Raw genomic sequence first — 57,671 nt, forward strand, 5'->3', positions numbered from 1 at the left:
CTAGTTTTGAGGGAATAAGTTCTCTTATAGTGTGGTGGCGATAGCCTAAAGGATACACCCGTTCCCATGCCGAACACGGAAGTTAAGCTTTAGCACGCCGATAGTAGTTGGGGGATCGCCCCCTGCGAGGATAGGACGTTGCCACGCGAACGAAAGAACCCAGTGATTGGGTTCTTTTTTTATTGTCATTGATTGCAAAATCAGTGATAATAAGAGTATGCCGCTTTAGCTCAGGAGGTAGAGCGTTTCCATGGTAAGGAAGAGGTCGTTGGTTCAAATCCAATAAGCGGCTTATCAGTGTAGATTGGGACCGGCTTGTAAAAATAAGAACCGCACTGGAACAGCATTCCGGTACGGTTCTTATTTTTTTGAATCCGTTAGACACCATTAGCATTTGCGCGAAGCTTACGTATCATGCTTTCTTGTTCAAATTGAGGTTAGGGTTCTGCTCAGTAGATTCATTTAGCAGATCAATGCGTCTACAATTCTGGTAGCTACTTTAGCTTTCAGTACGGCAATCGGGTAAGCTTAGCAATCGACCGTGATTATATGCGTCCGGGTCCCAGCCGCTGGGAGATGGCCTATAGGTCGCTTCTCGTGAGCTGGCAAATAGGCTACCTGCGTGTGCCGACCCCTGATTGCCAGTCCGATACGAGACACACTGCATGCTGAATAACCCGTTAAATTACTTCCGATTGAACTCATTAATGCCCTTGTCTTCCGGAGGTTTCCCGCTGTATACTTTACCTGTATGTCAGAATTAAACAGGATTGGAGATAGGGAAATGAAGTTAAAGATCATGGCATTGAGTTTGGCGATTGCCGGGGCCTGGAGTTTGGGTACCGGGGCAGTGTCCGCTCAAGCCAGCACCACGCAGCACATCGTTTCACAAAAATCAGTGACGAAATTTGGTAAAGTCACTGGCAATCCAGCTGGGAGTCTGTATGCCTTCCATACCAGTGATGGGGCATTGACGTTGAGCGCGACGCATCAACTGAAAAACTTCAAGCACACGGCTTGGGAGATTAGTAAATCTGCGCTGGTCCAAAAGGCTAACGGGAAGACTTACCGCTACTATTACGTCAAGGCGCTCGGCACCAAGCAAACGGCGCGCGGCTGGGTTTGGCGGCATTATTTAAAGACTCCCAAGACAGTTAAGCTAGGGGCGCCCTACGTCAGCCAACAGGCCGTGAAAGCCTGGATGGGGTGCGAATCTGCTAGTTTACTGGAAGGCTTGCACTACAAGGGTGTGCTGAAATCCACTGGCTTAGTGGCCTTCATGAAGCATTTGCCACGCAGTAAAAATAATAATCCTAATAATGGGTTTGCGGGCAGCCCCTACAAGGTGACGCCGGGGGTCTTCCAGTCGATTTTCCCACGGCCATTGGCCAAATGGGGGAATACCTACACGCCCGTGAAGAATATCAGCGGTGCCAAGCTCAGTCAGTTGCGGTCACAATTACGGCGGCACAATCCCGTGGTCGTTTACGTGACGCTGCACTTTGCTAAGGCCCAATACGGTCATTACTTCTGGGGAACCGGGATTAACAACAGCCACGTCATGTTGCTAGATGGTTACCGCAAGGGCGGCTACCACGTGGCTGACCCGAACCATGGGAAGTACTGGGTCAGTGCGGCTAAATTCGCTCGCAGCTACAATTACAAGCACTTCGCTGTGGCCGTTGAAGGGAGATAGTGGTATGAGCAATTGGGTCAGAGTTTTCAGTGGTATGTGCATCGGTCTCGGTTTACTAGGGGCAGGCGTTACCGCTCAGGCGCAACCGGTGACCACCAAATCCGGGCGGACGACCAATTCACGAATCGTCCGGAGCGCTGGCTGGCGCTTATGGAGCAAGCCTGACATCAAGCAAGCTACAGTTCGCCGCAAGACGGGGAAGCTGAAAGGTAAGCTGGTTCAAATCGACCGAGTGGCCCGCGTGGGTCAAGCCAGTTACCTGCAAATCAGCCGTCGAGGCCACGTTTATGGTTGGCTTAATCAAAAAGGGTTACGGACTACTAAAAAAACCGTATTGCCGTACACCTACACGAGCCAATTATATCCGTTATACGCGCCGAACGGCTGTGAAGCAGCGAGCTTGAAAATGGCTTTGTCAGTCAAGGGAATCGCGACCAAGACGTCCCTCAAAACGATCATCAATAAAATGCCTAAGGCCAAGACACCTAAGAAGGGCTTCGTTGGCAACCCTTACACGGAGAGTCGGCCCGGAGAAACGCGGACGATTTATCCCAAACCACTAACGGCCTATACCAATACGTTTGACGCCCGCGCTGTCAACATTACTGGCGCGACGAAGAATCAGTTGATCCGGGAAATCAAGCGGGGCAACGCGGTAATTTTTGCTGGGGCTTGGCGTATGCAAGGGTCCCGTCCGTATCACGTTTTGACACTCGTTGGGTATCAACGGGGGCAGTTTTTAGTGGCCGATCCGTACATGAAGAAGAGTTGGCCGAATAAAGTTTATTGGACCGGAACGCGTAATTTTATGAAAGTGTACCAATCCCGCCACTCGCGGGCGATTGCGGTGCGTTAAGCCGCGACTCGGAATCATCGTTCAAAGGCGGTGGTTCCTTTTTTGATTGTGCAAACAAGAACTTATTCTCTTCTGTCTGTTAACCTGATAGGATATTGATTATCGGAGAGAGAACAACAGGCAATTATAGACATTATTATTTTGGAGGAGACTAACATGGCACAAAACGTACGGACCACTCTTTGGTTGACCGCTGCAGCAACACTCGTGGGGACGGGCATGCTGCTGGAATCACCGAAGGCTAGCGCGGACGCGAGAGACAATGACAAATATACCCAGGTAAGCAGCAGACGGGGAGACAGGGTCAAGGATTGGATGCCTAGTCCAGAGCTGCAAAAGATTGTGTTGAAAACGCTTCAACAAATGGGAAAACGAATCAAGACAGAGCAAGACATTAAGCAGTCCCACATGAAGGAAATCAAAGAAATTATCGTGGATAATGATACCGTGGTGGGCAAAGGGGTCCAAAACCGGTTACCTGTAAGCCTGCAGGGATTGGAATACGCCACAAGCTTGCACACGTTGATTTTGGACGGGGGTGTGACCAATTACGACAATGAAGGTAACATCAATTATGGCGAACACCCACAAACGGCACCGCGTGGTAATGTGACGAACTTGGGGCCGTTGAAAGACATGAAAAATCTTCAAACGTTAAAGGTGATGAATAACCGGTTATCAGATATTCGGGCGTTAGCGGGAGTAACGAGTATTCGTGATTTGGACCTGAGCGGTTGTCAAATTGAAGACTTCAGTGTCTTGAGTCAACTGGCGTTGGAAAGCTTCAACGGCGATAATCAATTCATTTCCCGCCCAGTACTGTTAAAGGACAATAAGTTTAGTAGCAACATGCCCAACAAGACCATGACGCGGGATGGCAAACGCTACCAGATTAAAGCATTAGACAAATTTGCCGTGCCAATGTACGTTGAGGAAACTCGGCACAAGGATAACGGTGATTTCATTTCCGCGACGCCATTTTACCGGGTCCACTTCAGTGGTGGGGAAGCCAAACCGGATGGACAAGATGGGCTGACTTACGAAACGTTACATGTCCCAGAAACCATCAAGCCCGGCGATAACTTTACGGATGGCAAGTTGACCAACTTAGAGAACGGTAAAGACCGGCTCGCGATGTTGGGAGAAATCCGTGATCCAGAGAATCCAGACCGCGTGCTGTGGACCTTTGTTCAACAGTACCGGCCGAAGGATGAAGCTGCTCCTGTGAAGGTCCATTACGTTGATACGGAAGGCAAACAAATCAGCGAAGACGACATTTTAGAAGGTGGCCTGGGCCAAGCTTACGATGCACAACCTAAGGATGTTGAAGGCTACACTTACAAGGAAACTAAAGGGGAGCTGACCGGATCCTTTACTCAAAGTGAACAAGAGGTCACCCACGTCTTTGAGGTCACTTCGACGGATGTCGATGACGATGATGAGGACGAGGATGACAATGATGGCAACGGCTCAGACAACAACGGCAATGGATCCGGCGGTAATGGCGGCGACAATAACGGCGCTAACAACGGTGGCGACGAAAACAACTCCGGCAATGAAGGCGGCAACGGCTCCGATAACGGTGGAGATGGAAACAACACTGGCAATGAAGGAGACGGCGACGACGCTAACAACGGCGGAGGTGGGAATAACTCCGGCAACGAAAGCGGCGGCAACGGTTCCGACAACGGCGGAGATGGGAACAACTCTGGCAACGACGGCGACGGCTCCGACAACGGTGGAGATGGAAGCAACTCTGGTGACGAAGGAGACGGTAACGGCTCTAACAACGGTGGAGATGGAAGCAACTCTGGTAACGAAGGAGACGGTAACGGCTCTAACAATGGTGGAGATGGGAACAACTCCGGCAACGAAGGTGGTAACGGTTCCGACAACGGCGGAGATGGAAACAACACTGGCAATGAAGGAGACGGCGACGGCTCTAACAACGGTGGAAATGGAAGCAACTCTGGTAACGAAGGAGACGGTAACGGCTCTAACAACGGCGGAGATGGGAACAACTCCGGCAACGAAGGTGGCAACGGTTCCGACAACGGTGGAGATGGAAACAACTCTGATAACGAAGGCGGCAACGTAACTGGACCAGGAACTGGTGGCGGCAATAACGGTGGCGGTGGCCAACCAGGTGGGGGCAATGGCTCCGGTGGTGGTTCCGGTTCTGGCGGCGGTAACGGAAATGGTGGCAACGGTGGTGACGGCTCCGGTAGTGGAGACGGTGACGGCGATGGCGACGGTTCCGACAACAACGACGGAGATACTGGCTCTGGCGACGGCAACGACGGAGATACTGGCTCTGGCGACGGTTCCGACAACAACGACGGAGATACTGGCTCTGGCGACGGCAACGACGGAGATACTGGCTCTGGCGACGGCAACGACGGAGATACTGGCTCTGGCAACAACAACGGCGGAGATACTGGCTCTGGCGGCAACGACGACGGAGATACTGGCTCTGGCAACAACAACGGCGGAGATACTGGCTCTGGCGGCAACGACGGCGGAGATACTGGCTCTGGCGACGGCAATGACGGAGATACCGGTTCTGGCAACGGGAACGGAAACGGATCTGAAGGCGGCAACGGGAACGGAAACGGATCCGAAGACGGCAACGGGAACGGAAATGGTTCCGAAGGCGGCAACGGGAACGGAAACGGATCTGAAGGCGGCAACGGGAACGGAAACGGCTCTGAAGGTGGCAACGGGAACGGAAACGGCTCTGAAGGCGGCAACGGGAACGGGAACGGATCCGAAGGCGGCAACGGGAACGGAAACGGATCTGAAGGCGGCAACGGGAACGGAAACGGATCCGAAGACGGCAACGGGAACGGAAATGGTTCCGAAGGCGGCAACGGGAACGGAAACGGCTCTGAAGGTGGCAACGGCAACGGTAATGGTTCCGAAGGCGGCAACGGGAACGGAAACGGATCCGAAGGCGGCAACGGGAACGGAAACGGCTCTGAAGGCGGCAACGGCAACGGTAATGGTTCCGAAGACGGCAACGGGAACGGTAATGGTTCCGAAGGCGGCAACGGGAACGGTAATGGTTCCGAAGGCGGCAACGGGAACGGAAACGGATCCGAAGGCGGCAACGGGAACGGTAATGGTTCCGAAGGCGGCAACGGGAACGGTAATGGTTCCGAAGGCGGCAACGGGAACGGAAACGGATCCGAAGGCGGCAATGGGAACGGTAACGGCTCCGGTAGCGGTGACGAAAACGAAAACGATACTGGTTCCGGCGGGAATAACAGTGGCAATGGCAATAACAACGGCAACGGCAATACCGGTGGCAACAACGATGGCAACAACTCCGGCAGTGGCAATAATACCGGTAACGGTAACAACGGTAACACTGGCGATGGCGCTGGTAACGGCAACACTGGTAGTAACAACGGCAACACTGGTGGGAGCAATACCGGCACCGGCAGCGGCAATAACACCGGTGGCGGTAACACGACTGGCAGTGGTAGCGGCAATGGCAATACTACTGGCAACGCCAACGATACCGGCAATACTGGCACCGGCAATAACGGTTCTGGTAACACGACTGGTTCCGGTAGCACCGGCACTGGTACTGGTTCAACTGGCAGTTCAACCGGGGCATCAGATGTCGAAGATGATGCCGAAGACCAAGAAATCACCGGATCCGACACCGATGATTTAACTGGTAGCACGGGGGGCAGTTACGGTGGTAGCAGTTCACCGAGTGGCATGAGTTACGGTGGCGGTTCCGGGTCCTCCGGTTACTCCGGTGGTAGCGGCTCTGGTTCTGGTTCCGGGAGTTACGGTCATTCCAACGGTGGTACGAGTGGCGGCGGTTCCGGCTTCCTACCACAAACGGGCGAACAACAGTCCAAGCTCGCTTGGTTCGGTGCATTATTAGCCGCCTTCACCCTGAGCGGCTGGAAGAAACGTCGCGACCACGAGTAAGCAGAATAGAAAATGCACATTCGTTAAGCTGGCAAATAGCCAGTCCTTAGCAGATGTAGCCAACAAAAAGGAGGGAAACAATGCGTAGCAAAACAGAAAACGTTCCGGTAACGTTTACCCCGTTACACTGGTTGGGTAGCTTGCTGGCGGCGTTTCGCGAAGAGAGTTACGATCCTAAGCAACCACGTTAATCACTACTGGCATAAAGAAAGGACCGGGATAAATGGCTATCCCGGTCCTTTTACATACTAAAATGAATTAAGCTTCCGCCTGTTGGCGTTGATGGAGGTGGTCCCAGGCGCGCGTCAATTCGGCGGTGTAGGCGTTGAAGCCCACCTGATTGAGGTGTTCATGCGCAGTGGCGCGGTCGAAATAAGCGACGCGTTGGAGTTCCTCACGTTGAATTGTAAAGTCGGCCAACGTTTGGTCCGTTTGGAAGGCGAACCAGGCTTCAATCCAGTGGGAGTGCGGCTGTAACCAGAAATTATCGGCCGGACTCACGGGGATGTCGATGCCCAATTCTTCATGAATTTCGCGGTGCATGGCCGCCGTGATGGTCTCGCCCGCCACGACGGAGCCGCCAACGGAACAATCCCAGCAGTCGGGGAAATTCAACTTATTGGGGGACCGTTGTTGCAAAAGCACTTCACCAGCGGTGTTGAAAATAAAGGCATCGACCACCAGATGAAAGCAACCCGCGCGAACGGGGTCTTGGCGCTGTTGTTGGCCGACGCGCTGGAGGCGCTGGTTATAGACGTCCCAATATTCACTTAAACGGTCTGCGGCCATGTCGGTCATCTCCTTACCTTTAATCCTAGCGTACCACTTTTAGGGCTAAAGGTTGACCCACAAATTTAATAAATGGATCAGTCGGTCTCGTAACGCGTAATTTCAAATTGATGATTTTCGTATTTGGCCATGTACACGTCGCGAATATTTTCCACCCCGTGTTGTTTGAGTTGGGCCAGCAACCACGCTTCATCGTGACTCATCAGTTCTAAGACGTCGTAGTCAATCTGACCGTCAACGATGACCGGGTAACGAATTGACCCGTCGCCTTGACGCAAGACGGTGAGGCTGCCATTTTGTTCAACGATGGCCCGCTTCACATCATTAATCTGGTAAACGCCAGCAGTCCGCAGCTTGAAGTCGATTTCTTTAGCGGAGAGGTTGGCTTTGAGGCAGTTGTGGACCAACAGTTGGCCATTACGAATCACGGTGATGGGGCCACCGTCAATGAATTTGCCAATGGCCCGGACGTGGATTTTCAGGTAGCGGGTCACTAAGATCAGTAGCGACCAAATCAGGAGGACGATGACAAACTGAATCAGGGTGACGGCGGAGTTGTAAATGACCCCGCCGACGATGCCCCCTAAGACGTAGTTTTGCACCTGGTCAATGGCCGAGGTGGGTGCCAGGTTCCCCTTGCCAGAGAAATTGATGAGCAGCGTCATAAAAACAAAACCGACTAGTAATTTAATAAAGACATCTGAATAGACGAACATAGCTTACTCCTTTACGATGGTGACTTTCGGCCGATGTAGCTGGACGCGCTCGAGTACGTAGGCGGAGCCGTCCGAATTATAATCTAAACGATAATAGCCGCTGGGGGCCTTGATCAGCAGGTTCGTGTTCGTGGTGGTCGCGTTGACCGCTAACTTACTGGGTTGGACGTCTAATTGCTGGGCAACGTTTTTCACAGTCGCCGTAATCTCGCCAGTCTGTTCGGTGGCCGAACGCAACGAGACCAGACTGTTGATTTGAAAACCTAAAACGAGCAATAATAACGTCCCCGTAATAATACTCATATCTTTATATTTGACGTTCCACCGGTGACGCAGATAGTAAACAAATAAGCCGACGAAAACGGCTAGTAGCGCGATAATCAGCCCGATGCGCAGGTATTGCCAGCTACTGTGATGCGTGGTGAGATAGCCATAAGTATAGAATGTCATCGTATACTCCCTTCAATTGTTACTAGGGGTTATTTTATCACGAAATTTGTTGTGTGGGGGAAATGAGGCAACCAGTCTTTTAATTAGAATACAGTGAGAGTATAATGAGAATATTTATAAAAAGGAGGTGTCGCCATGGACGTACGGATTACGAATCGCCAGTCGATCATCCAAATCGTAAAAGCGGCTAGTAGCGATATCATTGGGACACTGGGTGGCGACACCTTCAGCTTTGCTTTGGGATTGATGCTGTTGCACGCCACACATTCGGCCATCAGTTTTGGCTTGGGGTCAATCATTTATCCACTGGTGGGCCTGTTACTGGTCCTCCCCGTGGGCAATCTGGTCGATCGACGGCGGCACAAACCGTTACTTTTGATGAGTCGGGGGGTGGTCGTCGTGAGCTTTGGCGTGTACGCCTTAGTGGCCCCACACGTCAGTAATGTCATGGCACTGGCAGTGATTATCTTGACGATTATTGCCTGTGCGGACAAGGTCACGATCACGACTTACACGGCATCGGTCCACGAACTGGTCAACGACGAGCACGTCAAGACCCTGGCAACCATTGAACAGGCGGCGACGGCTGGCATCCAGCTGATTTCACCAGTCTTAGCGGCGGCGCTGTATTCTTGGATTGGGTTTGAAGGTATCGTCCGTGTGGAGTTAGTCGTCGAGATGACGACCTGGCTGATTGCGCTGAGCATGCGGTTTCACCCGTTGGCGGCGGACGATGAGGCGACCGGCGAAACGGCCAAGTCGCCTTGGGAACAGTTCAAGGTGGGGCTCGACTTTATTCGGACCCACTTTACCTTGCAGGCCGTGGTCTACATGGGAATCTTTCTTAACTTTTTGCTAGCTTCTATCGACGTCGGCTTGCCGTACGCATTAGTCCAAACGCGGCACTTGGGCAACGACCGGTTGAGCTGGGTCCTGAGTGCCTTTGCCGGCGGGGTATTACTGGGTAACGTGGCCCTGACGGCACTGCCGCGCTTTAAAAACGTCTTGCTGGTGGTCTTGCGGCTCTCCATGGGACTGGGCGGCATCATCGCCGTATTTGGCATCTGCTTCATCGCGCCACTCCAGGGGATGACGCTGATTGGGTGGTTGATTGGCCTGTCCCTGATTTCCGGAGTGATGCTGGCATTCGTCAACACGCCCATGTCCGTATACATGCAGATGACCGTGCCAACCAAATTGCTGGGGCGCGTCGGGTCAACGTTTAGCACCTTGATGCAACTGGCCTTGCCGTTAGGGACCGCGGCGTATGGCCTGTTCTTTCAAAAATTCCCAGCCGGGCCGGTTTACCTGATAACGGGTATCGTCATCATCGGCTATATCGGGGTCAACTTCATCTTAGTTCATCGGCACGACGCCGCGGAGCAAATTAAGCGAGGTTGAGGACATTTCGTGCTAAACTCGAAGGCGTAGATTAGACGAAATGGAGGGTTCCAACTATGCAAGAGTTTGATATCGTGATTATTGGTGGCGGCCCCGGTGGCCTGGCAGCGGCGTACGGGCTACATGCTAGTGGCCTGCGGGTGGCGGTCGTCGAAAAGGACCTGTGGGGTGGCACTTGCCCGAACCGGGGATGCGACCCGAAGAAAATTCTGATGGCGGCAGTGGAAGCTCAGGGCCGCAGCGAAACCTTGCAGGGCCACGGCTTGACCAGCGTACCCCAGATTGACTGGACAGCCTTGATGGCCAAGAAACGTGCCTACACGGCGAAGATTCCCAGTGGCACCAAGAGTGGCCTGCAGGCGGCCGACATCGCGACCTTTGAGGGCACTGCCAGCTTTAACACCGACGGCACCCTGACCGTGGGCGAGACGCGCTTAAATGCGGCCAACTGGATCATTGCTACGGGCCAAGAACCGCGGCTGCTCGATATTCCCGGTAAGGAACTGTTACGGACTAGCAATGACTTCTTGGACTTGGATCAGCTGCCGGCAGACATTACCTTGATTGGTGCAGGCTACGTCGGGGTTGAACTGGCGGCCATTGCCAACGCTGCTGGCAGTCGCGTACATTTGGTCCACCACAATGACCGACCGCTGCGGGCCTTTGATGGCGACCTGGTCCACGACTTAATGGACCGTTTGACGGCTGAGGGCGTTGATGTGAAATTAAACACGGACGTGACCGCCGTGGCTGCGGTCGATGACCAGTATCAACTGACGACGGCCAGTGGGGATACCTGGACGTCTGATTTGGTCTTTGCCACGGCTGGGCGGACGCCAGTGATCGACGACTTACATCTGGAACGCATCGACGTGGTCACGACACCACACGGCATCTCGGTCAACGGTCGACTCCAGACGACCAATCATCACGTGTTTGCGCTGGGCGATGTGGTCGATCGGCCACAACCCAAATTAACGCCGGTGGCTGGCTATGAAGGCCGTTACCTGACGGATGCGCTGACTAACGGGGATGCGGACCCTATCAGCTACCCGGTCATTCCGTCGGTCGTTTACGGAAAAACCCAACTGGCACAGCTGGGGGTAACACCCGCGCAAGCCGAAGAGGCACCGGAAAAATACCACGTCAACGACTTGGATTTGACCCACTGGTACAGCTACCAACGCACGGCCGACCCGGCCGCCAGAATCAAGGTCGTGGTTGACCAGATCAGTGGCAACATCGTCGGTGCCGCGGTCTTGAGCGGTGAGGCCGAACAAGTTATCAACTACCTGGACTTCGTGATTCAAAACCACATGAGCACGGCCGACATCAACCAAACGATTTTGGCGTACCCAACGCTGGCTTCAGATCTGACTTACTTTAACTAGCCAGCGCAGGTGGGAAGATAAAAATTAGTTATTTACAACTTCGTAGTGAGGACTGGCTGTCTGCCAAATCTGGGTTGGAAACCGACCGAGTCTAAGAAGCGGTCTCGGCCTCGCTTTGAGCCGAAACGTGCGCCAACAGGCAACTGATTCCGCCTATTGTCACACCCTTTTTCAGCCTAAGAAAAAGCGCTTAAAACGCAAGCCAAACAGGAAACAAAATACGCACCCCTGGAAATTGTCCGGAGGTGCTTTTGTGTTGGCCAATTTTGGCGTATGATGGAATTTATTAATGGTTGTTGCGTGAGTGGGCTGTGGTCTGGGTCGACGGGATTTGCTGTTCAGAATATGTAAGTTGGCTTGCGTTGAGGAATGAGACCGTTCTTTAACTCGACCGCGCCCACCGTGTTCCGACGCTTCTCTGGCGAACGGCAGACGGCCAACAGTATAGTCCATCGCAACCGCAACGATTAACGAGACTAAAGAAGGAGGGATCCGCGTGGCATTTCTAGGAACGTTATGTTTGATATTGATTCTGACGACCTTGGCGGGCAACTTGTCTAACCGCTTAGGCGTGCCAGCAGTCATTGGTGAGTTACTAGTGGGCATTGTCCTGGGACCGGCGCTACTGAACTGGGTACACTTGAACAGTTTAGTCAGTTTATTCGCCGATATCGGGGTAGTGATTTTGATGTTTCTCGGGGGGCTGGAGAGCAATCTGCAGTTACTGATGAAGTATTTGCGCCCGGCTATCGTGGTGGCAACCTCCGGCGTGATTTTTCCGGTCGTCTTGATGGGCTTAACGTCTTGGTGGTGGGGCTTTACCCCGCTGGAATCACTCTTTATTGGGGTGATTTTCTCGGCGACCTCGGTCTCGATTTCGGTGGCCGTGTTAAAGGAATATCACGCCCTGACCACGCGAGAAGGGGCGACGATTTTAGGGGCAGCCGTGGCCGACGATATCATTGGCGTGATTTTACTGTCCTTGATGATCAGCCTGCTGGCTAGCCAGGGTATCCAGACGGCGGGCAGTCAACCCGCGCTGGCATTGGTTTTGCTGGAACAGGTCGTCTTCTTCGTGGGGACATACGCCTTGGTCAAATGGATTGCACCGTACTTAATGCACTTGAGTGAACGACTGGTGGTCCCGTCTAGCGTGACCATCATGTCGATGGTTATTTGTCTGGGGATGGCTTGGATCGCCGATATCGTTGGCTTGAGTGGGGCCATTGGCGCATTCTTCGCCGGTATCGCCGTGGCCCACACGTCGTACCGCGCTGTGTTGGTCGACCACGTGGAGCCGCTGGGCAATGCCATTTTCATTCCGGTCTTCTTCGTTAGCGTCGGTCTGAACATGACCTTAGACCATTTGGTGGAAAACTTAGGTATCATCGTCATCTTAACGGTGCTCGCCTGCGTGACGAAGCTGATTGGCTGCGGCTTGGGTGCCCGGCTGAGCGGGTTTAATAGCAACAGCAGTACCGTCATCGGCACGGGGATGATTGCCCGGGGCGAAATGGGCTTGATCACCGCTCAGATTGGTCACGAGGCGGGCTTGCTCGCCGGTAGTGACTACTCCGCCATGATTTTAGTGATTATTTTAGCAACTATTTTAGCGCCATTATTATTGAAACAGGCATTGAAACGGATGCCGGCTGGACGACCAGAAGAAGCCGTCTAGCAGTGTTGGGGAACACGGAAAAATTTGTCAAAGGGGTAGGGAAGCAACATGCGGTTTAATCGATTATTTTATCGCCAAATCGAGTTTTGGCTTGGTGTAATGCTAGTGTTGGCCGGACTGGTCTTTCTATTGATTGGTCAGGCGTTGACCATCAGCTGGTGGTTGACGATTGTCGAAATTTTAATTGGGGTGGCCCTCATCGTGGATTGTCTGATTGACAGTTGGCGCTAGTGGGGTCAGAAAAGGCGCCTGGGATGCCTCCCGGACGCCTTTTCCAATTTGCGGGTTCTAGATTGGTTAACCCTACCTTACCGAAGTTAGTCGCCGTCGTCAACGATTTTCGTTTTAACTGAGAAATGGTTGGCGACAGCGACCGATGCCGCCTTAATGCAATTGCCCAGCTAGCGGGACTGGTGAAATTTGTTCGAATAGTTAATAATCAGGCTTGCTTTCTAACTGGAAGACGCGTAAATTTAATTGCGAGATGAATGACACACGAGTATTCAAGGGAGGAACCACCATGAGTAAACCCTATTTTCTAATTGGCTTAGCCGCCGTCAGCTTCGGCCTGGCAGCGACCAGTTTGACGAGTGCCCAAGCGGCTACTTGGCACAAAGGAACGCCCAAGGTCATGCGCCACACCTGGTATTATAACGGCAAGGCGGATAACAAGGCTTATATCACCTACAGTCAGACCAAGAGTACCGGCAACCTGTTCGGCTACGATGACGCCAGCGAGAGTTACTACCGACTGCCCGGCTATGGCTTGAAAAAGCTGAAATACCAGTCACTGGGCAAGCACGTCTACCGGTTGTCCGGCATCCAGTATTCGCCTAAGGGCAGTACGGTCCAGTTCGACGGCCAGCGGATGACGTACAAGGTGAAGGCGACGAAGAAGCAACTGCATTTCTATAAGGGCTACCACAATTATGTCCGCAAGGCGGCCTTCGCCACGATTAAGACGCCGAGTACTTTGAAATAGCGGAGCGCCTGCGTCAGCTCAGCTGGGCAGCAGAATCAACAGTAACAGCATATGAAAAAACAGCTTCCCACCGCGATTTGGTGAGAGGCTGTTTTTAATTTGCTGACTAAAGATTGAAAGTAACATCAACGCGGTAGTTCTCGGAACGACAGTGTTCTGTCCACTAGATTAGTGAAATCAGGAGCCTGCGTCAGCCAGAGATTCCGCCTGCTCTGGGGAACACCTCCACCTCTGGCTGCCTCCGGCGAGTTGTGATTACCTGCAATCTTGTCTTAGTTAAAGACTAGTTGTCAAATCAGCCGCTACCTGTGGCTAAACCAACTGTTACTAGCAAACACTCTTGTAGCCGAGAGTCCGCCCACCGCGTTCCAACCCATAGTTGGCGGACGGTAGGCGGCCAGCTCCAACTACGAAGCTGTAAATGACTAATTTTAACGTGAGAAGTCGCATAGTGATAATGTTCTAGCTGATTTTCATCTTTCAACCTTCAGTTGCTGATTAATTTTGGAATTCATGTTCAATCGTCAGGTCCGCCGCCGGAATCTTGTCGGAGGCAATCAGCGGGGAGGCGGGGCCAATCGACAACAGGGTCAGGTGGTGCATGGCCCGCGACGCAATCGTGTAGAGCGTCCCGGTCAGCTGCTCATCGGGGTAATTGTCAGCGGAAACGTTGTAGGCAATCACACTGTCGAACTCCAATCCCTTGGCCAGGTAGATTGGCAACACCACCACACCCTTAGGCAGGGAGCGGTCGGTGTCAGTCAGCCGGGTCAGGTCGAAGTCGCGGTGCAGTTCTTGATAAACGTACTTGGCTTCGGCTGTGCTCTTGGTGAGAATGGCCACGGTTCCGTTGGTGGCTAGCTCGACCGTCAATTCGTGCGCCAGGGCCTTGAAGGCCGCCGCCGTGTCGTAACGGATGATGACCTTGGGTAAGTCACCGGGCCGGTTGAAGGCCTCAATCTGGTCGCCATCAGGCAGGAGGGCCTTGGCAAACGTCGTGATGGGTAGCGTCGAGCGGTAAGACCGCCGCAGCGTGATCAGCCGTGAGCGTTTGACGTTAAGCGCGGCGTCCAGCTTTTTCAAGATGGCTTCGGGGGCCTCGACAGCCTTGAAGAGGGCCTGTTCGCTGTCGCCCAGCAACGTAAGCTTGGCGCGCGGAAAGGCGTGTTGCAGGTAAATCAGTTGAGCCATCGAGTAATCCTGCATTTCATCGACGAAGAGGTGCTGCATCCGGTGGTTTGCCCCGCCACCAGCTAAAATATCGCGCAAATACAGCAACGGTGCGGCATCGGTCAATGCCAAACGGTGGAACTCAATGTCGTGTTGGTAGCCGTCGATCACTGTTTGCCAGTCAGCCGCCGTCACGTCGTCGGGTAGCGGGCACTGTTTGAGAAATTCAGTGAACTGGCTGTAGGCGTCCAGAAAGTAGCCGTTGTAAATGGCATCGTCCACGGACCGTAATCGGCGCCGCACGATTTGCCGGGCAATGAAGTCAATCTCGTCATCGAGCTGTTCAAATTGGCCCAGGTGCTTTTCGCCCAGTAGATTGTGATAATCCTCGTCGCTGAGCTGGTCGATGGTGTCACGGACCCAGTCAGCCTTGGCTTCCTCGGCAATGCGGTGCTTGAGCCGTTTTTCCAGCTCGTTCTTAGTCCGCAACAAGCGATCGGCAGGTGCGGCGGCCAACGGAATTTGTCGGTAGATGTCGCGAATCTCTTCTTTACTGAAGAACACCCGGCTCTTGAAGCGGATGTCCGTGAATTTCAGGTCGTCGGCGCGACAGTGCAGGCAGTAGTCACGTACGGCCGTCATCATTGCGGCACTTTCGCGGAACTGGCGTAGCGGTAGGTTGACCGGCGTTTGTTGGTCGGCTTCGTAGCGCTCGAATTGCGTTTGGACGTTCAGCCCTTGGAAGCGTTGCGTGAGAAATTCTGCCAGGGTGACCTGGCGCATGTTGCGCTCACCCAAGCTGGGGAGCACGTCACTGATGTAGTGGCTGAACAAGCGGTTGGGCGAGAACAAGACGATTTGGTCAGCCTCGAGGTCGCGGCGACTGTGGTACAGCAGGAAGGCGATGCGCTGGAGAATGGCGGACGTCTTGCCCGACCCGGCAACCCCTTGGACCACGAGCAGGTCGCTCTTGGTATCACGGATGATGTCGTTTTGTTCTCGCTGAATGGTAGCCACGATATTTTGCATGGTGGCGTCGTTCTGTTCGCCCAAAGCGTGTTGGAGCATTTCATCACCAACAGTCTCGTTGGTGTCAAACATGCTTTCGATTTTGCCGTCTTGAATCAGAAATTGCCGCTTCTTCAAGAGGTCGGTCTGTTGTGGGCCGGCCGGTGTGTCGTAGGCGACCTGGCCCAGGACACCGTTGTAGTACACACTGGAAATCGGCGCGCGCCAGTCATAGACCAGAAATTCTTGGTCGTCGTTGACAAACGAGGCAGTTCCGATGTACAGCGATTCCGGTTGCGTTTCGTCCGGGTCCTGAATGTCGATGCGCCCGAAGTAGGGGGATTTCTGGAGTTCTTTAAAGGTATCAAGTTGTCCTTGAATAATGTTTTGGTTTTCCGTCAGCCGCGAGACTAAGGCCCGTTGCTGCTGGAGTTCGGCACTGGTTTCGATTCGGTCATCGACTTCAAACCAGTTGACCGAGGTGTTTTCGCTATAGTTCTTTAACACGTTACGCAGCTCTTGGTGCGCCGCGTCATAGTCGGCAGCGGTCTTATCGATGCGCTTGCCAATCTCATCACTCACGCGGTCGACGCGCTGTTGTTCCTGAGCTTCTTCGCTGGTGGTCAAAACGACCGCCTCCTTTGGGTAGACTAAAGTGCCTAACAAGTTTAGTCATTATTGGGGGCTGTGTCAATCAATCTAGCTTGGGAAGGGAGAAGTCAAATGAAGTGGGAATGTCTTTAATTTGAAATTGGCATAAGGAAGGCCATGAGTTTTGTGCATTTTGCATAAGAAAGCGCTTACTTAATTAGAGCGTTTTATGATACTCTTAATGTAAGGTAGTTATCAGTCAATGAAAATGGTGTCGCGCTTACACCATTCAGGCCTGAGATTACCGCAATACATAGGTGAAAGGATGAGTGTTATGCAAGGCTGGCAATTTACGAAGACTCATGCACCACTACAATTAGTTGAGGTCGCGGATCCCGTCGCGGCGGCAGGGCAAGTGGTCGTGGCTATCAAGGCGTCCGGGCTCTGTCACACGGACGTGACCATCATGGATGACCCGGGCTGGATGGACTTGGTACAGCCGCCCGTTATCTTGGGTCACGAGTGTGCGGGGGTCATCGAATCAGTCGGCACTGGCGTCAGCAAATTTAAACCGGGCGACCGCGTTGGCGTATGTCCCATTGATCCGGATACGCAGGTCTCCATTGGTGGTGTGGTCGACGGTGCCTATGCAAACAAGCTGGTCGTCCCGCAAACGGAATTGATTCCGTTGCCCGACAACGTCTCATTCATTGACGGCGCGGCGGCCACGGATGCCGGCATGACATCGCACCGGGCCATCTTTGGCGTCGGTGGCGCGCGGGCCGGGATGAAGGTCGGTATCGTGGGTATTGGCGGTATCGGTGATTTCGGTGCGCAGCTGGCAATTGCGGCCGGTTGCGATGTTTACGCCGCGGACCCGAAGCCGGAAGCCAAGCAGATGGCGGCGGCCATGGGGTGCAAGGCCATCTTTGATGACGTCAGTGAGATGAAAGACATCGCGCCTGATTTGATTGTGGACTTTGCAGGCTTTGATACGACCACAGCCCACGCGCTGTCAGTGGTCGCGCCGGGCGGCAAGGTCGTCGTGGTGGGGATGGGCATTCTCCACTCGACCATCAGTACCTGGGACCTGATTATGAAGCGGGCGCAACTCGTCGGCAGCATGGGCGGCGACAACTCAGACATCGCCTTTTGCTACGACGCGTTGTCTAAGGGCCTGGTCAAACCGGCACTGACCACCATTGACTTCAGCGAAATTGACCAAGGCTTGGAAAAGTTGCGGCAAGGTGGCGTCACCGGGCGGTTGATTGCGACGCAGGCGTAGTGTGATAAATGAATAGAAGTGAGGCCGTTCCCATGATGGGGCGGCCTTTTTTATAAATCAGATTATAATAAAACATAATTAAAATAATTTACATTAATAACGATGACTAGGGACGATAATCTGGTATACTGAGATTAAGCAAAATTCTGAGTTGATAGGTGGCATTGAAACGCTTGAATATTCAGTGAAAACTAGGTCGCTGATATCCAGGAGATGTTGGGGGAATTGGCGCAGAAGGTTTTCATTCCCGGAAAATTAATGAATGGGATTAACGTCTAACCCAGCAAAAGAGTAGTTATTAGTGATCCATAAGCACAAAAAAGGTGGAGGCGGCATTGGTCATGATAGTGGGAAGAATGGTGCGACTGTTGGTGATGGCGCTAATAGTCTTAACCGTTATGGGGATTCGGCAGCTAACTGAACCGTCGCGAGAGGTGGCGTTGGCGGCTACGATTCAAGGTGTGGGAGTCGAAAGCCCAGCACCAATTAAGGTTGCAGGGATATTTTTTAGTACGGGATTTAATTTGCAACCGGCTGATAGCTATACGTTTGTGGGACACGAAAAGACGCTGAGAACTTCGGTTGTGCGTCCGGTGACTGAAAGACTATTTGCTTCTCAAATTCAATGGTTTCAGTGGAAACAGGGGATGAATAGTTGGGACGAGGTTAAGGGGAAAAACAATTTCGACTTAACAGTCAAGCCACAGAAGACGGGAGAGATATATTATCAGGAAAAATACTCGTCTAAAGGATGGACAGGAGGATTGCTTGGTCAGAGTACCTGGTATTCACGAGTAGCTAAGTTAACAATTGCTTCCGAGCCAGTCTCAGCTAAGGAGCTAGCGATAACGACAGATAATAACTATCTTTACAACAATCAGCAAACTGCCCAGCAGACTTACGTACATGCCACCCCGATGCCCCCCAATGCTACCGGGGACCTCACGTGGTCGAGCTCCGATAAGTCTTTGGCTACCGTTGATGCCAAAACGGGCAAGGTCACAGCCAATACGCGTCGCTCAGCTGGCGTTGCTACCATCACGGGAACGATGACCAATGCTGACGGGACCTCTGTTTCGGCTAATGTCAAAATCACAATTGGTGAGGGCTTAACCGCACAAACAGTTGATGAAGGCCAGCCCGCCACGTTTAAAATTTTAGGAAAGTTTGATCAGACGCCTACTCAGGTCATCTGGCATCGGGTCGATGGTGCTGGCAAAGATACGGTGGTTAGCAGGCAGACTAAGATGAGCTATACGACTCCTGCCACGACACCAACTGATAATCACAACCAGTATTATGCAGAGATTAAAGTTAACTCTGATGGCAAAGAACAGACTATTACGACTGGTCAGGCAACGCTAAACGTTAATCCCAGCACGCGGCCTAGCGTTAATATCACGAATGCAATTAATGATAAAACTGATTTATGGAATTCTTCCAAGTCGACTGACATTGCGGTCATTGCCAACGATACCTGCCAGATTACTGGCATAGTGACTGATCAGAATCCGGCGTCGAAGCTCAGTACAGGTGATTTAGAATTTAATTTACCGCAAGAAGCGATCGTCTCTGGCGTCAGCGTCGACAACCAACCGGCGACTTACACCGCCGTCGCCGATAATCGTATGGACAAGACTTATGCCGTGCAGAATCAGGACTTTAGACAGACTAAAACGCACACGGTCGTCGTCACTTTTAAGATACCGAAGATGCCTAAAGGCCGCTACAAGACTGGTATTAAGTTGCGCGGATACGATGGACAGACGCCGCTCCAATCATTGGGAACTTTCAGTGGCAACGATGTGGTCCTGAACTTCACGGATGGCAAAATTGATATCAAGGCAAACGCTGTCAGTTTTGGTAACTTAACGATGCGCAACTTGGGACAGAACATACCAGGAAGGGCTACCGGAGATGGTGAATTGCTAGATGTTGCGGACCATCGGCGGGAGAAGACTGTTGAGCGGATTACGTTGCGCCAGGTCGCGCCATTGAGCAATAAAACCGGAGATTTACCCGCAACAATCAGCTTTGATCCGGGCCATCAGCACCCCTTACAGCCGCTATCGACCACCGCCCGCGATGTTGTGAGGACTAAAGATAATGAGACACTTTCCTCCATCGGGACTGTTCAGGGTCAAGGGCTAACGCTCAACGTGCATGCTTGGAAACCGGGCGTGTACACGACCGAATTGGACTGGGGTATTATCACGGCACCCTAAGAATTCCAGGTATTTGTAGCGGCCACTCACTATAAAAATCTTTGTAGAAGATACCAGTTTACTTTACGCAGAAAAACCACTAAAATAAAGGAATGGAACTTGATAAAAGTAGGCCAATTCCAGAGAGAAACCGCCCGAGCTGAAACGGTTTTATGGCCGAAGTGGGTCAAGCAATTTTTAACCAAATCGATAATAATTTATCGCGGTGTCACCGTTATTGACAAAAGTGGTGGTCATAGATGGCCACAATTTAGGTGGTACCGCGCAAGAGCGTCCTATTGGCATTGGCCAATGGGGCGCCTTTTTAGAAAAGGAGAATACGTTTAATGAGTAAAAAACACGTGATTTTAACTGGTGACCGTCCAACAGGTAAGTTGCACATTGGGCATTATGTTGGTTCCTTGAAGAACCGGGTCGCCCTACAGAATACCGGGGACTACGACACGTACATCATGATTGCTGACATGCAAGCCTTGACCGACAATGCCCGGGATCCCGAAAAGATTCGCCACAGTCTGTTACAAGTGGCCTTGGATTATTTGGCGGTGGGTATTGACCCAGCCAAGTCGACGATTCTGGTCCAATCCCAGATTCCCGCATTAAACGAACTGACGATGGCCTACTTGAACCTGGTTTCCGTTTCTCGGTTGAACCGGAACCCGACCGTTAAGACGGAAATCAAGCAAAAGGCCTTTGGTGAAAGTGTGCCCGCCGGTTTCTTCATCTACCCAGTCAGCCAAGCCGCTGATATCACGGCATTCAAGGCCGACACGGTGCCAGTAGGGGAAGACCAAGAACCTATGCTGGAACAGACCCGAGAAATCGTGCGGAGCTTCAACAACATTTACCAGCAAGAAATCTTAGTCGAACCCGAAGGTTACTTCCCACCAAAGGGCCAAGGCCGGATTCCTGGCTTAGACGGCAATGCCAAGATGAGTAAGTCCTTGGATAACGCCATTTACCTGGGCGACAGTGCCGACACGATTCAAAAGAAAGTGATGTCCATGTACACCGACCCAGAACACGTGCACATTGAAGATCCCGGTCACATCGAAGGCAACACTGTCTTCACTTACTTGGACATTTTTGCCGAAGACCGCGACCACGTCGAAGAACTCAAGGCGCAATACCAGCACGGTGGCCTCGGGGATGTTAAAATTAAGCGGTATTTAAACGAAGTCTTACAAGCTAAGCTCCAACCAATTCGGGAACGGCGAGAAGCCTTTGCGGCTGACGAAGGCGCTGTTTACGATATTTTGAAGCAGGGTAGTGAAAAGGCTAACCAGGTGGCCGCACAGACGTTACACGAAGTCCGGCACGCGATTGGCATCGACTACTTCGGCTAGGCTGAAATGGGGGATGCACCATGCAAAATCTAGCTATTGTTGATTTGGGCTCTAATTCAGTGCGGATGGCCGTCAACGAACTGCATGATGACGGAACGTATCGCGAGGTGAACCGGGTCAAAGCGGATAGTCGCTTGTCCGAGGGCATGGGTCCCGAGAAGATTCTCCAACCCAAGGCCATGGACCGGACGATTGCGGCACTCAAGTCGTTTCGACCGTACTACGAGCAACTCCCGCATTTAATCGTGCGCGGTATTGCGACGGCGGCGGTGCGCCAGGCGCGTAACCGCGATGAGTTTTTAAAACGCGTTGCGGCGGCCACTAACATTGAGTTGGAGGTCTTGTCCGGTGACCAGGAAGCCTACTATGACTACCTGGGGGCCGTCAATCGGTTAAAAATCAAGGATTGTCTGTTGCTCGACACCGGTGGGGCAAGTTGTGAACTGGTCCACGTCAAGGACGGCCGCGATGCCAACCTGATCAGTGTGCCGTTTGGCGCGGTCAACCTGTCGGAACAATTCCGGCTCGATGACCGGGTCACAGCGGTTGATTTGTTCTCCGCGCAAGTCTTCTTACGCGAGCGGCTCCAGGATATTTGGTGGCTCAATGATGCCAAACACCTGCCGCTGGTCTTGCTAGGCGGGGCCAACCGAACGCTGGCTCGAATGAATCGTCAGCAACAAAAAATTCTGCACGTGGAAAATATCCACGGCTACCGGTTGACGACGGGACAGGTCATGAAGACCTTTGAACGCTTATTGCGCGTGCCATTGAATGAGCGTAAGCGAATCTCTGGTTTAGAGAGCGAACGCGCTGATATTATTATTGGCGGGATGTTGCCCCTGGTCACGTTGCTCCAGATGCTCGATTCCGATCGTGTCATCTTTTCCGAAAGCGGCGTGCGCGAGGGCATCATTTCCGAGTATTTGAGCCAACGTTAAGGAGGCCGACCAATGCGTCCACAACCCTTTTACCGTCTGCCCTATGAGGAACGGCGTCAGCGTTTAGCCACGCACAGTCACTTGACCAGTACCCAACTGGCTACACTGGCTGCGCATCGGGCTTTGGCTGATGAGGACTTGATTGAAAACTATTTGACGACCTACGGCTTGCCCGAGGGCGTGGCAGTCAACCTGCGGGTGGACGGCCATGACCTGACTGTGCCGATGGTGACCGAGGAACCCTCGGTGATTGCGGCGGCCAGTAATGGTGGGCGCCTGTTGACTAGTGAAACGGGAATCACGACCACGATTGCTCGTCGTGAGTTGATGGGGCAGATTGTCTTTGACCAAGTAACGGACCCCGCTGAGCTGGTGGCCTGGCTGACGGCTCATCAGCAGCGCTTGCTCCAGGTGGCCGATGCGGCTCATCCCAGCCTGTTAACGCACGGTGGTGGTGCACGGTCCATCCGCATTCGCCAATTACCGCCAGACTGGGTGTCACTGGACTTGTTCATTGACGTGAGCGAGGCCATGGGGGCCAATTTGGTCAACACGCTGACTGAGGCGGTGGCGGCCGACATCAAGGCACACCGCGATGATGATATTTTAATGAGTATTTTAAGCAATTACGCCACGCACAGTCTGGTCACGGCCAGCTGCGTCGTGCCAGTCGACCAATTGCGCACCAAAACCATTGCTGGCGCCACGGTTGCCCAACGCATCGCGGCAGCTAGTGACTTCGCCCAGGTCGACCCATACCGGGCCGTGACCCATAACAAGGGCATCATGAACGGTATCGACGCCGTGGTTTTGGCTATGGGCAATGATTGGCGGGCCGTGGAAAGCGGCGTTCACGCTTACGCCAGCCGCCACGGGCAGTATCAGGGTCTGAGCCGGTGGTGGGTCGTTGATGACCAACTACACGGCGAACTGACGGTGCCATTGGCCTTGGGATTCGTCGGTGGGGCCACCCGCGTGTTACCGCTGGTCAAGGTCAACCAGCAATTGGCCCAAGTCACCAGTGCTCGGCAACTCATGGGGGTCACGGCGGCCGTGGGACTCGCCCAAAACGTGGCGGCTCTGCGGGCACTCGTGACCGATGGCATTCAGCGCGGGCACATGTCACTGCAGCGTAAGTCATTGGCGCTGTCCGTCGGGGCGACACCGGCCGAATTACCGGCAGTGGTTAAACGGCTGGCGACCATCACGCAACCGACGATGGCCCAAGCAACGGCGGCGCTGCAGGCTGTCCGTCAAGCAAATTTAAAGAAATAGGGGAATTGAACGCGCATGCAAGCAAAAGATGTTAAATTGAACGACACAGTACAAGATTTATTAGACCAAGTCAATGCCCTGTATCCGGGCAAAGTCACCGTCCAAATGATTGGTGAACTTCAAGCTGGATTTGTGCGGCACGACCAGGCGCAACAGATGCAAATGGGCAAGGACATCGCCATTCAGGTGGCTGATTTGACGGCGCCTAACTATACGGCGTCACACGAACTTCTGCATTTATTGATGATTTTATCCGGCTTCCCGCAAGTCTTCTTCTCGTTGACCACGGGGCAACCAGCATTGGATGAACAACTGATGATCATGGGGACTGAGCTCTACGACATCGTGAGTCACATCGTGGTGGTCAGTGAACAACGCAAGCACAATTTGATCGACGACCACATCAAGGACCTGTACTTGAAAGGGGTCACGGCCACCATCAAGCCAGAACCGAACCCAGTCGACGATGAAATGACTTTGCGGACGTTGACCCTGTTAGATGCGTTGGTCTTCTTTGGGACTGACGAATCAGCCATCATGGAGCAGTTCACGCGTGACTACCCGATTAGTTTTGCGGCGGCGCAAAAGCTTTACGGGGTAATCACGGCTAAGCCAGTCGATTCGCCATTTAGCCTACGCCGCAACGTGGTCAAGCTCTTCAAGGCCTTCGATGAACAATTGGCAGCTTGGAGCTTGCCGGCCTTGCACAACACCGAGTTCACCACGCTGACCAGCGTCTTGTCCAAACGACAATTGGGACTGCAGGTCAAGCAGATCTTTGAACTGTACCATTCCGATATGCACGAGAAGACCACGCAACGGCGCGGCTACGTCGGCTTTAACAAGGCGGATGAACAAAACGCCTTCGTATTACCGTCACCAGCACCTAAGGATGATACGCCAGAATACTTCACCAAGATTTACAGCATGACAGTGGAAGACCTGTTCAAGCAATTGAAGATGCCTTACATTTTACGTTAAACAATTAAGCATTAATAGAAAGGATGATTGGGATGGAAGCGAGCTTACAAGCAACCTTTGACCAAGCCAAGCACATCGTATTTCTCACGGGTGCGGGCGTTTCGACGCCGTCAGGAATCCCGGATTACCGGTCGAAAAACGGCCTGTACACCGGGCACCGCAACGCCGAGTATTATTTGAGTCACGCCTGTCTGGCACAGGAACCAGAAGTCTTTTATGACTACGTGAAGCAAAACCTGTACCATCCGGACGCCAAGCCCAATGTCATTCATGAAAAACAGGCGGCATTGACGCGAGAAGACCGGGCGACGGTCATCACACAGAATATCGATAACCTTTACAACGTGGCGCACACCAAGCATTTGGTCGAATTCCACGGCAACATGTATCGGGTCTACTGTCAGGTTTGTGGCGCGCAGGTGCCTTGGCAAGAATACCTAAAGGACCCCCATCATGACGTGGATGGTGGGTGGTTGCGGCCAGACGTCGTTTTGTACGATGAAGGCCTCAATGAACTGAACATCCAGCGCTCCGTGGCGGCCATGAACCAAGCGGATTTAGTCGTCATCGTGGGGACCTCCATGCGCGTCTACCCGTTCGCCGGGTTATTGGATTACCGCAATTCGGCGGCCAAAGTGGTGGTCGTCAACCAAGAAAGATTAGATTTGGGCTTTGACTACGATATGGTGCAGGCCGAAGCCACCACGTTCTTCAACGACCTGCAAGTCCGGGGGTAACGCTGATGAGCCATCAAGAAGTCATTCATCAACTCCGCGGCTTGGTCCGCCGGCTCCGCTTGTTGAGCGTGCTCCAGCTGATTCCGGATACCTTGGTTATTTACGGGATTCTCCAATTGGCGTTCAGTGGGCAAATCGTGACGCTCTTTAACGCCAGCTTTGCCCGTAGTCAAGCGGTGTTGGTCACAGCACTCTTTGCCTTGATCGACCTGTGTGTGACGGGGATTCGCTACAATGACCGGCTGACTGGTAAACGGCTGATTGGCCAGCTCAGCGGGCGTTTGACCACGCCGGAAGCCGAGTTGATCAAACAGTTTGAACGATTTAAATAGCACCGATTTAGATTTACGTAAGGAGGGATTGGATGATTACGATTGGTTTAACCACCTGGACGGAGCATCCAGCCTTGATTGGTGGCGAGACGCGGCCGGTAACGCTGAGCGAATATGCCGGGCACTTACCCGTCGTTGAATTGGACACGCCATTTTATGGCATTCCTCGGCAGAGTACGATTGAAAAATGGCAGGCGGCCGTGCCGGATGGGTTTCAATACATTTTGAAGGCCAACCAGGTCATGACGCGCCACGACCGGCAACAGGCTGACGATGAAGTGGCCCGCAACACGGCCTTTACCACGTTTCGTTCAGCGATTTGGCCGCTGATCAAGGCGCACAAATTATTGACGGTGCTCTTCCAATTTCCACCGTACTTCAATCGGACGACGGCTAACATTGAATACCTGCGCAACGTGCGGGTGTTGATGGGAGATTTGCCGGTGGCGGTGGAATTTCGCAGTCCCAGCTGGTTCGCCACGCCGGGGATGACGGCGGATGTCATGGCTTACTTGAAGTCGCTGCATTTTACCAATGTGACGACGGATGAACCGCACAATTTAAATGACGGCATCCCGCTGGTTGAAACGGTCACGACTCCCGACCTGGCGCTGGTCCGCCTGCACGGGCGCAACGCTAAAGGCTGGTTCAATCAGGGCCAGGACTGGCGCAAGACCCGGACGTTGTACCGCTACTCAGAAGCGGAGTTGCAGGAATTCGCGGCGTTGGCGAAACGGCTGGACGCCCAGGCCAAAGATGTTTGTGTGATTTTTAATAACAACTCCGGTAGGGATGCGGCGCCTAACGCGTTACGTCTCCGCGAAATTCTCGACCTTCACTGGCAGAACCTGGCACCACAGCAGTTGGACTTGTTCTAACGGTTATGGCAAGGTGGCCAGCCAACTGAGCGTGGCACAAAGCTAGGTTAAGGGGAGTCAGCAACGCTTGGTTCAAGCTGAAAAACTGTTGCCAGCTAACTTAGTCCTAGTTATAGCGGTGATACAGGTGAGCGGCCAATCGAACCGACGACTACTAGTAACATCCCGAAAATCCGGCCGGTCACCAAGATGCAAAGCAAGTACGCAACCACATATTCGGTTGGGTACTTTTCACTTTTTACCGGTCATTTCTTAGACAAAAATCCCGGGTTAGCGCTATGGCTCGCCCAGGGTTTATGCTATACTTGATTAGAATTTACAATGAAAATTAACCCGATAATCACGGAACAATTTAGAGCGAGGGAAGGCTTTTATTTTATGGCAGACAAACCAAGTTTTTACATTACGACGCCGATCTACTACCCATCCGGGCGGTTACATATCGGTAACTCTTACACGACTATCGCCTGTGACGTGGTAGCTCGTTACAAACGTAGCAACGGTTACGACGTTTTCTTCTTGACGGGGACCGACGAACACGGCCTCAAGATTGAAGACAAGGCCCAATCACAAGGCCAGACGCCCCAAGAATACGTGGACGGCATGGCTAAAGGGATCAAGCAACTGTGGAAGACACTGGAAATCTCTAATGATAAATTCATTCGGACCACTGATCAACAACACGTGGCTGCCGTACAAGAAGTTTTCGAGCGCCTATTGAAGCAGGGCGACATTTACCTGGGCGAATACGAAGGCTGGTATTCTGAAGACGATGAAGAGTACTTCACCGAAACCCAACTGGCCGAAGTTTACCGCGATGACAACGGTAAGGTCATTGGTGGGAAGGCGCCTTCTGGCCATGAAGTCTCACTGGTCAAGGAACAGTCTTACTTCTTCAAGATGAGTAAGTATGCTGACTGGTTGTTGGACTTCTACCACAGCCACCCGCACTTCATCCAACCAGAATCCCGGATGACCGAAATGATCAATAACTTTATCAAACCTGGTTTGGAAGACCTCGCCGTTTCACGGACCACCTTTACTTGGGGAGTGCCAGTCAAGAGCAACCCTAAGCACGTGGTCTACGTGTGGATCGATGCATTGCTCAACTATATCACGGCCTTGGGTTACACCAGCGATGACGAGAGCCTCTTCAAGAAGTTCTGGCCCGCTAACGTCCAAATGGTCGGTAAAGAAATCGTGCGGTTCCACTCCATTTATTGGCCAATCGTGTTGCACGCCTTGGGCATTGAAGCCCCAGACGAATTATTTGCGCACGGCTGGTTGTTGATGAAGGATGGCAAGATGTCCAAGTCCAAGGGGAACGTCATTTATCCTGAAACGCTGGTTGACCGGTACGGCTTGGATGCGCTGCGTTACTATTTAATGCGCGCGATGCCGTATGGAAATGACGGGACGTTTACGCCCGAAGACTTCGTCGATCGCTTGAACTACGACTTGGCCAACGACCTGGGGAACCTGTTGAACCGGACCGTTGCCATGATCAACAAGTATGAAGACGGCAAGTTGCCTGAATTCAAGGCTGGGGTCACGGCCTTTGATGCGGATCTAGAAGCGACGGCGGCAACAGTTATTGCCAACTACCACGACTTGATGGACAAGATGCACTTCGCTGATGCTTTAGCTGAAATCTGGAAACTGGTTTCGCGGACCAACAAGTACATTGACGAAACGGAACCGTGGAACTTGGCCAAGGATGACAGTAAGGCTACTGAACTGGCCGCCGTCATGGCACATTTGGCAGCAAGCCTGCGGGTCATCGCCACGTTGATCAGTCCAGTTATGACCCATGCGCCTAAGGAAATCTTTGACCAATTGGGCTTGGACCCAGCCACGCTGAGCATGACCGACTTGAAGTTGGCTGACTTACCAGCTGGCAAGCAAGTCGTGGCCAAGGGGACGCCAATCTTCCCTCGAATCGATGTGCAAGAAGAAGTCGACTTTATTCAAGGTCAAATGACCAAGTCTGAAAAGACGAAGGGCCGGGCTGCCATGGCCGCTAAGGCGAAAGCCCAAGAAGCCGCTGCCAGTGACGAAGCCGGCGAATTGACGTTGAACAAGCCAGAGATTCGGTTCGACAAATTTGAAAAAATTGAACTGCGGGTCGCTGAGGTCAAGGCGGTCGACCACGTTGAAGGGGCCGACAAACTCTTGAAGTTCCAGTTGGATGCCGGTGACCAAGGGACGCGGCAGATTCTGTCGGGGATTGCCCAATGGTACCCAGAACCACAAGAACTGGTCGGCAAGAAGGTCGTTATCGTGGCCAACTTGAAGCCGCGGAAGATGCGCGGTCAAGTTAGCCAAGGGATGTTACTGTCCGCCGAACACGACGGGCAAGTGCAACTCCTGACGTTGCCCGACAGCATGGTTAACGGCTCGGACGTTAGCTAGAAATTAAATAAACCATAACCAAAACGTGGGCGGCGGATCGATGAGACGCCGACCACGTTTTGTTATAAATACCAGTTGCCATCTATTGCCGCCTACCGTTCCGCGAAAAGCTAGGCTGACGAAACCAGTCGCCTACGGCTGCCAGGGGTTCCGCCTGCTAGGGGGAACGGCTCCAGCCAAAGAGCGGGCTTCCACCTCGCTTGAAAGCCTGGCCAGACCCGCCAGTCTCTCAAGTCGTCCCACGCTGTAGGCTGAGATAAAACCTCAGCCAACACCGTCGACACAGCTGGCTGCACTCCTGGCCTTCTCCGGCAAAGTTGGGCTCTCCCGGTGTACGTGTGTGCTAATTGTGGCTCAGAATTGAGTTGCCAGTCACGGGCACGGCGCCGGAACAACCTCCAGTGCGAGTCAAACATTTCGGGGGTGTTTTCGGGTTAATGCAAAGCTATTGGCTAGCACTACCGTAGCCGAGAGTGGAGCGAAAACTAGGCTCAGCCGGGGAATTTAGCAGCATACTTTGCTGGTAAATTGGTGACTTTGAGACGTGACTTTCGGCTCAAATCAAGGGCCGAGACTGGGCTCTTTGGCTCGGGCCGTCCTCCCCCAGCGTTCCAGCCTAGTTTTCGCGCAACGGCAGGCGGCAGGCAAGACGATTTAAGTACAGAATCATTAAAAAGGAGACACATGATGAAAATCTTTGATTCGCATACGCATTTGAACAGCGAAGAGTTCATCAACGACGTGCCCGGCTATCTTAAGCGGGCCGCCGACCTGGGTGTGGTCAAGATGACCAATATCGGCTCGAATACGCAGTTGAATGCCGACGCCATCAAGTTGGCCCACCAGTATCCGCAGCTCTATGCCGCGGTCGGCTGGCACCCGGAGGACTCGAAGAACTACGATGCCGCAGCCGAAAAGCTACTGGAAGAACAGTTAGCGGATGACCGCGTCGTGGCGTTGGGTGAGATTGGGTTGGACTATCACTGGGACACGTCGCCCCAGGATGTTCAGCGCAAGGTCTTTGCTCGGCAAATCGCCATCGCTAAGGAAGTGGGCAAACCCATTGCCGTGCACAACCGTGATGCGTTTGCAGACACTTACCGAATCATCAAGGATGCAGATATCCGGGATATTGGTGGGGTCATGCACAGTTTCAACGGCGACCCCGAGTGGTTGAAGAAGTTCTTGGACCTGGGCATGCACATTTCGTATTCCGGTGTGGCTAGCTTCAAGAATGCCCATGAGGTTCACGATTCCGTGCGGGCCACCCCGCTGGATGTCATGATGGTCGAGACCGACGCACCATACTTGACGCCGGAGCCCCACCGCGGCGAGCAAAATGAACCCGGCTTTACCCGCTACACGGTCGAAGCCATCGCCAAGGAGCGCGAGACCACCCCGGAAGCAATTGCGGCCGCCACGTTTAAAAACGCAGAGGAGTTTTACAAGATAAATGAAGAAGATTAAAGAAGTTCTCGTGGTTGAGGGCAAGGATGACACCAAGCAGATCAACCGCGCCGTCAATGCCGATACGATTGAGACTCGTGGTTCCGCGATTGACGACGACACGCTGGCGTTGATTGAAAAATTAGCGGACCAACGCGGCATTATCATTTTCACGGATCCCGACTTTTCTGGCGAGAAGATTCGCAAGATTGTGGCCGAGGCCGTGCCTAACGCCAAGCACGCTTTCTTGCCTAAGGCAGAGGGGCGGCCGGATAAAGCCGGTGGGTCACTCGGCGTGGAGCACGCCAGTCCCGAAGCTATTCGTGCGGCACTCAGCCACGTTTATACGGAAACGACCGCCGCGCCGACGCTTATCACGCACGAAGACCTGATGGCGGCCGGTTTGATTGGTGGGCCAGGGGCCAAGGAGCGCCGCGAACAGCTGGGTGAACTCCTGCAGATTGGCTACGTCAATGGTAAACAATTGGAAAAACGGCTGCGGATGTTTGGCATTCAGCCGGCTGATTTTGCCGCCGCCCTCAAGCAGGTGCGGGCAAAGGAGGAAAAATAATGAGAAATGAAGTTCCTGAAATTGGGTCACCAGCCCGAACGAAAGCGATTTTGAACCGGTACCATCTGGTGGCGAAGAAGAGTCTGGGCCAAAACTTCCTGTCTGACCTCAATATTCTGCGGAATATTGTGGCCGCGGGAGACGTGACTGACCAGGACAACGTGATTGAAATTGGCCCCGGAATCGGTGCCTTGACGGAACAAATCGCCAAGCGCGCGCACAAGGTCGTGGCGTTTGAAATCGACGAGAACCTCCTGCCCGTGTTGGACGAAACGTTGATGGATTACGACAACGTCAAGGTCATCAACGAAGATATTTTGAAGGCCAATCTGCCAGAAGTCGTGAAAAACGAGTTCGAGCCGGGGCATCCTATCAAACTGATTGCCAACCTGCCATACTACATTACGACGCCGATTCTGATGGGCGTGCTCCAAAGCAATGTGGATTTCGCGGCCATCGTGGTCATGATGCAAGCCGAAGTGGCCGATCGGTTAGTCGCCGAGCCAGGCAACAAGGCGTACGGGTCGTTGTCCGTGGTCATGCAGTACCGTGCGCACGTGGAGGTCGCCTTCAACGTGCCCCGGACGGCCTTCATTCCGCAACCCAACGTGGACTCCGCCATCATTCGGTTGACGCCGCGGGAGGCGCTACCGGTTAATCCGTACGAAGACAAAGCCCTGTTTGGTTTCGTTAAGGGATGCTTTGCGCACCGGCGGAAATCCCTGTGGAACAATCTTCAAGGGATCTTTGGCAAGCAGCCAGAAGTCCGCGAACGGATTGAAACAGTTTTGAATCAGACAGGAATTTCCCGGCAGCTACGGCCAGAACGGCTAACCTTGATAAATTTCATCGAATTAACCAACGCATTCCACAATGAAGGACTTATGTAACCCTTACCAATTGTGGATTCTTGCGGATTAGCGCGTGTTGTGGTATAATTTGCAATTCATGTGAAACGATGGTATAATTGTTTCACAGAGGTGAAGTGCATGCCAACAAGTTTAGCGAACATTAAGAATAAACTGGACGATCGGATCGGCGAAAAACTGATGGTGATTGCCCAGGCCGGTCGTAAGAAAACGACAGAGCGGCATGGAATTCTTCGGGAAACCTATCCAGCCGTTTTCGTAGTGGATTTAGACCAAAACGAAAATTCGTTCGAACGGGTTTCATACAGCTATACCGATATTTTAACCAAGAACATCGAAGTTGACTTTGATGAATAAATAATTGGGCCTGATAAGGCCTTTTTATTTTGCCCAAAACCATAGTATAATAGGCTTAATCATACGACGATAAGGGTAGGGTGCCCTACCAAAGAGAATTCAGGTGAGCGCATGCAACTGATTGAAAAGGCACCAGCCAAGATCAACCTCGGCCTCGACACACCGTACCACCATCAAGATGGCGCGGAAGAATGGAACATGGTCATGACCTCCGTGGACTTGGCAGATTACGTAGAAATTCAAACGTTAACCAAACATAAACGCATCCGCGTCGCTTCTGACAGCGGCTTTCTGCCCAATGATCAGCGCAATTTGGCGTTTCAGGCGGCTAATTTGTTGCAGACCAATTACCACATTGATGAGGGCGTCAACATTCGAATCAAGAAAAACATTCCGGTGGCAGCTGGTTTAGGCGGTGGGTCATCGGACGCTGCGGCCGTGTTACGCGGCTTAAATCAGGCGTGGTCGCTGGGCCTCAGTTGGCAGGAATTGGCCGAACTGGGCTTACAGATCGACTCCGACGTGCCGTACTGTGTGTATGGGCGAACAGCCCACGTCCGCGGGCGGGGTGAGCGGATCACGCCGCTATCGAAATTGCCGGCGGCGTGGGTCGTGTTGGCCAAACCCAAGGTCAGCGTGTCCACCCCCAGCATTCTCCAGCAGATTCGCTACGACCAGCTGGCCCATCCCGACATCGACGCACTGTTACGCGCCGTGCGGGAACAAGACATTGCCGGGATGTGTGCGGTCATGGGCAACGCCTTAGAGCCCCTGACGGCCCATCGCTATCCGGAAATCACGCAACTCAAGCAACAGATGATGAAGTTCGGCGCCGACGCTGCGCAAATGAGCGGGACCGGTCCGACGGTTTTTGGTCTCTGCAGCAAGCAGTCGCGGGCCCAGCGCGTTTTCAACGGCATGAAGGGCTTTTGCCGCGAAGTGTATTTGGTGCGGCCGTTGCCCTAGCGGTGCTGGTTATTGATTTAAAAAGGTGAGGATGTTAGAGAAAAAATGACGACTTCTAAAGCAGACGAAATTTTCCAAGCCATTCAAGCGGATCCCATGAATCAAACGTTTACGCAACAGGGGATGTTGCCGCTGTATCACGTGGCGCCACACGCAGAGATTTTACTGGTCAGCCAGGCACCGAGTCGACAGGCGCAAGCGTCGATGACTTTCTGGGATGATGCAAGCGGTAACCGGCTACGTGACTGGATGGGCGTGACCAAAGACCAGTTTTACCATTCCGGTAAATTGGCGGTTTTGCCGCTAGATTTCTACTATCCTGGTAAACATGCGCATGGCGGCGATTTACCACCACGCAAGGGCTTCGCAGAAAAGTGGCACGCGCCATTGCTTGAGCTGATGCCCCACATCAAGCTGACCTTGTTGATTGGTCAGTACGCGCAGAAATACTACCTGCCATATCGTGAGAAAACGTTGACGGCCACGGTCGAACATTACGCGGACTACTTACCGGATTACTTTCCGCTGGTCCACCCGTCGCCGCTGAATTACGGCTGGATGCACCAGCACCCGTGGTTTACGGCAACGGTGGTGCCAGAACTCCAAGCCCGGGTGGCGGCGATTATGGCGGACAACTAGGACTAACGCTGACAGGCTAAATCTCTGGCGGACGCAGGCTCCTGTTTTCACTGATAGTAGACAGGACACCGCCGTTTCGGGAATTACTGCGTAAACGCTACTTTCAATCTTTCGTTAAACAAAAAACGGTTCTACCAACGACTCTCAGGTCGTTAGTGGAACCGCTTTTGTTTGTACGTAAGGATTACAGCGTGATCGTGGCGCTGTCGCCAGTCAAGGCAGCCTTGGTGACTTGGCCATTTTCATGGACCAGGACCGTGGCGTTGCCCGTTAAGCCGGTGGTCGTCACTTGCAATTCGTTGTCGTGACGGTCAACGGTGACTTGACCCGCGTCTTGACCCTGTTGGTTCACGACGGCGACCGTGGTCGTGCCTTCGTGCATGTCATACAGGTGGATGTCGAGGTCTTTGGTGAAGTCGTAGTCTGCGTGAACAGCTTGTGGGTTCCGCAGGAGAATCGTGTTTTCTCGTGCCAGGACAGGTAAGTCGAGTTCGCCGTAGTCTAGGCTGAGCCATTTGCCATCTTGGATGTCGTAGACCTCATCGTCGTTGATGATGCTGGTCCACTTGCCAGCTGGCAGGTAGAGGTTGACGTGGCCTTCATGGTTGAAGACAGGGGCTACCAGAATCTGACTCCCCAGCATGTATTGGTTGTCCAGCGTGTGGGCGGTGCGGTCGGCCATGAAGTCGAACCACATTGGCCGCATCAACGGGTTACCGTAAGCCGTGTTGTGAGCGGCTTGCGTGTAGAGGTAAGGCATCAAAGAAAGCTTCAGATTGACAAATTTCCGCGTGTTTTCAACGGCTTCGTCATCGAAGTTCCACGGTACCCGGTAAACGTTGCTACCGTGGTAGCGGCTATGTGAGGAGAGCAGGCCAAATTGGGTCCAACGCTTATACAGGTCCGCGGTTGGTGTATCAGGACCGTCTTCGAAGCCACCGATGTCATGGCTCCAAAACGCAAAGCCGGAACTCAAGAAGGAAAGCCCACCGTGCAGGGTGTCGGCCATGTTCTTGAAGGTCGACAGCGCGTCGCCACCCCAGTGAACCGGGAACTTCTGGGAGCCGACCGTAGCGGAACGGGCGAAAACAACGGCTTCGTCTTCACCCTTAGCAGCAGCCAACGTGTCAAAGACCGCTTGGTTGTATTGCAGGGTGTAGTAGTTGTGTTCGCGCTTAGGGTCGGAGCCATCGAAGAAGACAGCATCGTCGACCGGAATCCGTTCACCGAAATCAGTCTTGAAGCAGTCTACCCCCATGTCAATCAGCGCTTGGAGCTTACCTTGATACCATTTCACAGCGTCCGGGTTGGTGAAGTCGACAAAAGCATTGCCAGCTTGCCAGAGGTCCCATTGCCAGATATTGCCGTCTTCGCGTTTGACGAAGTAGCCTTTTTCTTTGCCTTCCGCAAACATCTTTCCTTTTTGGGCGATGTACGGGTTGATCCAGACACAGACTTTAATGCCGCGGTCGTGAATCTTCTTGATCAAGCCTTCAGGGTCAGGGAACTCGTCGCGGTCCCATTCCATGTTGGACCACTCAAAGCCCTTTTGCCAGAAGCAGTCAAAATGGAAGACGTCCAGCGGAATGTCATGGTCCTTCATGCCGTCGATGAACTTCATGACGGTGGCTTCGCTGTAGTCTGTCGTAAATGACGTCGTCAGCCACAGACCAAATGACCAAGCAGGTGGCAGTTGCGTCTTGCCAGTCAGTTCCGTGTACCGGTGGAGAATCTCTTGTGGCGTGGGGCCGTAAATGACATAGTACTGTAAGGATTGACCTTCGGTGCTAAATTGGACCCGGTCAACGTTTTCGGAGGTGATTTCGAAGTCCACGGGTTGCGGTTGGTCAACGAAGACCCCGTAGCCGGCGTCAGTCAGGTAGAACGGAATGTTCTTATAGGACTGTTCAGAAGCGGTCCCGCCGTCTTGGTTGTCAATGCGGACTTCTTGGCCGTTCTTGATGAAGTTACCGAAGCGTTCGCCCAGACCGTAAACCTTGTCTTCAACGCCGACGTTCAGTTGTTCACGCATGTAGTCAGTATTGGTGGACTTGTCGTGGATAACCCCTTGGGCCTTGTCCAAAGACTGGGTCAGCAAGTGATCACCGTGCAAGAAGTCCAGCTGGAAGGCCGTTTGGAACGGAATCCGCGCGGTCAAGTCACCCGACGTGAAGGTCAATTCATCATCGCTAGTCGTGATGGTGACGTCTGGATTCTGATTGTTAATGTGGTAGGCAGGCCCGTGGGTATCCTGATCGAAGTGGGTCAGCTTTACGCCAATCACACCTTCAACTGGGGAGGTCAAGTCAATCGTACTCATCCCTAGGTTCAGTTCGTCACCGCGTTCATGGATAAACTTAAACGGCGCGTACAGGGTCAGTTGCTTATCGGTTTGCCGGTAGTCAAAGACTTCCCGGGGCGATTCAATCTGATATTGTGGCCGATCGAGCCAGTAACCATTCGTAAACTTCATGGATAAACACCTCTTGAATTTTTTAAAAAATTGAATTTCTTAATCGACAAACACAGTTTACGTGGGTCACGGTCAAATGTCAACGCTTTCATCAAGAAAATTTTGACAGTGATGGCGACCATCCGGTGGGCCGGCCACCGCCCTTAAATGAAACGATGATTTATAAAATTTTCTGACAAACGGTTGCGCAATTATTAACGGGTCGATGCTGTTATGGCGGTAATCGTCACGAATGGTGGTTAGACCAGTTGGCCGAAAAATTTTCTTTTGGGCCGTCGCCAGGTTGGTCAATCTGGGCAAATACAGTAGGCTCTAAGCTTTTCGGCAGGCGGCCGTCTTTAAAAATAGTTGTCCCACCCAACTAACCCAGTAAAATCGCATTGACAACTGGAAGCGGTTACAGTATGCTGTGATTTGAAAATTGAATTTTCTTGAACGTCGACAGCTCAGTTTTCAATATTAGAATCGTAATTTAACGAGGTGTGTACTTATGACTGAAAATGCTCCTAAAGCTGCGGTGGCCGAGCGCAACATGGTCCCGTGGAATGAACGCATTGCTTATAGCTTTAGTGATTTTGCCTGCAACCTGTCCTTCCAAATGGTGGGGACTTACTTAATGATCTTCTACACGGATACGTTTGGCATCAGTGCCGCGGCCATGGGGACCTTGTTCTTAGTGGCCCGGATCGTCGATGCCTTTGATGGTCCGTTCTGGGGGATTATGATCGACCATACCCATACTAAGTGGGGGAAGAGTCGACCGTACTGGCTATGGTTCTCGATACCCTTTGCCGTGTTCTGTGTGTTGGTCTTCACGACGCCCAATATGAGTCTGACTGGAAAGCTGGTCTGGGCTTACGTGACTTACATTGGGGTCGATGTCCTGTATTCAGCGGTTAATATTCCGATTACCTCCATCTTGCCATCATTAACCAGTAATTCGCAAGAACGGGTCACCTTGTCCACGATTCGCCAGTTCATGGGGACGGCCGGTGCCACCATTATCACCGGGATTACCCTGACCATGGTAGCCTTCTTTGGTAACGGCTCCACGGATAGCGCCCGCGGGTGGTTCATCTGGGCCTTGATCGTCGGTATCATCGTGGTCATCATTTTCGGCTTTGTCTTCAAGTACACGACTGAACGGGTCCAAACCAAGAGTTCCCGCCAGTCAATTCCCATCAAGCAATCTCTGAAGGCCTTGAAGAAAAACTGGCCTTGGGCGATCATCATCTTCATTAACTTCATCTACTGGATGGGGATGCAGACGCGGTCGCAAGTGACGGTGTACTTCTTCAAATACAACATGCACGACGCCAAACTGGCATCCTTTATTTTGAGTCTCCAAATCGTTGCGCTGGTGGCCGTGGTCTTAACACCGTGGACCTCCAAGCTGATCGGTAAACGCAATACCATGTTAGGCGGGATGATTCTTGCGGTTGTGGGCCAACTATTGTTGAGCCTGGGGGCAACCCACCTGAGCGTGCCGATGATCATCTTCGCTACCATCGTCGGTTACTTAGGAACTGGCTACGTTTCCGGCCTGATTGCCGTAATGTTGGCCGACGCTGTGGATTATGGTGAATGGAAAAATGGTGTCCGCGCCGAAGGAATTGTTACCTCATTCTCCAGTTTTAGTGCTAAATTAGGAATGGGGATTGGTGGGGTCATCACCGGTTGGATTTTGACCGGGACTGGCTACGTTGCCAATCATACGCAAACGGCTTCTGCGCTTCACGGGATTGAACTGAATTACATTTGGGTACCACTGTTAGGATTTGCGCTCTCCGGTATTGCCCTGATGTTCTACCACGTCGATGGCATTGAAAAGCAAATGCAAAGTGACCTGGCAGAAAAGCACGCCCGAGAAAATGCGGCGGATGGCGAATAATAAATGAAGTGAGTGAACGGCATGATTATCAATAAGGACGTGATGCGTGATCACAATGAGCGCTCGGTACTGCAGGCCATCGTGAATCACGGACCCATCGCGCGTAACGAAATTTCTAAACTCCTGGGATTGAACAAGGTGACGGTGTCTGACATTGTCGGTACCTTTATCGACCGCAAATTGGTTTCGAGCCAAGGAGAAAAGGCCTCCAGTCCCGGTAGTGGGCGCCGCGCCGAATTGGTCGCGTTCAACGCCACGTATGGCTACGTGATCAACTTCAGTATTTCTGGCGAGGTCTTAGAAATGCTGGTCACCCAGCTGGACGGCCGGGCCCTAAGTTACAGCGAAAGTCCTTTGAATCAGCCGACTGTTAGCGAGATTATCGCGAAAATGACGGACATGATTGGTCAGTTGCCAGCCTTTGAAGTGGAAAATGGGCTGCAGGCCATCTCCATTGCCATCTTCGGGGTAGTCTATCAAAATGAAATCGTCACGTCGCCCTTCGTGGACTTTGGCGATTTTGACCTGGTCAGCTACTTTCAGGAGCGCTATCACGTGCCGGTCATCATGGAAAATGAGGCCAACTTGGCAGCGGTGTTCGAGCAGGATTTCAGTAAGCAAGAGCTACAAAGCCTAGTCGCCGTCAGTATCCACGAAGGAATTGGCGCGGGTATCTTACTGAACAAACAGCTCTATCGCGGTAATTATGGTCGGGCCGGGGAAATTGGCCAGATCATGATCCAGGGGCCTGGCAATCAGCGCTTGGCCAAGCTGCCCAGCTTTGATCGCGAATGGTCTGAAGCGGCGCTACTGAAGAAGGCGGCGCGGCTCAAGGGTGTTGAGCGCTATTCGCTAGACCAATTGGTTCAAGCGGCGGGACAGGATGATCCAGAGATTACCAGTCTACTGGAAGACCTCTGCTACCATCTGGCAATCGTGACCAGTGACCTGATTGTGGCCTATGATCCGCAGATGATTTTCTTCAATTCGCCACTCGTTGAACAATTACCAGAACTTTTGAAAAACATTCAGATGAAACTGAGCTTTATGCCGCTGGTGCCACCGCTAGTGATGTCCAAGGACGTGAAATATGCCACCTTGTTGGGTGGGGCGTCATTGGCCATTCACCAGGTGCTGGATATGCCGGGCACGCGTTTGATTTTTCATCATTAGCTTCACCGAATGCGGGGACACGGCTCATTGCTAGCTGTGTCCCCGCATTTTTTGACGGTAGCGAATGGTGGAATTTGGCTGTAGCTGGTATTCCAGCATAATAGCTTTAATGAGCCATCTAAAAATTTGACTTAAAAAACAAGGAGGAAACAATTTTGACTAAAACAACTTTACCGGCTGGATTCTTGTGGGGTGGCGCGGTTGCCGCGCATCAAGTTGAAGGCGCATACAATGTTGGCGGGAAGGGCTTGAGTGTGGCTGACGTGATGACCGCTGCGGGGAACCGTGAAGAGCGGCGCATTACTGATGGCGTCCAGCCCAGTGAATTTTACCCGAACCATGAGGCCGTGGACTTTTATCATCGCTATCCGGAAGACATTAAGCTACTGGCTGAGATGGGGTTCACCTGTTTTCGGACCTCGATTGCCTGGTCGCGGATTTTTCCGCAGGGGGATGAACTCGAGCCTAACGAAGAAGGGCTGGCATTTTACGACCGCCTCTTTGATGAATGCCTGAAGTACGGCATTGAACCGGTCGTGACGCTGTCACATTTTGAAATGCCTTACCACTTGGTCACCAAGTATGGTGGATTCCGTGGTCGCCAAACGATTACGTTCTTCACGCGCTTTGCTCGGGCCGTCTTCACCCGGTTCCAAGACAAGGTCAAGTACTGGCTGACGTTTAACGAAATTAATAATCAAACCAATTATGACCGCGCCTTTACGCTTTTTACGAACTCGGGGATTCAGGTCCATGCCGGAGAAAATGCCGAGGCCGTGATGTATCAGGCGGCTCACTACGAAGTTGTCGCCAGTTCATTGGCCGTTCAGATTGGCCATAGCATCAATCCTGATTTTCAGATTGGCGCGATGGTGGCTTTCTCGCCGGTTTACCCAGCCAGCGACCAGCCCCGTGATGTGTTCAAAGCGCAACGGGCGATGCAATCGCGGTTTTGGTTCTCCGATGTTCAAGTCGAAGGGCAGTATCCAACTTGGCTAACGCGCTACTTTCAGGCGAAGCATTTTGACCTCGATATCACGAAGGCCGACTTGGCCAATCTTAAACGAGGAACTGTCGACTACCTGGGCTTCAGCTACTATATGTCCTTTGCGACGCAGGCCACCGACCATGAAGATAACCAATTTTCTTATAATGAAGCCCACGACCTGGTGACCAATCGCTTCGTGCCACAATCTGAGTGGGGCTGGCAGGTGGATCCCCAAGGCTTACGGTACGCACTGAATTGGATGAACGACCGCTATCATTTGCCACTGTTTATCGTGGAAAACGGCATCGGGGCCATCGACCAGCTGGAGGCGGACCATACCGTCCATGACCAATACCGCATCGACTATCTGCGGGACCACATCGTGCAAATGAAACTGGCCATGCTCGAGGACGGCGTGGACGTCATGGGTTACACCCCGTGGAGTGCGATTGACATTGTGTCGGCCAGCACCGGGCAACTGTCCAAGCGTTATGGGTTTATTTATGTGGATAGAAATGACGACGGCAGTGGGAGCCTGGCCCGGTATCGCAAGGATTCCTTCTACTGGTACCAGCGCGTGATTGCGACCAATGGGGCCGAACTTGGCCAGAAAGCGGGTGGCGCAGATGACAGCCCAGCCTGAACCTTTGTTAGTCATTGATATTGGCGGGACGACCGTGAAATATGGCGTTTGGTCGCAACAGCGATTGATTCATAAGAACCGCCTAACAACGCCGCGAACATGGCCGGAGCTGCTGGCGACGATTGTACGTATGCGTCAAGAACTAGCGCTGCCGTTTGCAGGTGTGGCCATTAGCCTACCAGGAAGTGTCGATACCGTGGCTGGCAAGATCTCGGGCACTAGTGCGGTGGACTATCTCAATGATTTTCCAATTAAAACCGCATTAAAGCAAGCATTAGGTCTCCCTGTCAGCATTCAAAATGACGCCAACTGTGCTGCACTGGCCGAAACTTGGCAGGGAAATGCCCGAGACGTTGCGGACGTTGCGCTGCTGGTGGTTGGCACCGGTGTGGGTGGCGCAGTGGTGTTGGACCATCAGTTGGTTAGCGGTCAGCAAAACTTTGCCGGTGAATTCGGCTATCAGGTGATGACCGCACAGGGCGAGACGTTGAGTGAGTTGGGAAGCCCAGTGCGGATGGCGGAGCGGTACAGTCGGTTGGCAAAATTGGCACGACCCGTATCGGCTAAAGCGGTGTATCAGGCGGCGGAGCAGGGGGATGACCTGGCACAGTTTTGTATCAACGACATGCTTAACTGGCTGAGTTGTGCGGCTTTTAATCTGTTCGTCAGTCTGAATCCTCAGCGCTTATTGATTGGCGGTGGTATTTCCGGGCGACCGGGTTTTGTAGACGATTTGAAACAGCGAGTCCAACGCCTGCTGAAGCAACATGGAGCGCCACTGATTGCTGACATCGCTGCCTGCAAGTTCCACAATGATGCTAATCTGATTGGTGCGGTGTATCAGTTTTATGTAGAAAATGGAAATGATACGACGGTTAAGGTAGTCAGCGCCTGAGAGTTAGGTTGAGGCACGGAAATTACCATGAACGACTGGAAATTCCTAAGTGAATTAGTGGCAACCACCGTCAAATTTCGGTACAGTGGAGGTAGCTAAAAAACAGAAATGGGGTCGTTACTGATGAAGACTTGGCAAAAGGTCGTTGGCGGCGTGGCAGCGCTATCTGCCGTGGGGGCCGTGAGCGTTTTTGGGGCCGCAGCGGGACTGTATTTGTCCGCTACCCGGTCGTACGCGCGAAGTCGCCGGCAGTCTAAGGAACGGGCGATTAGTGAAAATACGGCGGCGGACAACGCCTGGTACTTGCGCCACCACCCAGTTGAGTGGACCCAAATTAGTCAAGATGGCTTGTGCTTGCGGGCCAGTTGGTTGGCGGCCGAACAGCCCACGGACAAAGTTGCCATTTTGGCGCACGGCCTGGGCCACGCTCGTGAGCAAATGATTCCCTGGGCGCGCGTCTTTCACGACTGGGGTTATGCGGTCTTGATGCCCGACGCTCGGGCTCACGGTGAGAGTGATGGTCATACGATTGGCTACGGCTGGACCGACCGACACGACTATCAGCAATGGGTCAACCAGGTCGTGGCCAAGAACGGCTACCAGAGCCAAATCGTCATGTTGGGCATCTCCATGGGCGCCGCGACGGTCATGGCGACGGCTGGTGAAAAGCTGCCGGCCAACGTTAAGGCCATCATTGCGGACTCGGGCTACGCGTCCGTTTTAGGCGAGGCTCGTTTCCGGATGCGTCACGAATTTCACGTGCCGACCCAACCAACGCTGGCGATTGCTGACCAGTACTCACGGCTGGGCGACTACCGCTTGGCGGACGGCGATATCGCTAATCAGCTCCGCAAGAGTCATATCCCACTGTTGCTGATTCAGGGCGCTAACGATGAGACGGTGCCGATCGAGAATCTGGACCTCTTGTACCAAGCCGCTGCGGGTCCCAAGCAGAAATACCGTGACCCGGTAGCAGCGCACATCGCCACGCGCGAGGAGAATCCGGAGTGTTATGACCGGCTGGTGGCTGATTTCTTGGCACCGTATGTGCGGGGGTAAAGTAGACTCTGACTGGGTTTTAAAATGTCTTTTTAATGTTTACCGATTATGATTTTCCGAGGGATATCGAAGAAGCAAGTTAAAGGCAAGTTAAAGGCAAGTTAAAGGAAAAACGCCTTTTTTGAAAAATAGAATCCCGGTGTAGCGGCGTTTCTTTAGTGTGTTCCCCACAGGTGTGGGGGTGATCCTGTCAAGTCGCTTGCCGGACTGAAGACGTCAGAGTGTTCCCCACGGGTGTGGGGGTGATCCTCAGCGGTAGCCATGCTTGCTGCCCATCTTTGGGTGTTCCCCACAGGTGTGGGGGTGGTTTTAAAGTCCAATAATTTTATCTTGAGCGTCACCGAATCAGATTACTAATGCCCTTTCATGAAATTATTTACAGTATTTAGTTGACTATTATCGCTAAATACTGTATAGTAACCATTAATCCGTCGCATTGCTTAGCTGACGTGTCCAGAGAGGCCGCACTAAGCACGGAACCCAACGATGGATCTTGAGAGTCTAATTTAAACGCAACGCACTTACCCTTTAATTGCTTCCAGCGAGGAGCAAAACGGTCTTGCTTAACCTAAAATTCGACCGATATGGCGCTGGAGCAATCCAGCGCCTTTTTTGTGCGCCGAGACATTACATTTCACGGGAGGAAATCATGTCACAACTTAACATCGATTTACCAGGATTATCGCTCAAGAACCCCATCATACCGGCAAGTGGGACTGCGGCTTATGGACAGGAGCTCGCGCAACATTTTGATTTGAACGCACTGGGAGCATTGGTCATCAAGTCCACGACGTTAGCACCACGTAAAGGCAATTCGCGGCCCAATGTTACTGAGACTGTGGGTGGGTGGATGAATGCGATTGGGCTGACCAATCCTGGCATCGATGTGGTGATGACTCAGCGCTTGCCATGGCTGGCTGAACACTATCCAGGTCTACCCATTATTGGTAGCGTGGCTGGCAGTACCTTTAGCGAGTACGTAGCCGTAGCTAAGCGTCTGACGCGGGCAACTAACATTCATGCTTTGGAAATCAACGTGTCGTGTCCCAACGTAGCGGCCGGCGGGTTAGCCTTTGGTACGGAACCGAATAGCGTTTATAATCTGGTGACTGAAATTGTAGCAGTGGCAACTAAACCAGTTTACGTGAAGCTAACACCGAGTGTCACGGACGTTACCGTAATTGCCCAGGCAGCTGTGACCGGTGGCGCGGCCGGTTTGACGCTGATCAACACGTTACCTGGTCTGCAACTAGATTTAGCTACTCGCCAGCCCACGCTCAGTAATGGGACTGGGGGCCTATCCGGGCCGGCCATTCATCCTCTGGCTGTTCGTATGATTCGCGCTGTGCGGTCAGTAACTGACGCACCCATCATGGGCGTCGGTGGTGTCAGCAGTGCCGAAGATGCCTTGGAGTTCTTTCTCGCCGGGGCTAACGCAATTCAAGTGGGGGCGGCAACCTATGGCAATCCCTGCGCCTGTCGCGACATCGCCGCAGCGTTGCCGGCGGCCCTGGCCAAGTATCATCTACCAGACCTGATGACACTGGCCCGAGAACGACACCAGGCAATTCGAGGATAACAGGATTGTCGCAGATTATTGGTGTGAACACGCATGAATTCTCTTAATGTAAATAACATAGTAGTAATTGTTTTCCAGAATAACCCAACAATCTAAGACCAGGTATGCAGGACTAATTCTAGCGTGCTTGGTCTTGTTTGGTTAAATGGGATGGTGGGCTGCACCCCCATCCTTTACATTTGTACAAAGATTCCCCCACAACCGCGAAAGTTTGTTGACAAGTTTTCATTTTCTGGTAAACTACTAAACGGTAATCATTACTGTTTACATATCAAAAACGAAAAGACTAGTAGTGAAATATTTTAGTGAAGATGGGGATGACGGACTTGCAAAAACAAAATTGGTGGCGGTCGATGCGCTGGTTGACGGTGGTTGCCGCATTCGTGGCGCTCTTGACGCTGGCGGGCTGCCAACCTACGACCCAACCGAAGCAGTCCGGCAAAATCAACGTGGTGGCGACGCTGGGGTTCTATGGTGAAGCGGCGCAAGCGATTCTGGGCAATCGCGGCAACGTGCAGACGATTATCAACAGTCCCAGCATTGATGCCGAGAGCTACGAGCCCGACGTGAAGACGGCCAAGCTGGTGGCCAAGGCCAACGTGGTGATTGAAAATGGCTTAGGCTATGACAGTTGGATGGACCACGTTGTGGCGGCCAATGAGGGCTCTGGCACGAAGACGTTGACGATTGGCAAGCTGATGGGCAAGACCACCGGGGACAACCCCCACTTGTGGTCGGACCCGACCGTGATGACCCAGGTCACGCGGCGGTTGGTACAACAGTTTAGCCGTATCGAACCGCGGCATGCTGCTGAATTCAAACGCCGCGGTGCCGCTTACGAGCGACAACTGGCGGTGCTGAGTAAGACGGCCCAACAGATCAAACGTCACGCCCACGGCCAACAGGTTGCGGTGAGCGAGCCCGTCTTTGACATGGCGCTCACGGCGATGGGTTATCGCATCAGTGACGGGCATTTTGCCCAATCCATTGAAGAGGACAGCGACCCCACGCCAGCTGATATCACCAAACTCCAAAGACAGATCAAGCACCACGAGATTGCCTTTTTCGTGGAGAACACGCAGAACTCAAGCAAAAACGTCACGGCCATGGTCGACCTGGCGCGCCAATACCACGTTCCTGTGGTCAAGGTGACCGAGACCATGCCGACTAACCAAACGTACCGGGCCTGGATGCTTGCACAGTATCGCCAGGTCCAGCGGATTCAGGAGGATCGTTCATGAGTGAACCAGCAATTTTAAAACTTGAAAATTTGGGCGTGACCTTTCCCAATCACCCGGTCTTTACCGACCTCAACCTGACGATTCGTCAAGGTGAGTTCTGGAGCATCGTCGGGAAAAATGGGGTGGGGAAGACCACGCTGATGCGCGCGATTTTGCATCAGTTACGCCCGACCACGGGCAAGGTAACCTACCTGCCCAATGCCAATAGCGTCAAGATTGGCTACGTCCCGCAATTTCGCAATATCGATAGCGATTATCCGCTGACCATCAAGGACTTCGTGGGGTTGAACCTGACTGGCTGGAAATGGCCCTGGTTATCCCGCAAGGAACACGCAGAGATCGACCACATTTTAGCGGAAACGGGACTGACCAAGCTGGCTAAACGGCCGATTGGTCAAGCCTCCGGTGGGGAACGGCAGAAGGCTTATTTGGCCCAAGCATTGGTAGAATCGCCCAACCTGCTGATTTTAGACGAGTCGACGGCCAGTCTGGATCCCGTCACCAAGACAGAGTTGCTGGATCTGGTCATCGAATTGAACCAGCGGCTGCATTTGACGGTGCTCTTCGTGACCCACGACATCCCGATGGCCCGCAAGTACAGTTCACAATATCTGATGTTAACGCCGGACGGGGTCGAACAAGGCCCTATCAGCGGGTTGACCCAAGCCAAGGTCTGGGAGGGCGAGAAGAATGTTTAGTTATGAATTTATGCGCAACGCCTTCGCGGCCGGGACCATCATCGCCATTATCTGTGGCATCATGGGCGTCTTCGTGATTGCCCGCAACATGTCCTTTTTAACGCACACCTTATCTGAAATTGGGTTTTCCGGGGCAGCCTTCGGGGTGTTTGCCGGTTGGGCCCCGCTAAATGGGATGTTACTGTTCACGGTCATCAGTTCGGTCATCGTGGGTCAGCTGAGTGCCCGGAGTGAACGCCGAGAAGCGGCCACCAGCGCCATTTCCGCACTGTTCATTGGGCTGGGAATCCTGTTTTTGTCGTTGGCCAACAAAAACGCCAGCTACGCCACCAGCATTTTGTTTGGGAGCGTTATCGGCATCAGTGCCAGCGACGTCCGGCAAATGCTGTGGCTATCCATTCTGGTGCTACTGATTGTGTTTGTGCTCTACCGGTTCTTGAAATTTGACTCGTTCGACCACACCGGTGCGCGGGTCAAGGGGCTGTGGACCAATACGCTGTCCATCACGTTCTTGGTCTTAGTCGCCTTGAGCGTGAGTGTCGCGGCGCAAATCGTCGGCTCCCTGTTGATCTTCATCCTGTTGACCCTGCCAGCGGCGACGGCCAAATACTTCGCACACACGGTCGGGGGTATGATGACCCTGGCGATTGGCCTGGCACTGGTCGGCGTCTGGGCGGGACTGACGTTAAGCTACGTCACCAACTACCCGGTCTCCTTCTTCATCGCAGCTATCGAAGCGGTCTTCTACTTCCTGGCGCTGGGGTGGCAGAAATTGCAGACGGCGGAGTAAGTTCGACGCTAGGTCGTTATCTGAATCAAACGAAAAATATTTTGGAAATAACCAGGTCGACTTCTCGGAAATGGGGGAAGCGGCCTGGTTTTAGTTTGCGTCATTAAAGAAAGTAGCCTCAGCGCAGTCGTTCCCGGAAAAGCAGTTTCCTATTCACTAAAAAAAAGGTTGAAAATTGAATTAATGTCTTGACTCCCGGAGCGACAGCGTTTTGTCCACCAGAACTAGTGAAACCAGGGCCTGCGTCAGCCAGGGTTCCGCCTGCTCTGGGGAACGCTTCCGGCCAAAGAACAGGCTTCCGCTTCGCTTTTTAGGCTCGGTCCGGTCCGCCCACCGCGTTCCAACTCATATTTGGCGGATGGTAGGCGGCCAGCATATCTGACGTTGCCAACAATCAGCTGAAGCGCAAGCGTGAACCCCGCAAAGTAAGCCCAAGTGTTGTATCCTAGGACTGGTGTCAGCAACCTGGAGTAGACCAATTGCCAACAAATTCGTCAAAAACCCGGGAATTTGGCCCGTAATTTCTTAAGTTTAAACAAGTTTTCGGAATTCTCACGAAAATGTAACGAAAAACCCGAACATTTATGCTAAAATTGGGCTTACAATTAACTCTAAAGAAATAGTTGAGGTGAAGAAGTTGAAAGTCAGAAGAAGTGACCGGTTGGTTGATATGACCCGGTATTTATTGGAACGGCCGCATCAATTGGTTTCATTAACCTTTTTTGCGGCGCGTTATGAATCAGCGAAGTCTTCGATCAGTGAAGACTTGACGATTCTGAAGCGCACCTTCCAGACGCGGGGAACGGGTCTGTTAGAGACGGTCCCTGGCGCTGCTGGTGGTGCACGGTTCATCCCCTACGTGTTGCGTGAAGAAGCGGAACAATTTGTGGATGACATGATCACCGAACTGTCCGAAGCCGACCGGTATTTGCCCGGTGGCTACGTGTACATGTCCGATATCTTGGGGCGGCCCTCAGCTTTGCGGCAAATTGGGCGGATCTTAGCCACGCAGTACTTAAATCAAAACGTGGACGTCGTGGTGACCGTTGCCACCAAGGGGATTCCGTTGGCCCAAAGTGTGGCCAGCTACCTCGGGGTGCCGTTCGTCATCGTGCGGCATGATTCGCAGATCACCGAAGGCTCGACCGTCAGTGTCAACTACGTGTCCGGATCGACCAAGCGTATCGAACGCATGGCGCTGTCTAAGCGGAGCGTCAAGCCCAATTCACGGGTCTTGATCGTCGATGATTACATGAAGGGTGGCGGAACCGTGGGTGGTTTGCGCTCCTTGGTCGACGAGTTCGATTCCCAATTAGCGGGCGTGGCCGTGTTTGCCGAAGGCGATTTTGCCGGCCAACGGACCGTTAGCAAGTACACGTCACTGTTGAAGATTCAGACCGCCGATGAACAGATTCGCGTATCACCCGGGAATTACCTGACCCAGATTTTTGGCGACGATTCCCAATTAAAATAGCTAGGAGACATTTAGCATGACGACTAGAAATACCATTATCCTCGCTGCCGGTAAGGGCACCCGGATGAAATCAAAACTGTACAAAGTGTTGCACCAAGTTTGTGGGAAGGCCATGGTTGACCACGTGTTGACCCAAGTCGAACAGACCCACATGGATAAAATCGTGACGGTCGTCGGGTATGGTGCCGATGACGTCAAGGCCACGTTAGGTGACCGGACGCAATACGCCTTACAAGCCAAGCAAATGGGGACCGGCCACGCCGTCTTACAAACTGAACCCTTGTTGAAGGATGAAGCGGGGACCACGCTGATCGTTAGTGGTGACACGCCATTGTTCCGGGCGGAAACGTTTGAAGACCTCTTTGCCTACCACGAAGCCAAGCACGCGGCGGCCACCATTTTGACCTCGATTGCCCCGGATCCGACCGGCTACGGCCGCATCGTCCGCAACAATATCGGCATCGTGGAAAAAATCGTCGAACAAAAAGATGCCAGCTCCGAGGAACAAGAAATTCACGAAATCAACACTGGGGTGTACGTTTTCGATAACCAAAAGTTGTTCAAGGCGCTGCACGAAACGTCTAATGACAACGCGCAAGGGGAATACTACCTGACGGATGTCATTGAAATCTTGAAACACCAAGGCGACATCGTGGCGGCTTATCAAATGGCCGACTTCGACGAATCCATGGGGGTCAATGACCGAGTGGCCTTGTCCGCAGCGACGAAGATCATGCGGCAACGGATCAACGAACAACACATGCGTGACGGCGTGACCTTGATTGATCCTGCCACGACTTACATTGATGCCGGAGTTCAGATTGGCGCCGACACCATCATTGAACCGGGCGTGCTCTTGAAGGGCGACACGGTCATCGGTGAAGACTGCTACATCGGGTCACATTCTGAATTGCGTAATGCCAAATTAGCCGACCACGTCACGGTCACCTCCTCCTTACTGGAAGATTCCGACATGGCTAGCGGCTCTAATATTGGTCCGAACAGTCATTTGCGGCCAGAATCCCACATCGGGCCTAAGGTGCACCTCGGCAACTTTGTCGAAGTCAAGAAGGCCACGATTGGTGAAGGCACCAAGGTGGGCCATTTGACCTATGTCGGCAACGCCAAGCTGGGCAAGAACATCAACGTTGGTTGTGGGGTCGTTTTCGTCAATTACGATGGCAAACACAAGCACGAAACGACCGTGGGTGACGACGCCTTTATCGGCTCGAACTCAAACTTAGTCGCCCCGCTAGAAGTCGCTGACCACAGCTTTATCGCAGCGGGCTCGACGATTACTGATGGCGTGGCCAAGTATGACATGGCCATTGCCCGCTCCCGGCAGACGAATAAACCCAATTATTACCAAAAATTACCTTATCGGGGCGAAGATTAAGGTGAAGGCCTTGTGTTTCCTAACGCGATAGCATAAAATTGTTGTAGGAAATTCAGACAGACTATACGCAATTGGAGGAAATTATGGCTACGCAATATTTTGACCCTAAATTAAAGATTTTTGCGTTGAACTCCAACAAACCGTTGGCGGAAAAAATCGCTAACGAAGTTGGTGTCGAATTAGGGAAAACTTCGGTGGACCGGTTCAGTGACGGCGAAATTCGGATTAACATCGAACAAAGTGTGCGGGGCAGCCACGTGTACGTGATTCAATCAACGTCGGCACCCGTAAACGATAATTTGATGGAACTGCTGATCATGATTGATGCGTTACGACGGGCCAGTGCGGCCACCATCAACGTGGTCATTCCGTACTACGGCTATGCGCGTCAAGACCGTAAAGCGCGTTCCCGCGAACCAATTACGGCAAAGTTAGTTGCTAACATGCTGCAAACGGCCGGCGTCACGCGGGTCTTGGCATTAGACTTGCATGCGGCCCAGATTCAAGGCTTCTTCGATGTGCCAGTTGACCATTTGATGGGCGCACCGCTGTTAGCGGACTACTTCATCAACAGTGGCTTGGCGGAAGACGCTGTTGTCGTTTCTCCTGACCACGGTGGGGTAACGCGGGCCCGGGCCTTAGCCGAATTCTTGAAGGCGCCAATCGCCATCATCGACAAGCGGCGGCCCAAGGCCAATGTAGCGGAAATCATGAATATCATCGGGGATGTTAAGGGCAAACGATGCATCATGATCGATGATATGATCGACACGGCCGGCACGATTACTTTGGGGTCACAAGCCCTGATGGATGCCGGTGCCAAAGAAGTTTACGCTAGCTGTACGCATCCTGTTTTGTCCGGCCCAGCCATTGAACGAATCAAGAACTCACCGATTAAGAAATTAGTCGTAACGGATTCCATTCAATTGACGGCCGACAAGCAAATCGACAAGATCGAACAAATTTCGGTTGGTCCGCTGATTGGTCAAGCCATCAAGCGAATCAACGAAAACCGGCCAGTCAGCCCATTGTTCAAGAACCGTTTCCGGAGTCACGAACAATAAAAATTTAGACTTGAAAAAGGAGTTCGGGGCAATTGTCCTCGGCTCTTTTTTTAAAACGACCAAGATTAAAGTAAGGGATTGAAGGCAATGAAGAACTGGAAACGGGCAGCGACAGGTACCGTAGCGGCGGGCCTGCTGATTGCGTTGGTAATGAAAATATTAGGCCAGTCATTTTTGATGATTGGCGATCTATTGTTCATGGTGGGGCTGGCATTGATCGTGTTTGGCGCCATCTGTGTGTTGTTAAAAGGTCACTTGTTCACAGGGTGGCGGCATCTGTGGCATCGTAAGGATAAGGTCGAGCCACTGCCGGGCGAAAAGGTCCCGCTCAAGCACGTGGCCAGCGTGAAGAACTCACCCATCGTGGTGAATACCTTTGCGCGCTTCGGTTTGGTCAGCGGCATTTGCTACATCATCTTGGGTGTGGTGTTTACGATTTAAAAAAAGCGCATAGTTGTAGGAACCTGCTGCCTTTTGGCCCACGTTTTGGCCATTTAAAGTTGGTGCAAAAGGGGGTCTGGGATGTTTTGTCCCAGACCCTTTTTGGTGTGTCTGATGGCGAAATGGTTAGCTCCCGAAATTTTACGAAGCCGGGTCGCAGCTGACTTAATCGTATCCCGGTCTGCCGGTAGAGACTATAGTGAATGATGAAAGAACTGGATGCCGAGGAGCAGCCGGTTCAGAGGGGAGCTAGGTAAAATGACGTTAAAGAATATTGGAATTTTATTGGGAATTGTCGTTGTCAGTGGCGCAGGATTCGCCCTGAGTGGCCACCAGCCGGCGGGTCGAGTAGAAACGGCCGCTGCATCGCGAGTCGTTCGGGTCACGAAGCAAGAAGTCCAGCCCGCACCGTTGGCAAGCAAGCACCAGTCTGTGGCGCCAGTCGGCCAGCTCAGCCGGACGATCACCAATGCTGAACGCGAACCGATCGTTCCCAGTCGGAATGCGGGGACCACGGCGCCAACGGGGGAGCTTTGTTGACGATTCACATATTGTTTTACGATCTTTAGGTTTACCACTTGATGACGGTCGAATCATAATCATTTAAACAACGGACACTTTCCTAGCGAAGGTGTCCGTTTACTTTATCGTTAAACTGCTAAACAGATTAAAGGTGCGATACGATTGGGCTTTTTTCGCTAGGAAATCGGGTAGCATTCCTGTATGATTGAACTTACCTCTAACGGGGCTAAACGTTGATATAACGGTATTTATAATGAGCATGGCAAAAGCTAAAAGTACTAACCGTACCAGTTAACTCTGCATGGATCGTCTTGGTATTTTTGACTGGCATAGCCGTGACGTCACCAGTGTCGAAAAGCACAAAAATAATCGGGGATCCCGGTGAGGCAATCCCCGATGGTTAAGTTAATTTCATCGCCCTATCTCCGTGCGGCTAGCGTTACTGATTAAACGACCTGGTCGTCCAGTTCGCCGATTTCTTCGATCATGGTAGCTAATTCGCTGTGTGACAACGTGGATTTGGTCAATGCCTGAATCATCTTGGCTGTGAGCTTGGTCAACTTGGTGTAGAAATTCTGGTCGTCGGCAAACTGTGCGTGCTTGCCGGTGATGAACCGTAGCGTATTAGCACAGTGCGTGGCATTGACGTCGGCATTTCGTAATTTTAAAATTTCGCAAATCTCTTCCAGCGACAACCCCGCGCGTTTGAGACTGTGGATGATCCGATACGTCGCTAGGTCTGTCACCGTGTATTTGCGGTAGTTGCCGGGCGTGCGCTTAGGTACGAGCATCCCCATCTTCTCGTAAAAGCGCAAGGTGTCCGGCTGACAGCCCACCCGTGTTGCAAATTCCTTAATATTCATAAAACAACCATCTCCTCTGGTCGACCCTAGATTAACACTGGAGCCAACCATAGGGTTAAACTTAACGACTAAAAGCCGGAAATTAACCGAGGTTCGGTGAGTTAATTAAAAAATCGACTTATCCGCTGAGGGGGTAAGTCGATAACGGTTTGATTAATTAACGTCTAAGGGGTGAAAGCAAAACTAACTCATGCAATCCCGAAATGACAGTGTTTTGGAAACATTAGCGGATTACTGCAACGCATACTTGCGAATGGCCGCAGCCACACCGTTTTCCGCGTTGGTCAGCGTCACGGCTTGGGCGGCATCTTTGATTTCAGCGATCGCGTTGCCCATGGCCACGCCCATGCCGGCGTAGGTGATCATCGACAGGTCATTGCCTTGATCGCCCAAAGCCATGACGTTGTCGGCCGTGAAGCCGAGCTGTGTAGCCAGTTCGCTCAAGGTGCCGCCCTTGCTAGCATGACTGTTCATGACCTCAATGAAGTAGGGGGCACTTTGAACCACGCTGAAGCGGTCCTTGAAGCTTTGGGGCATGTTGGCTTTCACGTGATCGATGACTTGAGGGTCATCCACGAACATGGCCTTGGAAATCGTCAGGTCACGCGGGGTCTCGCTGACTTCGCGGTACCGGATCAGCATGCGGACCAAGTAGCTCTCGGCGATGGTGTAGGCGCTAATGTTCTTGTTAGCCGTATAGATGTGTTCCGGCGTTTCGATTTGAAAGTGGGATTGTAGCTTGCGGGAGAGGCTTTCCAGGTCGATGTAGTCATCGTAGGTCAACGAGTGGTTGGTCAGGACCTTGCCCGAGATCGTCTGGGCCACGGACCCATTGAAGGTGATGGCGTATTGGTCATCGCCGCTGATAGCCATGGCGTCCAGATACGGTTGGACACCGGTCAACGGCCGACCGGTACACAAGACAACTTTGATACCCTGGGCCTTGGCGGCTTGGACGGCGTCAATGGTCTCTTGGGCCAGTTCGTTTTTCTCGTTGAGTAAGGTGCCATCGATGTCGATGGCGATTAATTTAATAGTGCTTGCAGTCATGAAGGCGTCTCCTTTAAATGAGTTAGAGTGTTAAAGCGTAAGTTAAAATGGCGTTGGCCACGCCGTCATTGGCATTACTGTCGGTCACGGCATCGGCTGCGGCTTGGACAGTGGCCGTGGCGTTGCCCATGGCGACCCCCAGGCCAGCAGCTTGGAGCATGGGCAGGTCGTTGGGCCCGTCACCGATGGCCATCACGTCGTTAGCGTCGATGTGGAGCCGTTGGGCCAGTTCCTGTAGGGCCGTGGCCTTGCTGACGTGGTGGTTGAGCACTTCGATGAAATGGTCATCGGTGCGCACCACGTAAAATTGTTGCCGGAGTGCTGGTGGCAACGTCGCGTCAAATTGGGTGACCAGGTCCGTTTCGTCGATGAAGACAAAGGTCAACAAGGCTTCATCTTGCGGAATCTCGGCTGCCGGTAGGTATTTGATGGGGAGGTTGACCAAATGACTTTCCCGGATAGAATAGGCGCTGGCCGGGCGATTGGGGGTGTAAATGGCTTGCGGCGTGATCAGGTGGTAATGAATCGGAGCTTGGTCGGCGAGGTCAACCAGGCGTTGGGCGTCGTTTAAGCTCAGCGAGTGCGTGATCAACGCTTGGCCACTGGTCGTTTGGACCGCCGCACCGTTGTGGGCGATCACATACTGGTCGTCACCGATGAGGTCCAGCATTTCCAGGTAGGGCCGCACGCCGGCTAAGGGCCGTCCGCTGCAGAGCACGACTTTGATGCCTGATGCCGTGGCCGCCTTGATGGCGTCGATGGTCGACAAGGCGAGCTTGTTGTTGGGGGTCAGTAAGGTACCGTCAATATCGATTGCAATTAGTTTCACCGTCATGGTTAGGACTCCTTGGGTTGAATCAATTGGTTATTTTGAATATAAGCGCCAAACTGGTCGTAAATGGGCTGGAACAATTCTGGCGCATCATTGCCAGGGTTGAGCATTTCCTTGGGGAAGAAGAAGCGTTGGTCCCCGGAGAACTTCCCGCGCATAGCGTTGACCAGATCAGACACGGTCGACAGTTCTAACAGGCTGCCATCGGGTTCTTGGAGCTCGATTTGCGTCAGCGGGTAGGTGACTTTAGGGTCGTAGGCATCGTCGTAAGGTAAATCATAACTGTTGTCCGTGGCGGTGTAGTAATCGGTGTTGAACCCGACCGAGCGAATCATCTCCCGCAACTTGGGCAGGAGCGATTCGGTTGCCGCAGTGAACTCGGCACTCTTCAGTGGCTTGCGGTCCAAGAAACGGTGGGCCAGGTCGGCTAAAATTTCATCCGGTGAATCGCGCCAGTGAATGAAGTAGGTGGTCAACACGCCGTCATCGAGGTTGAGGTAGTCGTTCAAATCAAATTCGTGATTGAAGAAGGGCAACAGCAGGTGGGGGATAAAACTCTCATCCGTCTGGTTGGCCTGGTAGAGCTCGTTGGCCCGGCCTAATAAATGGTCCAAGATGACTTCCATCGACCGGGAAACGGGGTGGAAGTAGACCTGTTGGTACATTTGAAAGCGGCTGATGATGTAGTCTTCAACCGCGTGCATGCCGTTCATGGCAAAGGCAATCCCGCCAGCATAAGGCCGCATGACCCGCAAAATCCGCGTGAGGTCAAAGGTCCCGTATTCGGTCCCAGTAAAGTAGGCGTCCCGTAAGAGATAGTCCATCCGGTCCGCGTCGATTTGACTGGAGATCATTTGAACGACCTGGGGATTGGGGTAAGTCTTTTGAATCACGCTCGCCACTTCGGCAGGGAAAGTCGGACTGACGCGGCGCAAGACCTGGTTGACTTCCGTTTCCGGCGAGGTCAAAATCTCTGCGGTAATGGCCTCATGGTCGGTGTGGAAAATGTGCTCGAAGGTGTGGGAATACGGCCCGTGGCCAATATCGTGCAACAAGGCAGCACATAAGGCCGTCAGTCGTTCGCGGTCATCCCAGCCGCCATCCCCCGGCGTTTGCGATGGGTAATTGCGTTGGAAATTATCACAGATTTGCCGGGCAATTTCGTAGACACCCAATGAATGGGTAAAACGGGAATGTTCGGCCCCGTGGAAAATCAGCGAAGCCGTGCCAAGTTGTTTAATGCGCCGGAGCCGTTGGAACTCCCGGGTGTTGATCAGGTCAAGAATGATTTGATGTTGAACATAAATATAGTTGTGGACCGGGTCGCGGAAAACTTTCTCTCGTGGCAGTCGTTGTTGGGCGTAGGTCACACTGATTCCTCCTTTAAGTCGGTTAATTTAAACGTGGTTGTCGCCGGACCATTTGGGCGGTGGCGTGTTCTAAATCTGTTTGAAATTTCGGGGTCGCCATCAACGTGGCCAATTTTTCGTGGCCCACGTGTAGCCCGGCGTTCGTTGCGGCGGTGATGAACCGTTGCTTTGCATCCGCCACCGTAAGGTCCTGGTGGAGCAGTGCCGCGGTGGTCGTCATCACGTTGGGGTCGACGTCGGGGAAGCCCCATTTATTTTCCGCCGTACTGAGGCCGGCTTGATAGAAGTCGCGAATCATTGCGCCGCGCGCGGGTTGGTCGCCGTTCACACCGAGGTACAACATGATCACCAAGGCGTGCGGACTGCGCCGTTGGGCGATACCGGCAATCTTCTTGCCGGCGACACTCAGGTCATAATCACCGGGGCAATAGGAGCGGGTGATCTCATAGTGTTCCAGTGACAGCTCCGGCCAGGCGGCGTCGACCAAGGCGGTCATTTGCGCATAAGCGGCCTCGACACTGATGGGGGGCGTGGTGAGTGGGGCAAATAACGAGACGTTCAACACGCCCGCGTCACTGACGACGGCCAGACCACCAGAGTTGCGGAGCACGTAATCATAGCCATGCCCGGAAACGGCCTTCACAGCCGCTGTCAGGTCCGGTAGGCGTTTGTCCTTCAGTCCCATGATAACGGTAGGCTGCATGGTCCAGAAGTGCAAAATGGGCTGCTGAAGGTCGACAACGAGGTCCAGGAGAGCGTTGGTGTAGCCAAAGGCCTGATTTTTCTGATCAGCCGGGATCGGCGTGGTCACGGTTTGAAGTGAATCTGTGGGGAGGTTAAACGGAAACATGAAACCTACCTTCTTTCGTAAAGTTTCTTCAATCTCTCATTATACTAGAAAACGCTTGCGCCGTCATGGTCTGTACCAGTGACTAGTCAACGATTGCCTGAAAGTTGGTCACGGGTCCCGCTACCCGTTTGCGAGGGGGTGTCAACGGCGGGGGCAACCCGTGAAGCACCACCCCCAGAAAAAGAAGATAATTGGTAGGCTTTCCCGGGAAAATGAACTATAATTAATCCAGACAATTCGCGGAAAGGAAGTGTGCAAATGGATCGATTATCTACGGGGGTGCCCGTCATGATTCACTTGGAGACGCACATTAAGCAGGACCAAGACGTTTCGGATTACCGCTTGGATGTGGATGGCCAACTGGTTCAGATGGGTCGGACCCTGTACTTGCGGTATTTGGAACCGAATAAGGAAACGGGTGAACAGACACCGGTCACCATGAA

49 protein-coding genes, 1 tRNA gene and 1 rRNA gene (1 of these 51 running past the window's edge) are annotated in these 57,671 nt (G+C 52.7%); 41 read left to right on the forward strand and 10 right to left on the reverse strand.

Annotation, left to right across the window (positions count from 1 at the left end):
• Positions 1–30 precede the first annotated feature (30 nt).
• The 5 genes from rrf to EKM83_RS07910 all read left to right on the forward strand — a co-directional run bounded on the left by rrf (position 31) and on the right by EKM83_RS07910 (position 6,500).
• A 5S ribosomal RNA gene (gene rrf, locus EKM83_RS07890) occupies positions 31–147 on the forward strand.
• A gap of 72 nt (positions 148–219) precedes the next feature.
• Positions 220–292: transfer RNA gene (locus EKM83_RS07895), tRNA-Thr, on the forward strand.
• A gap of 492 nt (positions 293–784) precedes the next feature.
• Entirely contained in the window at positions 785–1,696 is a 912-nt protein-coding gene (locus EKM83_RS07900; RefSeq protein ID WP_164505627.1) for a C39 family peptidase, read from the forward strand.
• 4 nt (positions 1,697–1,700) lie between these two features.
• Positions 1,701–2,552 (forward strand): C39 family peptidase, encoded by an 852-nt coding sequence (locus EKM83_RS07905; RefSeq protein ID WP_164505628.1) that lies wholly within the window; start codon positions 1,701–1,703, stop codon positions 2,550–2,552.
• A gap of 156 nt (positions 2,553–2,708) precedes the next feature.
• The gene (locus EKM83_RS07910; RefSeq protein WP_125576199.1) at positions 2,709–6,500 is read left to right on the forward strand and encodes a MucBP domain-containing protein; all 3,792 of its coding nucleotides are present in this window, start codon (positions 2,709–2,711) and stop codon (positions 6,498–6,500) included.
• 258 nt (positions 6,501–6,758) lie between these two features.
• Here EKM83_RS07910 and EKM83_RS07915 read toward each other — a convergent pair whose 3' ends face one another.
• From EKM83_RS07915 to EKM83_RS07925, 3 genes are all read right to left on the reverse strand, one after another.
• Entirely contained in the window at positions 6,759–7,289 is a 531-nt protein-coding gene (locus EKM83_RS07915; RefSeq protein ID WP_125576201.1) for an NUDIX hydrolase, read from the reverse strand.
• 77 nt (positions 7,290–7,366) lie between these two features.
• Positions 7,367–8,005 (reverse strand): DUF421 domain-containing protein, encoded by a 639-nt coding sequence (locus EKM83_RS07920; protein WP_125576204.1) that lies wholly within the window; start codon positions 8,003–8,005, stop codon positions 7,367–7,369.
• Positions 8,006–8,008: 3 nt separating this feature from the next.
• A complete protein-coding gene (locus EKM83_RS07925; RefSeq protein WP_125576206.1) occupies positions 8,009–8,455 on the reverse strand; it encodes a DUF3290 domain-containing protein in 447 nt (148 codons plus the stop codon).
• Between the two features lie 135 nt (positions 8,456–8,590).
• Between EKM83_RS07925 and EKM83_RS07930 the strand changes: the two genes are divergently transcribed.
• The 5 genes from EKM83_RS07930 (at position 8,591) to EKM83_RS07950 (ending at position 13,907) form a co-directional block, all read left to right on the forward strand.
• A complete protein-coding gene (locus EKM83_RS07930; RefSeq protein ID WP_125576208.1) occupies positions 8,591–9,856 on the forward strand; it encodes an MFS transporter in 1,266 nt (421 codons plus the stop codon).
• Positions 9,857–9,912: 56 nt separating this feature from the next.
• Positions 9,913–11,247 (forward strand): dihydrolipoyl dehydrogenase family protein, encoded by a 1,335-nt coding sequence (locus EKM83_RS07935; RefSeq protein ID WP_125576210.1) that lies wholly within the window; start codon positions 9,913–9,915, stop codon positions 11,245–11,247.
• Positions 11,248–11,743: 496 nt separating this feature from the next.
• Positions 11,744–12,925 (forward strand): cation:proton antiporter, encoded by a 1,182-nt coding sequence (locus tag EKM83_RS07940; RefSeq protein WP_125576212.1) that lies wholly within the window; start codon positions 11,744–11,746, stop codon positions 12,923–12,925.
• A 48-nt stretch (positions 12,926–12,973) separates the two neighbouring features.
• Positions 12,974–13,156: a hypothetical protein gene (locus EKM83_RS07945; RefSeq protein WP_125576214.1), complete on the forward strand. Its 183-nt coding sequence runs from the start codon at positions 12,974–12,976 to the stop codon at positions 13,154–13,156.
• A gap of 289 nt (positions 13,157–13,445) precedes the next feature.
• Positions 13,446–13,907, forward strand: coding sequence for a hypothetical protein (locus EKM83_RS07950; RefSeq protein WP_125576216.1), 462 nt, complete (start codon positions 13,446–13,448; stop codon positions 13,905–13,907).
• 498 nt (positions 13,908–14,405) lie between these two features.
• Here EKM83_RS07950 and helD read toward each other — a convergent pair whose 3' ends face one another.
• Positions 14,406–16,712: an RNA polymerase recycling motor HelD gene (gene helD, locus EKM83_RS07955; RefSeq protein ID WP_125576218.1), complete on the reverse strand. Its 2,307-nt coding sequence runs from the start codon at positions 16,710–16,712 to the stop codon at positions 14,406–14,408.
• 298 nt (positions 16,713–17,010) lie between these two features.
• Here helD and EKM83_RS07960 point away from each other — a divergent pair, with 298 nt between their 5' ends.
• From EKM83_RS07960 to EKM83_RS08035, 16 genes are all read left to right on the forward strand, one after another.
• Positions 17,011–17,961 (forward strand): alcohol dehydrogenase catalytic domain-containing protein, encoded by a 951-nt coding sequence (locus EKM83_RS07960; RefSeq protein WP_125576220.1) that lies wholly within the window; start codon positions 17,011–17,013, stop codon positions 17,959–17,961.
• Between the two features lie 341 nt (positions 17,962–18,302).
• Positions 18,303–20,186, forward strand: coding sequence for an Ig-like domain-containing protein (locus tag EKM83_RS07965; RefSeq protein WP_125576221.1), 1,884 nt, complete (start codon positions 18,303–18,305; stop codon positions 20,184–20,186).
• A gap of 326 nt (positions 20,187–20,512) precedes the next feature.
• Positions 20,513–21,532, forward strand: coding sequence for a tryptophan--tRNA ligase (gene trpS / locus EKM83_RS07970; RefSeq protein WP_125576223.1), 1,020 nt, complete (start codon positions 20,513–20,515; stop codon positions 21,530–21,532).
• A 20-nt stretch (positions 21,533–21,552) separates the two neighbouring features.
• Positions 21,553–22,473: a Ppx/GppA family phosphatase gene (locus tag EKM83_RS07975; protein ID WP_125576225.1), complete on the forward strand. Its 921-nt coding sequence runs from the start codon at positions 21,553–21,555 to the stop codon at positions 22,471–22,473.
• A gap of 12 nt (positions 22,474–22,485) precedes the next feature.
• Positions 22,486–23,748: a hydroxymethylglutaryl-CoA reductase, degradative gene (locus EKM83_RS07980; RefSeq protein ID WP_125576227.1), complete on the forward strand. Its 1,263-nt coding sequence runs from the start codon at positions 22,486–22,488 to the stop codon at positions 23,746–23,748.
• Positions 23,749–23,763: 15 nt separating this feature from the next.
• Positions 23,764–24,729 (forward strand): IpaB/EvcA family protein, encoded by a 966-nt coding sequence (locus EKM83_RS07985; protein WP_125576229.1) that lies wholly within the window; start codon positions 23,764–23,766, stop codon positions 24,727–24,729.
• Between the two features lie 32 nt (positions 24,730–24,761).
• Positions 24,762–25,466: an NAD-dependent protein deacylase gene (locus EKM83_RS07990; RefSeq protein WP_125576231.1), complete on the forward strand. Its 705-nt coding sequence runs from the start codon at positions 24,762–24,764 to the stop codon at positions 25,464–25,466.
• 5 nt (positions 25,467–25,471) lie between these two features.
• Positions 25,472–25,798 carry a hypothetical protein gene (locus EKM83_RS07995; RefSeq protein WP_125576233.1) on the forward strand — a complete coding sequence of 109 codons (327 nt, stop codon included), beginning with the start codon at positions 25,472–25,474 and terminating at the stop codon, positions 25,796–25,798.
• A gap of 32 nt (positions 25,799–25,830) precedes the next feature.
• A complete protein-coding gene (locus EKM83_RS08000) occupies positions 25,831–26,676 on the forward strand; it encodes a DUF72 domain-containing protein (RefSeq protein ID WP_125576235.1) in 846 nt (281 codons plus the stop codon).
• A 378-nt stretch (positions 26,677–27,054) separates the two neighbouring features.
• On the forward strand, positions 27,055–29,088 hold the full coding sequence (metG, locus tag EKM83_RS08005) for a methionine--tRNA ligase (RefSeq protein WP_125576237.1): 2,034 nt from the start codon (positions 27,055–27,057) through the stop codon (positions 29,086–29,088).
• Between the two features lie 687 nt (positions 29,089–29,775).
• The gene (locus EKM83_RS08010) at positions 29,776–30,555 is read left to right on the forward strand and encodes a TatD family hydrolase (RefSeq protein WP_125576239.1); all 780 of its coding nucleotides are present in this window, start codon (positions 29,776–29,778) and stop codon (positions 30,553–30,555) included.
• Positions 30,542–31,105, forward strand: a complete 564-nt coding sequence (rnmV, locus tag EKM83_RS08015) for a ribonuclease M5 (RefSeq protein WP_125576241.1) — start codon at positions 30,542–30,544, stop codon at positions 31,103–31,105. The genes EKM83_RS08010 and rnmV overlap by 14 nt, the downstream gene beginning before the upstream one ends.
• Entirely contained in the window at positions 31,105–31,995 is an 891-nt protein-coding gene (rsmA, locus tag EKM83_RS08020; protein WP_125576243.1) for a 16S rRNA (adenine(1518)-N(6)/adenine(1519)-N(6))-dimethyltransferase RsmA, read from the forward strand. The genes rnmV and rsmA overlap by 1 nt, the downstream gene beginning before the upstream one ends.
• Positions 31,996–32,094: 99 nt before the next feature.
• Positions 32,095–32,331, forward strand: a complete 237-nt coding sequence (locus EKM83_RS08025) for a Veg family protein (protein WP_061777444.1) — start codon at positions 32,095–32,097, stop codon at positions 32,329–32,331.
• Between the two features lie 111 nt (positions 32,332–32,442).
• Positions 32,443–33,297, forward strand: a complete 855-nt coding sequence (ispE, locus tag EKM83_RS08030; RefSeq protein ID WP_125576245.1) for a 4-(cytidine 5'-diphospho)-2-C-methyl-D-erythritol kinase — start codon at positions 32,443–32,445, stop codon at positions 33,295–33,297.
• 45 nt (positions 33,298–33,342) lie between these two features.
• Complete coding sequence (locus tag EKM83_RS08035) at positions 33,343–33,936, forward strand: uracil-DNA glycosylase family protein (protein WP_125576247.1); 594 nt, start codon at positions 33,343–33,345, stop codon at positions 33,934–33,936.
• Positions 33,937–34,120: 184 nt separating this feature from the next.
• Here the strand turns inward: EKM83_RS08035 and yicI are convergent, their stop codons facing one another.
• Positions 34,121–36,409 carry an alpha-xylosidase gene (gene yicI, locus EKM83_RS08040; protein ID WP_125576249.1) on the reverse strand — a complete coding sequence of 763 codons (2,289 nt, stop codon included), beginning with the start codon at positions 36,407–36,409 and terminating at the stop codon, positions 34,121–34,123.
• Positions 36,410–36,899: 490 nt separating this feature from the next.
• Here yicI and EKM83_RS08045 point away from each other — a divergent pair, with 490 nt between their 5' ends.
• From EKM83_RS08045 to EKM83_RS08110, 14 genes are all read left to right on the forward strand, one after another.
• The gene (locus tag EKM83_RS08045; RefSeq protein WP_125576251.1) at positions 36,900–38,300 is read left to right on the forward strand and encodes an MFS transporter; all 1,401 of its coding nucleotides are present in this window, start codon (positions 36,900–36,902) and stop codon (positions 38,298–38,300) included.
• Positions 38,301–38,321: 21 nt separating this feature from the next.
• Complete coding sequence (locus tag EKM83_RS08050) at positions 38,322–39,473, forward strand: ROK family transcriptional regulator (RefSeq protein WP_125576253.1); 1,152 nt, start codon at positions 38,322–38,324, stop codon at positions 39,471–39,473.
• Positions 39,474–39,628: 155 nt separating this feature from the next.
• Positions 39,629–41,104, forward strand: coding sequence for a 6-phospho-beta-glucosidase (locus EKM83_RS08055; RefSeq protein WP_125576255.1), 1,476 nt, complete (start codon positions 39,629–39,631; stop codon positions 41,102–41,104).
• Entirely contained in the window at positions 41,064–41,999 is a 936-nt protein-coding gene (locus EKM83_RS08060; protein ID WP_225418647.1) for an ROK family protein, read from the forward strand. The genes EKM83_RS08055 and EKM83_RS08060 overlap by 41 nt, the downstream gene beginning before the upstream one ends.
• Positions 42,000–42,122: 123 nt before the next feature.
• Positions 42,123–43,058, forward strand: a complete 936-nt coding sequence (locus tag EKM83_RS08065; protein WP_125576257.1) for an alpha/beta hydrolase — start codon at positions 42,123–42,125, stop codon at positions 43,056–43,058.
• A 649-nt stretch (positions 43,059–43,707) separates the two neighbouring features.
• The gene (locus EKM83_RS08070) at positions 43,708–44,637 is read left to right on the forward strand and encodes a dihydroorotate dehydrogenase (protein ID WP_125576259.1); all 930 of its coding nucleotides are present in this window, start codon (positions 43,708–43,710) and stop codon (positions 44,635–44,637) included.
• Positions 44,638–44,954: 317 nt separating this feature from the next.
• Positions 44,955–45,878, forward strand: a complete 924-nt coding sequence (locus EKM83_RS08075) for a metal ABC transporter solute-binding protein, Zn/Mn family (RefSeq protein WP_125576262.1) — start codon at positions 44,955–44,957, stop codon at positions 45,876–45,878.
• Positions 45,875–46,576 (forward strand): metal ABC transporter ATP-binding protein, encoded by a 702-nt coding sequence (locus tag EKM83_RS08080; protein ID WP_125576264.1) that lies wholly within the window; start codon positions 45,875–45,877, stop codon positions 46,574–46,576. The genes EKM83_RS08075 and EKM83_RS08080 overlap by 4 nt, the downstream gene beginning before the upstream one ends.
• Positions 46,569–47,366, forward strand: coding sequence for a metal ABC transporter permease (locus EKM83_RS08085; RefSeq protein WP_125576266.1), 798 nt, complete (start codon positions 46,569–46,571; stop codon positions 47,364–47,366). Before EKM83_RS08080 ends, EKM83_RS08085 begins: the two co-directional genes overlap by 8 nt.
• A gap of 637 nt (positions 47,367–48,003) precedes the next feature.
• Positions 48,004–48,840 carry a pur operon repressor gene (gene purR / locus EKM83_RS08090; protein WP_125576268.1) on the forward strand — a complete coding sequence of 279 codons (837 nt, stop codon included), beginning with the start codon at positions 48,004–48,006 and terminating at the stop codon, positions 48,838–48,840.
• 16 nt (positions 48,841–48,856) lie between these two features.
• On the forward strand, positions 48,857–50,236 hold the full coding sequence (gene glmU / locus EKM83_RS08095) for a bifunctional UDP-N-acetylglucosamine diphosphorylase/glucosamine-1-phosphate N-acetyltransferase GlmU (protein WP_125576270.1): 1,380 nt from the start codon (positions 48,857–48,859) through the stop codon (positions 50,234–50,236).
• A gap of 83 nt (positions 50,237–50,319) precedes the next feature.
• Entirely contained in the window at positions 50,320–51,300 is a 981-nt protein-coding gene (locus EKM83_RS08100; protein ID WP_125576272.1) for a ribose-phosphate diphosphokinase, read from the forward strand.
• A gap of 87 nt (positions 51,301–51,387) precedes the next feature.
• Positions 51,388–51,741: a DUF3899 domain-containing protein gene (locus EKM83_RS08105; RefSeq protein ID WP_125576274.1), complete on the forward strand. Its 354-nt coding sequence runs from the start codon at positions 51,388–51,390 to the stop codon at positions 51,739–51,741.
• Positions 51,742–51,999: 258 nt separating this feature from the next.
• Positions 52,000–52,281: a hypothetical protein gene (locus EKM83_RS08110; RefSeq protein ID WP_125576276.1), complete on the forward strand. Its 282-nt coding sequence runs from the start codon at positions 52,000–52,002 to the stop codon at positions 52,279–52,281.
• 428 nt (positions 52,282–52,709) lie between these two features.
• Here the strand turns inward: EKM83_RS08110 and EKM83_RS08115 are convergent, their stop codons facing one another.
• From EKM83_RS08115 to EKM83_RS08135, 5 genes are all read right to left on the reverse strand, one after another.
• Positions 52,710–53,126 (reverse strand): MerR family transcriptional regulator, encoded by a 417-nt coding sequence (locus EKM83_RS08115; protein WP_125576278.1) that lies wholly within the window; start codon positions 53,124–53,126, stop codon positions 52,710–52,712.
• Between the two features lie 231 nt (positions 53,127–53,357).
• On the reverse strand, positions 53,358–54,176 hold the full coding sequence (gene yidA / locus EKM83_RS08120; RefSeq protein WP_125576280.1) for a sugar-phosphatase: 819 nt from the start codon (positions 54,174–54,176) through the stop codon (positions 53,358–53,360).
• A gap of 22 nt (positions 54,177–54,198) precedes the next feature.
• Positions 54,199–55,011 (reverse strand): Cof-type HAD-IIB family hydrolase, encoded by an 813-nt coding sequence (locus tag EKM83_RS08125; protein WP_125576282.1) that lies wholly within the window; start codon positions 55,009–55,011, stop codon positions 54,199–54,201.
• A gap of 2 nt (positions 55,012–55,013) precedes the next feature.
• Complete coding sequence (locus tag EKM83_RS08130) at positions 55,014–56,378, reverse strand: HD domain-containing protein (protein ID WP_125576284.1); 1,365 nt, start codon at positions 56,376–56,378, stop codon at positions 55,014–55,016.
• Positions 56,379–56,400: 22 nt separating this feature from the next.
• Positions 56,401–57,228, reverse strand: a complete 828-nt coding sequence (locus tag EKM83_RS08135) for a lipoate--protein ligase family protein (protein WP_125576286.1) — start codon at positions 57,226–57,228, stop codon at positions 56,401–56,403.
• Positions 57,229–57,486: 258 nt separating this feature from the next.
• Between EKM83_RS08135 and EKM83_RS08140 the strand changes: the two genes are divergently transcribed.
• Positions 57,487–57,671, forward strand: the 5' portion of a protein-coding gene (locus EKM83_RS08140) for a DUF1934 domain-containing protein (RefSeq protein ID WP_125576288.1). The gene runs 256 nt beyond the window's last position; only the first 185 of its 441 coding nucleotides appear in the window; it begins with the start codon at positions 57,487–57,489; its stop codon lies beyond the right edge, outside the window.

Origin of the sequence: Levilactobacillus angrenensis (genome assembly GCF_003946085.1) — a bacterium.
GTDB lineage: Bacteria > Bacillota > Bacilli > Lactobacillales > Lactobacillaceae > Levilactobacillus > Levilactobacillus angrenensis.

Excerpts from the sequence above, each read along its gene's own strand:
- EKM83_RS07900 (WP_164505627.1), top strand. The coding sequence starts at position 785 with ATGAAGTTAAAGATCATGGCATTGAGTTTGGCGATTGCCGGGGCCTGG.
- EKM83_RS07905 (WP_164505628.1), top strand. The coding sequence starts at position 1,701 with ATGAGCAATTGGGTCAGAGTTTTCAGTGGTATGTGCATCGGTCTCGGT.
- EKM83_RS07910 (WP_125576199.1), top strand. The coding sequence starts at position 2,709 with ATGGCACAAAACGTACGGACCACTCTTTGGTTGACCGCTGCAGCAACA.
- EKM83_RS07915 (WP_125576201.1), bottom strand. The coding sequence starts at position 7,289 with ATGGCCGCAGACCGTTTAAGTGAATATTGGGACGTCTATAACCAGCGC.
- EKM83_RS07920 (WP_125576204.1), bottom strand. The coding sequence starts at position 8,005 with ATGTTCGTCTATTCAGATGTCTTTATTAAATTACTAGTCGGTTTTGTT.
- EKM83_RS07925 (WP_125576206.1), bottom strand. The coding sequence starts at position 8,455 with ATGACATTCTATACTTATGGCTATCTCACCACGCATCACAGTAGCTGG.
- EKM83_RS07930 (WP_125576208.1), top strand. The coding sequence starts at position 8,591 with ATGGACGTACGGATTACGAATCGCCAGTCGATCATCCAAATCGTAAAA.
- EKM83_RS07935 (WP_125576210.1), top strand. The coding sequence starts at position 9,913 with ATGCAAGAGTTTGATATCGTGATTATTGGTGGCGGCCCCGGTGGCCTG.
- EKM83_RS07945 (WP_125576214.1), top strand. The coding sequence starts at position 12,974 with ATGCGGTTTAATCGATTATTTTATCGCCAAATCGAGTTTTGGCTTGGT.
- EKM83_RS07950 (WP_125576216.1), top strand. The coding sequence starts at position 13,446 with ATGAGTAAACCCTATTTTCTAATTGGCTTAGCCGCCGTCAGCTTCGGC.
- EKM83_RS07960 (WP_125576220.1), top strand. The coding sequence starts at position 17,011 with ATGCAAGGCTGGCAATTTACGAAGACTCATGCACCACTACAATTAGTT.
- EKM83_RS07965 (WP_125576221.1), top strand. The coding sequence starts at position 18,303 with ATGATAGTGGGAAGAATGGTGCGACTGTTGGTGATGGCGCTAATAGTC.
- trpS (WP_125576223.1), top strand. The coding sequence starts at position 20,513 with ATGAGTAAAAAACACGTGATTTTAACTGGTGACCGTCCAACAGGTAAG.
- EKM83_RS07975 (WP_125576225.1), top strand. The coding sequence starts at position 21,553 with ATGCAAAATCTAGCTATTGTTGATTTGGGCTCTAATTCAGTGCGGATG.
- EKM83_RS07980 (WP_125576227.1), top strand. The coding sequence starts at position 22,486 with ATGCGTCCACAACCCTTTTACCGTCTGCCCTATGAGGAACGGCGTCAG.
- EKM83_RS07985 (WP_125576229.1), top strand. The coding sequence starts at position 23,764 with ATGCAAGCAAAAGATGTTAAATTGAACGACACAGTACAAGATTTATTA.
- EKM83_RS07990 (WP_125576231.1), top strand. The coding sequence starts at position 24,762 with ATGGAAGCGAGCTTACAAGCAACCTTTGACCAAGCCAAGCACATCGTA.
- EKM83_RS07995 (WP_125576233.1), top strand. The coding sequence starts at position 25,472 with ATGAGCCATCAAGAAGTCATTCATCAACTCCGCGGCTTGGTCCGCCGG.
- EKM83_RS08000 (WP_125576235.1), top strand. The coding sequence starts at position 25,831 with ATGATTACGATTGGTTTAACCACCTGGACGGAGCATCCAGCCTTGATT.
- metG (WP_125576237.1), top strand. The coding sequence starts at position 27,055 with ATGGCAGACAAACCAAGTTTTTACATTACGACGCCGATCTACTACCCA.
- EKM83_RS08010 (WP_125576239.1), top strand. The coding sequence starts at position 29,776 with ATGAAAATCTTTGATTCGCATACGCATTTGAACAGCGAAGAGTTCATC.
- rnmV (WP_125576241.1), top strand. The coding sequence starts at position 30,542 with ATGAAGAAGATTAAAGAAGTTCTCGTGGTTGAGGGCAAGGATGACACC.
- rsmA (WP_125576243.1), top strand. The coding sequence starts at position 31,105 with ATGAGAAATGAAGTTCCTGAAATTGGGTCACCAGCCCGAACGAAAGCG.
- EKM83_RS08025 (WP_061777444.1), top strand. The coding sequence starts at position 32,095 with ATGCCAACAAGTTTAGCGAACATTAAGAATAAACTGGACGATCGGATC.
- ispE (WP_125576245.1), top strand. The coding sequence starts at position 32,443 with ATGCAACTGATTGAAAAGGCACCAGCCAAGATCAACCTCGGCCTCGAC.
- EKM83_RS08035 (WP_125576247.1), top strand. The coding sequence starts at position 33,343 with ATGACGACTTCTAAAGCAGACGAAATTTTCCAAGCCATTCAAGCGGAT.
- yicI (WP_125576249.1), bottom strand. The coding sequence starts at position 36,409 with ATGAAGTTTACGAATGGTTACTGGCTCGATCGGCCACAATATCAGATT.
- EKM83_RS08045 (WP_125576251.1), top strand. The coding sequence starts at position 36,900 with ATGACTGAAAATGCTCCTAAAGCTGCGGTGGCCGAGCGCAACATGGTC.
- EKM83_RS08050 (WP_125576253.1), top strand. The coding sequence starts at position 38,322 with ATGATTATCAATAAGGACGTGATGCGTGATCACAATGAGCGCTCGGTA.
- EKM83_RS08065 (WP_125576257.1), top strand. The coding sequence starts at position 42,123 with ATGAAGACTTGGCAAAAGGTCGTTGGCGGCGTGGCAGCGCTATCTGCC.
- EKM83_RS08070 (WP_125576259.1), top strand. The coding sequence starts at position 43,708 with ATGTCACAACTTAACATCGATTTACCAGGATTATCGCTCAAGAACCCC.
- EKM83_RS08075 (WP_125576262.1), top strand. The coding sequence starts at position 44,955 with ATGACGGACTTGCAAAAACAAAATTGGTGGCGGTCGATGCGCTGGTTG.
- EKM83_RS08080 (WP_125576264.1), top strand. The coding sequence starts at position 45,875 with ATGAGTGAACCAGCAATTTTAAAACTTGAAAATTTGGGCGTGACCTTT.
- EKM83_RS08085 (WP_125576266.1), top strand. The coding sequence starts at position 46,569 with ATGTTTAGTTATGAATTTATGCGCAACGCCTTCGCGGCCGGGACCATC.
- glmU (WP_125576270.1), top strand. The coding sequence starts at position 48,857 with ATGACGACTAGAAATACCATTATCCTCGCTGCCGGTAAGGGCACCCGG.
- EKM83_RS08100 (WP_125576272.1), top strand. The coding sequence starts at position 50,320 with ATGGCTACGCAATATTTTGACCCTAAATTAAAGATTTTTGCGTTGAAC.
- EKM83_RS08105 (WP_125576274.1), top strand. The coding sequence starts at position 51,388 with ATGAAGAACTGGAAACGGGCAGCGACAGGTACCGTAGCGGCGGGCCTG.
- EKM83_RS08110 (WP_125576276.1), top strand. The coding sequence starts at position 52,000 with ATGACGTTAAAGAATATTGGAATTTTATTGGGAATTGTCGTTGTCAGT.
- EKM83_RS08115 (WP_125576278.1), bottom strand. The coding sequence starts at position 53,126 with ATGAATATTAAGGAATTTGCAACACGGGTGGGCTGTCAGCCGGACACC.
- yidA (WP_125576280.1), bottom strand. The coding sequence starts at position 54,176 with ATGACTGCAAGCACTATTAAATTAATCGCCATCGACATCGATGGCACC.
- EKM83_RS08125 (WP_125576282.1), bottom strand. The coding sequence starts at position 55,011 with ATGACGGTGAAACTAATTGCAATCGATATTGACGGTACCTTACTGACC.
- EKM83_RS08135 (WP_125576286.1), bottom strand. The coding sequence starts at position 57,228 with ATGTTTCCGTTTAACCTCCCCACAGATTCACTTCAAACCGTGACCACG.